At 65.7% G+C, this 56,908-nt stretch carries 49 protein-coding genes and 2 tRNA genes (1 of these 51 running past the window's edge); 22 read left to right on the forward strand and 29 right to left on the reverse strand.

Annotated elements, in window-relative coordinates:
* Positions 1–57 precede the first annotated feature (57 nt).
* Positions 58–1,428 (forward strand): hypothetical protein, encoded by a 1,371-nt coding sequence (locus tag AC6RV7_RS06220; RefSeq protein ID WP_500093050.1) that lies wholly within the window; start codon positions 58–60, stop codon positions 1,426–1,428.
* 30 nt (positions 1,429–1,458) lie between these two features.
* On the opposite strand, the gene AC6RV7_RS06225 is transcribed toward AC6RV7_RS06220, so the two are convergent.
* The 4 genes from AC6RV7_RS06225 to AC6RV7_RS06240 all read right to left on the reverse strand — a co-directional run bounded on the left by AC6RV7_RS06225 (position 1,459) and on the right by AC6RV7_RS06240 (position 4,226).
* On the reverse strand, positions 1,459–1,686 hold the full coding sequence (locus AC6RV7_RS06225; protein ID WP_500093051.1) for a VF530 family protein: 228 nt from the start codon (positions 1,684–1,686) through the stop codon (positions 1,459–1,461).
* Between the two features lie 294 nt (positions 1,687–1,980).
* Positions 1,981–2,544 carry a hypothetical protein gene (locus tag AC6RV7_RS06230; protein WP_500093052.1) on the reverse strand — a complete coding sequence of 188 codons (564 nt, stop codon included), beginning with the start codon at positions 2,542–2,544 and terminating at the stop codon, positions 1,981–1,983.
* A 152-nt stretch (positions 2,545–2,696) separates the two neighbouring features.
* Positions 2,697–3,689 (reverse strand): aldo/keto reductase, encoded by a 993-nt coding sequence (locus AC6RV7_RS06235; RefSeq protein ID WP_500094187.1) that lies wholly within the window; start codon positions 3,687–3,689, stop codon positions 2,697–2,699.
* Between the two features lie 72 nt (positions 3,690–3,761).
* Positions 3,762–4,226, reverse strand: a complete 465-nt coding sequence (locus tag AC6RV7_RS06240; RefSeq protein ID WP_500093053.1) for a SixA phosphatase family protein — start codon at positions 4,224–4,226, stop codon at positions 3,762–3,764.
* A gap of 116 nt (positions 4,227–4,342) precedes the next feature.
* Here AC6RV7_RS06240 and AC6RV7_RS06245 point away from each other — a divergent pair, with 116 nt between their 5' ends.
* Positions 4,343–5,170, forward strand: a complete 828-nt coding sequence (locus AC6RV7_RS06245; protein ID WP_500093054.1) for a 7-cyano-7-deazaguanine synthase — start codon at positions 4,343–4,345, stop codon at positions 5,168–5,170.
* A 149-nt stretch (positions 5,171–5,319) separates the two neighbouring features.
* Positions 5,320–5,817 carry a methylglyoxal synthase gene (locus tag AC6RV7_RS06250; RefSeq protein ID WP_500094188.1) on the forward strand — a complete coding sequence of 166 codons (498 nt, stop codon included), beginning with the start codon at positions 5,320–5,322 and terminating at the stop codon, positions 5,815–5,817.
* Positions 5,818–6,241: 424 nt separating this feature from the next.
* Here AC6RV7_RS06250 and AC6RV7_RS06255 read toward each other — a convergent pair whose 3' ends face one another.
* The 5 genes from AC6RV7_RS06255 to AC6RV7_RS06275 all read right to left on the reverse strand — a co-directional run bounded on the left by AC6RV7_RS06255 (position 6,242) and on the right by AC6RV7_RS06275 (position 11,390).
* A complete protein-coding gene (locus AC6RV7_RS06255; protein WP_500093055.1) occupies positions 6,242–7,540 on the reverse strand; it encodes an O-acetylhomoserine aminocarboxypropyltransferase/cysteine synthase family protein in 1,299 nt (432 codons plus the stop codon).
* A gap of 95 nt (positions 7,541–7,635) precedes the next feature.
* The gene (locus AC6RV7_RS06260) at positions 7,636–8,976 is read right to left on the reverse strand and encodes an esterase/lipase family protein (RefSeq protein WP_500093056.1); all 1,341 of its coding nucleotides are present in this window, start codon (positions 8,974–8,976) and stop codon (positions 7,636–7,638) included.
* 139 nt (positions 8,977–9,115) lie between these two features.
* On the reverse strand, positions 9,116–10,093 hold the full coding sequence (locus AC6RV7_RS06265) for an NAD(P)H-quinone oxidoreductase (protein WP_500093057.1): 978 nt from the start codon (positions 10,091–10,093) through the stop codon (positions 9,116–9,118).
* A 109-nt stretch (positions 10,094–10,202) separates the two neighbouring features.
* Positions 10,203–10,997: a response regulator gene (locus AC6RV7_RS06270; RefSeq protein WP_500093058.1), complete on the reverse strand. Its 795-nt coding sequence runs from the start codon at positions 10,995–10,997 to the stop codon at positions 10,203–10,205.
* Between the two features lie 84 nt (positions 10,998–11,081).
* Positions 11,082–11,390 carry a hypothetical protein gene (locus tag AC6RV7_RS06275; protein ID WP_500093059.1) on the reverse strand — a complete coding sequence of 103 codons (309 nt, stop codon included), beginning with the start codon at positions 11,388–11,390 and terminating at the stop codon, positions 11,082–11,084.
* 258 nt (positions 11,391–11,648) lie between these two features.
* Here AC6RV7_RS06275 and AC6RV7_RS06280 point away from each other — a divergent pair, with 258 nt between their 5' ends.
* The gene (locus AC6RV7_RS06280) at positions 11,649–13,622 is read left to right on the forward strand and encodes a glycoside hydrolase family 97 protein (protein ID WP_500093060.1); all 1,974 of its coding nucleotides are present in this window, start codon (positions 11,649–11,651) and stop codon (positions 13,620–13,622) included.
* A 25-nt stretch (positions 13,623–13,647) separates the two neighbouring features.
* Here the strand turns inward: AC6RV7_RS06280 and AC6RV7_RS06285 are convergent, their stop codons facing one another.
* Positions 13,648–14,151 carry a DUF4112 domain-containing protein gene (locus AC6RV7_RS06285; protein ID WP_500093061.1) on the reverse strand — a complete coding sequence of 168 codons (504 nt, stop codon included), beginning with the start codon at positions 14,149–14,151 and terminating at the stop codon, positions 13,648–13,650.
* 124 nt (positions 14,152–14,275) lie between these two features.
* Between AC6RV7_RS06285 and AC6RV7_RS06290 the strand changes: the two genes are divergently transcribed.
* Entirely contained in the window at positions 14,276–15,751 is a 1,476-nt protein-coding gene (locus AC6RV7_RS06290; protein ID WP_500093062.1) for a sodium:solute symporter family transporter, read from the forward strand.
* 253 nt (positions 15,752–16,004) lie between these two features.
* Here AC6RV7_RS06290 and AC6RV7_RS06295 read toward each other — a convergent pair whose 3' ends face one another.
* Together AC6RV7_RS06295 and AC6RV7_RS06300 are read right to left on the reverse strand one after the other, a co-directional pair.
* Complete coding sequence (locus tag AC6RV7_RS06295) at positions 16,005–16,538, reverse strand: pyridoxamine 5'-phosphate oxidase family protein (RefSeq protein WP_500093063.1); 534 nt, start codon at positions 16,536–16,538, stop codon at positions 16,005–16,007.
* A 100-nt stretch (positions 16,539–16,638) separates the two neighbouring features.
* The gene (locus tag AC6RV7_RS06300; protein ID WP_500093064.1) at positions 16,639–17,394 is read right to left on the reverse strand and encodes a PEP-CTERM sorting domain-containing protein; all 756 of its coding nucleotides are present in this window, start codon (positions 17,392–17,394) and stop codon (positions 16,639–16,641) included.
* Positions 17,395–17,603: 209 nt separating this feature from the next.
* Between AC6RV7_RS06300 and AC6RV7_RS06305 the strand changes: the two genes are divergently transcribed.
* The 6 genes from AC6RV7_RS06305 to AC6RV7_RS06330 all read left to right on the forward strand — a co-directional run bounded on the left by AC6RV7_RS06305 (position 17,604) and on the right by AC6RV7_RS06330 (position 23,973).
* Entirely contained in the window at positions 17,604–17,825 is a 222-nt protein-coding gene (locus AC6RV7_RS06305; protein WP_500093065.1) for a hypothetical protein, read from the forward strand.
* Positions 17,826–17,838: 13 nt separating this feature from the next.
* Entirely contained in the window at positions 17,839–19,119 is a 1,281-nt protein-coding gene (locus tag AC6RV7_RS06310; RefSeq protein WP_500093066.1) for an amidohydrolase, read from the forward strand.
* Between the two features lie 44 nt (positions 19,120–19,163).
* Positions 19,164–19,787, forward strand: coding sequence for a trimeric intracellular cation channel family protein (locus AC6RV7_RS06315; RefSeq protein ID WP_500094189.1), 624 nt, complete (start codon positions 19,164–19,166; stop codon positions 19,785–19,787).
* Between the two features lie 73 nt (positions 19,788–19,860).
* Positions 19,861–21,333, forward strand: coding sequence for an MFS transporter (locus AC6RV7_RS06320; protein WP_500093067.1), 1,473 nt, complete (start codon positions 19,861–19,863; stop codon positions 21,331–21,333).
* Positions 21,334–21,415: 82 nt separating this feature from the next.
* Complete coding sequence (locus tag AC6RV7_RS06325; RefSeq protein ID WP_500093068.1) at positions 21,416–22,405, forward strand: LLM class flavin-dependent oxidoreductase; 990 nt, start codon at positions 21,416–21,418, stop codon at positions 22,403–22,405.
* A 68-nt stretch (positions 22,406–22,473) separates the two neighbouring features.
* Positions 22,474–23,973 carry a DUF1080 domain-containing protein gene (locus AC6RV7_RS06330; RefSeq protein ID WP_500093069.1) on the forward strand — a complete coding sequence of 500 codons (1,500 nt, stop codon included), beginning with the start codon at positions 22,474–22,476 and terminating at the stop codon, positions 23,971–23,973.
* 293 nt (positions 23,974–24,266) lie between these two features.
* Here AC6RV7_RS06330 and AC6RV7_RS06335 read toward each other — a convergent pair whose 3' ends face one another.
* Entirely contained in the window at positions 24,267–25,133 is an 867-nt protein-coding gene (locus AC6RV7_RS06335; protein ID WP_500093070.1) for an NAD-dependent epimerase/dehydratase family protein, read from the reverse strand.
* Positions 25,134–25,253: 120 nt separating this feature from the next.
* On the opposite strand from AC6RV7_RS06335, the gene AC6RV7_RS06340 reads away from it, so the two are divergent.
* Together AC6RV7_RS06340 and AC6RV7_RS06345 are read left to right on the forward strand one after the other, a co-directional pair.
* On the forward strand, positions 25,254–27,497 hold the full coding sequence (locus tag AC6RV7_RS06340) for a thioredoxin domain-containing protein (RefSeq protein WP_500093071.1): 2,244 nt from the start codon (positions 25,254–25,256) through the stop codon (positions 27,495–27,497).
* Between the two features lie 94 nt (positions 27,498–27,591).
* On the forward strand, positions 27,592–32,748 hold the full coding sequence (locus AC6RV7_RS06345) for a PAS domain S-box protein (protein ID WP_500093072.1): 5,157 nt from the start codon (positions 27,592–27,594) through the stop codon (positions 32,746–32,748).
* Positions 32,749–32,769: 21 nt separating this feature from the next.
* Here AC6RV7_RS06345 and AC6RV7_RS06350 read toward each other — a convergent pair whose 3' ends face one another.
* Positions 32,770–33,267, reverse strand: coding sequence for a helix-turn-helix domain-containing protein (locus AC6RV7_RS06350; RefSeq protein WP_500093073.1), 498 nt, complete (start codon positions 33,265–33,267; stop codon positions 32,770–32,772).
* Between the two features lie 316 nt (positions 33,268–33,583).
* Here AC6RV7_RS06350 and AC6RV7_RS06355 point away from each other — a divergent pair, with 316 nt between their 5' ends.
* From AC6RV7_RS06355 to AC6RV7_RS06365, 3 genes are all read left to right on the forward strand, one after another.
* Positions 33,584–33,979 carry a response regulator gene (locus AC6RV7_RS06355; protein ID WP_500093074.1) on the forward strand — a complete coding sequence of 132 codons (396 nt, stop codon included), beginning with the start codon at positions 33,584–33,586 and terminating at the stop codon, positions 33,977–33,979.
* A gap of 77 nt (positions 33,980–34,056) precedes the next feature.
* On the forward strand, positions 34,057–34,656 hold the full coding sequence (locus AC6RV7_RS06360; RefSeq protein ID WP_500093075.1) for a response regulator: 600 nt from the start codon (positions 34,057–34,059) through the stop codon (positions 34,654–34,656).
* Positions 34,653–34,853, forward strand: a complete 201-nt coding sequence (locus tag AC6RV7_RS06365) for a SlyX family protein (RefSeq protein WP_500093076.1) — start codon at positions 34,653–34,655, stop codon at positions 34,851–34,853. The genes AC6RV7_RS06360 and AC6RV7_RS06365 overlap by 4 nt, the downstream gene beginning before the upstream one ends.
* 65 nt (positions 34,854–34,918) lie before the next feature.
* Here the strand turns inward: AC6RV7_RS06365 and AC6RV7_RS06370 are convergent, their stop codons facing one another.
* The 6 genes from AC6RV7_RS06370 to AC6RV7_RS06395 all read right to left on the reverse strand — a co-directional run bounded on the left by AC6RV7_RS06370 (position 34,919) and on the right by AC6RV7_RS06395 (position 41,817).
* Complete coding sequence (locus AC6RV7_RS06370) at positions 34,919–35,356, reverse strand: hypothetical protein (protein WP_500093077.1); 438 nt, start codon at positions 35,354–35,356, stop codon at positions 34,919–34,921.
* A gap of 95 nt (positions 35,357–35,451) precedes the next feature.
* Positions 35,452–35,628 (reverse strand): DUF1328 domain-containing protein, encoded by a 177-nt coding sequence (locus AC6RV7_RS06375; protein WP_500093078.1) that lies wholly within the window; start codon positions 35,626–35,628, stop codon positions 35,452–35,454.
* A 221-nt stretch (positions 35,629–35,849) separates the two neighbouring features.
* Positions 35,850–37,919: an ATP-binding response regulator gene (locus tag AC6RV7_RS06380; protein WP_500093079.1), complete on the reverse strand. Its 2,070-nt coding sequence runs from the start codon at positions 37,917–37,919 to the stop codon at positions 35,850–35,852.
* Complete coding sequence (locus AC6RV7_RS06385; protein WP_500093080.1) at positions 37,916–38,299, reverse strand: response regulator; 384 nt, start codon at positions 38,297–38,299, stop codon at positions 37,916–37,918. Before AC6RV7_RS06385 ends, AC6RV7_RS06380 begins: the two co-directional genes overlap by 4 nt.
* Positions 38,300–38,304: 5 nt before the next feature.
* Complete coding sequence (locus tag AC6RV7_RS06390; protein WP_500093081.1) at positions 38,305–41,409, reverse strand: PAS domain S-box protein; 3,105 nt, start codon at positions 41,407–41,409, stop codon at positions 38,305–38,307.
* 323 nt (positions 41,410–41,732) lie between these two features.
* A tRNA-Leu gene (locus AC6RV7_RS06395) sits at positions 41,733–41,817 on the reverse strand.
* 131 nt (positions 41,818–41,948) lie between these two features.
* On the opposite strand from AC6RV7_RS06395, the gene AC6RV7_RS06400 reads away from it, so the two are divergent.
* A complete protein-coding gene (locus tag AC6RV7_RS06400) occupies positions 41,949–42,341 on the forward strand; it encodes a DUF488 domain-containing protein (protein WP_500093082.1) in 393 nt (130 codons plus the stop codon).
* Positions 42,342–42,505: 164 nt separating this feature from the next.
* Here AC6RV7_RS06400 and recQ read toward each other — a convergent pair whose 3' ends face one another.
* The 3 genes from recQ to AC6RV7_RS06415 form a co-directional block, all read right to left on the reverse strand.
* Positions 42,506–44,344 (reverse strand): DNA helicase RecQ, encoded by a 1,839-nt coding sequence (gene recQ / locus AC6RV7_RS06405; protein WP_500093083.1) that lies wholly within the window; start codon positions 44,342–44,344, stop codon positions 42,506–42,508.
* Between the two features lie 114 nt (positions 44,345–44,458).
* On the reverse strand, positions 44,459–45,601 hold the full coding sequence (locus tag AC6RV7_RS06410) for a DNA glycosylase AlkZ-like family protein (RefSeq protein WP_500093084.1): 1,143 nt from the start codon (positions 45,599–45,601) through the stop codon (positions 44,459–44,461).
* A gap of 98 nt (positions 45,602–45,699) precedes the next feature.
* Complete coding sequence (locus AC6RV7_RS06415; RefSeq protein ID WP_500093085.1) at positions 45,700–46,440, reverse strand: RNA polymerase sigma factor; 741 nt, start codon at positions 46,438–46,440, stop codon at positions 45,700–45,702.
* 523 nt (positions 46,441–46,963) lie between these two features.
* Between AC6RV7_RS06415 and AC6RV7_RS06420 the strand changes: the two genes are divergently transcribed.
* Both AC6RV7_RS06420 and AC6RV7_RS06425 read left to right on the forward strand, forming a co-directional pair.
* Positions 46,964–47,051: transfer RNA gene (locus AC6RV7_RS06420), tRNA-Ser, on the forward strand.
* Positions 47,052–47,116: 65 nt separating this feature from the next.
* Positions 47,117–47,836: a Crp/Fnr family transcriptional regulator gene (locus AC6RV7_RS06425; protein ID WP_500093086.1), complete on the forward strand. Its 720-nt coding sequence runs from the start codon at positions 47,117–47,119 to the stop codon at positions 47,834–47,836.
* A gap of 51 nt (positions 47,837–47,887) precedes the next feature.
* Here the strand turns inward: AC6RV7_RS06425 and AC6RV7_RS06430 are convergent, their stop codons facing one another.
* Positions 47,888–48,754 carry an FTR1 family iron permease gene (locus AC6RV7_RS06430; RefSeq protein WP_500093087.1) on the reverse strand — a complete coding sequence of 289 codons (867 nt, stop codon included), beginning with the start codon at positions 48,752–48,754 and terminating at the stop codon, positions 47,888–47,890.
* Positions 48,755–48,812: 58 nt separating this feature from the next.
* A complete protein-coding gene (locus AC6RV7_RS06435; RefSeq protein ID WP_500093089.1) occupies positions 48,813–49,061 on the reverse strand; it encodes a ferredoxin in 249 nt (82 codons plus the stop codon).
* Between the two features lie 142 nt (positions 49,062–49,203).
* Between AC6RV7_RS06435 and AC6RV7_RS06440 the strand changes: the two genes are divergently transcribed.
* From AC6RV7_RS06440 to AC6RV7_RS06450, 3 genes are all read left to right on the forward strand, one after another.
* Positions 49,204–50,121, forward strand: a complete 918-nt coding sequence (locus AC6RV7_RS06440; protein WP_500093090.1) for a LysR family transcriptional regulator — start codon at positions 49,204–49,206, stop codon at positions 50,119–50,121.
* Between the two features lie 132 nt (positions 50,122–50,253).
* Positions 50,254–50,976 carry an iron-sulfur cluster repair di-iron protein gene (gene ric, locus AC6RV7_RS06445; RefSeq protein WP_500093091.1) on the forward strand — a complete coding sequence of 241 codons (723 nt, stop codon included), beginning with the start codon at positions 50,254–50,256 and terminating at the stop codon, positions 50,974–50,976.
* Between the two features lie 64 nt (positions 50,977–51,040).
* Complete coding sequence (locus tag AC6RV7_RS06450) at positions 51,041–51,634, forward strand: DUF6448 family protein (protein ID WP_500093092.1); 594 nt, start codon at positions 51,041–51,043, stop codon at positions 51,632–51,634.
* 86 nt (positions 51,635–51,720) lie between these two features.
* On the opposite strand, the gene AC6RV7_RS06455 is transcribed toward AC6RV7_RS06450, so the two are convergent.
* The 4 genes from AC6RV7_RS06455 to AC6RV7_RS06470 all read right to left on the reverse strand — a co-directional run.
* Entirely contained in the window at positions 51,721–53,994 is a 2,274-nt protein-coding gene (locus AC6RV7_RS06455) for a right-handed parallel beta-helix repeat-containing protein (RefSeq protein WP_500093093.1), read from the reverse strand.
* Positions 53,991–55,196: an MFS transporter gene (locus AC6RV7_RS06460; protein ID WP_500093094.1), complete on the reverse strand. Its 1,206-nt coding sequence runs from the start codon at positions 55,194–55,196 to the stop codon at positions 53,991–53,993. The genes AC6RV7_RS06455 and AC6RV7_RS06460 overlap by 4 nt, the downstream gene beginning before the upstream one ends.
* A gap of 136 nt (positions 55,197–55,332) precedes the next feature.
* Positions 55,333–56,367, reverse strand: a complete 1,035-nt coding sequence (locus tag AC6RV7_RS06465) for a LacI family DNA-binding transcriptional regulator (protein WP_500093095.1) — start codon at positions 56,365–56,367, stop codon at positions 55,333–55,335.
* Positions 56,368–56,429: 62 nt separating this feature from the next.
* Positions 56,430–56,908, reverse strand: the 3' end of a protein-coding gene (locus AC6RV7_RS06470) for an SGNH/GDSL hydrolase family protein (RefSeq protein WP_500093096.1). 775 nt of this gene lie beyond the right edge of the window; the window shows 479 of its 1,254 coding nt (coding positions 776–1,254); its start codon lies off the right edge, out of view; the stop codon is at positions 56,430–56,432.

The following is a 56,908-nucleotide window of genomic DNA, read 5'->3' on the forward strand; positions in this document are numbered from 1 at the left end:
TCTTTAGCATGAGCGCCCGGGTTCGCGGTGCATAGCGCCCGCGGACCCGCCGCTTCCATGATCACTCCGATTCATTCCCCGGCCGCTGGCCGCGCTTTCATTTCGGGCCTCGTCTTTCTGCTCGCACTGGCCGCTGGAAATATCGCTTTGGCGCAAACCAACGTTAAGTCCGGTTTCGGCACCGTCGTGCTGGAAAACCAAAACCATCCCAACGGCAACGTCTACGATCAGGTGTTGATGACGGGCCCCACGGTGACGATTGCCGCCGATCCGGGACAGGTGGTGCGGGTGTCGTTTCTCGACGAAAACGAGGACATCGTGCAGGTGGAGTTTGCCGGCGCGGGGTCGGTGACGGTGGAGCTGGATCCGGACACGTATCGCGGCGCCGCGCTCCCGGCCAGATACAACCAGAACGTGCGTTACGTGCAGGGGCGTCCGACGATTCGCGTGCAGAATGCCACCGCCGACAGTTTTCTCACGGTTTTCTCCGTGGGCCGGGCCAATGCGGTCAATCCGACACTCTTCCCCGCCGGCATGACCTACGATGCGATGGCGGACGTCCGGCTGATCGAAGTCCATGGCGCCGAGATGGGCGCAATCCTGACAGGCAATGTGCGCTACGGTGCTCCCGACGGCGCCACCGGCATCCAAGCTCCGGATACGGCGGTGCGGCATCGCGTGGTGGTAGGCGAGCTGACGGCCGGCAACCTCGCCGTTCCGCTGCTTCGCCTCGGCAGCGGGTCGCCGCTGCAGTGGGACGGCGGTGCCGTGCTCGTGGCGGGCGGGCGTTTGCTCCAGGGCAACCGCACCCCGATCGATGTCGGCTCCGGCGCCGGCACGCCGCTGACGGCGATTCGCAGCGTAGCGGGGCGGAAATCGAACGACGAGATGCTGCCGGCGGCGGCCCTGCAGGCACAGTTTGCCAGCCGCAACGCCGGCGGCGTGCTGGTCAACGGCATCGCGCAGCCGACGCGCGGCTACGTGCCGGAGTCGTTCGACGAACTTTTGGCGGAGGCGGGCTTTGAAGCGTTCGATTTCGGGGCGGGCACCTCCACCCGATTTTCCGGCGGCAACAACGGCACCTATACGGTGACGGGCGACACCTGGGTCGAAGGCGACGCGGTGCACTTCGTCGTGTCCGGCAGCTACAGCTACAGTGCCGGCGGCGCCAATCGAAATGTCATGACGTTCAGCGTGACGTTCGACCGGGTCTACCTGCGATCCGGGGGCGTGGTCTTCGACGACACGGTGCAGCACATGGCTGAACTCGTTGAGGAGGTGCTGCCGGCGCGCATCACGGCCGTGGCGGATTTCGCCTCCGCGGTCAGCGGGACCGCCACGATGACGGTGCGCTACACGGACGGCAGCCAGGACGTCGCAGGCGGAGTTTTCGACCTCGATCGCGAACTCGATTTCCAATTCCTCTAGATCCGCTTCACGCGCGGCGCCGAGGTCCGCTCACGTGCCGGTTAGTTTCCAGCGAACGTAGATGTCTTCTACTTTCGCGCGGGCCCACGGTGTTTTGCGGAGAAATTTCAAACTCGAGCTGACGCTGGGCTCGAAGAGAAAACAGCGGATCGGCACCCGCCGGCCGAGTTCCTCCCAACCGAACTGCGCGGCCAGTTCGGTCACCAGACGCTCGAGCGTGACACCATGGAGAGGATCTTGGGAAGGCGCCGGGCACACGGCGCCACGGTGGGGTGGCGGACGCGCAAATTCAAGCGGCAGTGTCGGGCGGGCTCACCAGACCCTGCCGTGCGCACCGCGCGAGGGCGCGTGGGGCGGAGCCGGAAGATCCCTCCTTACGACGCCCGAAGCCGGCGAAGGATCTCGGGATGCGTCGATGGCATGGAAGGAAGCGGCGGTTTTGATCACGCACCCCACCGCATTGAGTCGCGCGTGCCGTTTCCGTGCAGGCCGTGATCCCATTCGCCGGGTCTTCGCTTCGCGCCACCAGGAGCAGCGCTCCCGGCTGCGCCGCTATTTTTTTGGAGCCGCCTTCGGCGGTGCTTTCTCAAGCGCCTTCAGCCGTTCCGCCAGAGCGGCGATCTCCGTGAGTTCGCCCATCCGGGTGTTTCGTTGTTTTTGTTTCTCGTCTTCGTAGAGGGCCATCGCCTCCGGCGCATTGGGCGCCCAGCCGCCGAGCGGGTTGTTGATTAGGGTCGCGATCGCCGCGAGCGGTCCGAGCGTTTTCTGATAGATCGGCGCGAGGTAGCGCTTTTTCGCGTATTCAAGTTTTCCCTTCGGCGTGAGCATTTCGTCATCCGTCAGCGGCACGCCTTTCTCCGTGACCTGATAGCGCGGCAGCCGCACCACGCCCGGCGGAGCGTCGCCAAACAAGTCGGCGCGTCGTTTTTCCTCCGCGGCGACGGCCGCGTCGTGCGCTTGTTGATCGAATTTGAAACCGAGCCGGGCGATCGACGGGCTCTGTTCTTCGTCTGCGGCGCGAACCGGAAGGCCCAGCGTCGCGCCAATCAGGGTGAGCCGCACGGCACCGGCGAACATCACGACGTGCGCAGACGGGAGGGCGGCAGGATCACGCATGGGCGGGAGCGGCGACGAGCGATTCTCGTGCGACCGCACCCCACGGGCAAGGATCCGGTGAAAGACCGGATCGCTCCCTTCCGATTGTGATCAACTCGCCCGGCCAATCCAGAGTGTCATATAATGTATGACACTACCAATGCCCTGGGCGCCTAGAGATTGACCGCGGTCATCGATTGCGCGGGATAGCGTTCACCGGCCGTCGCTCCGAAGGGCAGGACGGCATCGATCTCGCGCAGGTCGTCGGCGCTCAAGCTCACGTCCCGCGCCCCGAGGTTCTCGTCGAGATACTTGATCCGCTTCGTGCCGGGAATCGGCACGATGTCGTCGCCGCGAGCCAGCACCCAGGCGAGGGCCAGCTGGCTGGGCGAGCAGCGCTTGCGGCGCGCGAGGTCTTCGATCTTGCGCACGAGATCGAGGTTCTTCTGAAAATTCTCGCCCTGAAACCGCGGCGAATTCCGGCGATAGTCGTCCGCCGGCAGGTCTTCCAGACGCTTGAATTGACCGGTCAGGAAACCGCGGCCGAGCGGACTGTAGGCGACGAAGCCAATTCCCAGTTCTCGCACGGTGGGAAGCACCTCTGCCTCGGGATCGCGGCTCCACAAGGAGTATTCCGTTTGGAGGGCTGCGATCGGATGCACCTTCGCGGCGCGGCGGATCGTGGCCGGCGCGGCTTCGGACAGGCCCAGGTGGCGGACCTTTCCCGCGCGCACGAGCTCGGCCATCGCGCCGACCGTGTCCTCGATCGGAACCTTTGGATCGACGCGATGCTGGTAATAAAGATCGATCGTATCCATTTTCAGGCGACGCAAGCTGGCTTCGCAGCAGGCGCGCACGTAGTCGGGATCGCCGCGCACGCCGAGAAACTCGCCCTGAGGGCCGCGGACGTTGCCGAATTTGGTGGCGAGCACCACGTGGTCGCGCCGGCCGGCGATCGCGCGACCGACGAGCTCTTCGTTGCGGCCGACGCCATACATGTCGGCGGTGTCGAGGAAGTTTCCACCGGCGTCGAGGTAGTGGTGGATGACGCGGATCGACTCCGCTTCGTTCATCTGACCGGGAGCGTAGAACTCGCTCATGCCCATGCAGCCGAGACCGATTGCGGCGACTTCCGGCCCGTTTGCGCCGAGGCGGCGGCGTTTGATCGAGGAGTGCGTTGCCATGACGGAAAAGAGAGGGGGCTCTGTCGGGGGTTCAAGCGGTCGGCCGCGATTTGTTCACGGCAGGATCTCGGGCGAAACTTGCCACCGCACGGCCCAGGCGCCGTCGGTTTTCTCGAGCGCGAGCACCGCGGCTTTCTTTAAAATAAAACGCGCCGGCTCCGTCTCGCCGGCGACGAGCAGCGACGCGAGCGCGCTCAGGTGCGGCTCGTGGCCGATCACGGCGAGCGGTCGCGTGCGGTTGCGCAATTGTTCCGCGACGATGGCGGGGTCGTCGTCGCCCTCGAGTCCTGCGACCTCGAGTTGCCTGGCGTCGAGTTCGAGCGCCGCGACCAGGAGCTGGGCCGTCTCCACCGAGCGGGCCAGTGGACTGTGCCAGACCTCGGCCGTTTGGAATGCCTCCGTGCCGCGCAGAAATGCCGCGAGCGCGGCGACCTGTTTGCGACCTCGCCGGCTCAGCGGACGGGCGGGATCCTCCTCGGCGCTGAGCGCGTGCGCATGGCGAACGAGATAAAGGGACATGGCGCAGTCTAGGCGCGCGGGCGCCTTCGGCAAATCGGCCCCCGGGGCGGACACCGGGGCCCGAATCAGGGTCTCCCGGTTTTGCCATCGACGGAAGACGTTGATTAGACGGAGGCATGAAGTTCGCCGCCGTCTCTCCGCCCGATGCGGTGTCGGCGCCGGAAACCGTTCAGCTGCTGTGGACCGCCGGGTGGGATTCGACTTACCGGCTGCTCGACCTGGTCGTGAGGCAGCAGCGGTCGGTGCAGCCGCATTATCTCGTGGATCCCGAGCGTGCCGGCGCGTTGTCCGAGTTACGGGCGATGCGGCTGATCCGCCGACAGGTGGCGGAAGATTATCCGGGGAGCGACGAATTGATCTTGCCCACGCGTTTGACGCTCTTGGACGCACTTGCGCCCGACCGGCACGTCACCGATTCCCTCGCGCGACTGAGGATCCGCGGCCACCTCGGGTTGCAATACGACGGGCTGGCGCGCTACCGGCGTCAGTTTGCGGTGCGCGGACTCGAGTTGTGCATTCATGCGGACGATCGCGCGGAAGCGTTTGTTCGCTCCGAGATCGAGCAGGTGTTCACGCCGGATGGAAGCGGCTACTGGCGGGTGCCGGCGGACGCGAGCGATACGGATCTGGGCCTCTTTGCCGGGTTTCGTTTTCCGCTGCTCGACCTCACGAAAACCGAGATGCGGCGTCGTGCGCGTGCCGCCGGCTTCGAGCGAATCATGAATCTGACCTGGTTCTGCCACACCCCGCGCCGCGGGCAGCCTTGTGGGACCTGCAATCCCTGCCGCTACGCGATCGCCGAGGGGATGGCGGACCGGCTGCCCGTGCGCGCGCTGCTGCGGCACCGAGTATATCCGGCCTTGCGCATGGTGCGTCGCGCGTGGGCGCCCGGCCGCCGCTTGGCGGTGAACCTTGCCCGCCGGTGGCTGACAATCTGTCGATGAGTGCCGCCAAACGCGAGCGCGCGTTGCGGACGGCTGCGACGGCGCCGAAAGCCGAAAACGGTCGTGTCTTTGTCCTGCAACGTCGTTTGGATCGCGAGGTGACTCCAACTTCCGCTGCGAATCCGGCCACGGCCTACAAGAAGATCCCGATGGGATTGAACAAGAAGATCGCGCTCGTCGCGCACGACAACATGAAGCGCGACCTTGTCGAGTGGGCGAAGTTCAACCGCGATTTGCTCGCGCATCACAAAGTCTACGCGACCGGCACGACGGGCGCGCTGCTCGAACGCGAGCTCGGCTTTCCGATCATCAAGCTGCAGAGCGGCCCGCTCGGCGGCGACCAGCAGATCGGGGCGAAGATCGTCGAGGGCGAGATCGATTTCCTGATCTTCTTCTGGGATCCGCTCGAGCAGCAGCCGCACGATCCGGATGTGAAAGCGCTCCTGCGCATGGCAGTGGTGTGGAACATCCCCACGGCGTGCGACCGCGCGACGGCGGATTTCGTGATTTCGTCGCCGCTGATGGACAAGGAATACGACCGGCTGATTCCGGACTACGACGTCTATCGCAAACGGAAAGTCCCCGGCGTGGAAACGCCCCCGCTCCCCATCGCCGGTTTGACCGGCACGCGGAAAACGCCGGCTTAACCTTCGCACCGCGGCGAAGAGACCGCGACTACGGTTACAGCCTTCGCCGCCGAAACAGACCCTATGGGAGTGTCATATAATGTATGACACCTTCCCCGTGGTAACCCATCTCTGCGGCAGGCGATTTTCGCACCCAACGAAAATCCGGCCGGCAGGTGCCAGGTGGTTTATCCTGGTGCTTCCAACTGCCCTTGATCGTGGCGCGCCGGGAAAAGTGTCATACATTATATGACACTCTGGATTGGAGGTCGGGGAGGGAGCTCGCGCGTTGAAATGGGGGGTGGGGAGCGCGAAGCGGGGCGAGGAAAGGCGGAGAAGGCGAGGGGCTGGAGGAACGCGGGTGCAAAAAAAGACGCGGCGCGCTGGGCGCCGCGTCGTGGGAACTTGGTTACGCGGAGACGGGCCGCGGCAGGTCTTCGCTCGGTCAGGCTTTCGCGAGCGCCTGCTCGAGATCGGCCTGGAGGTCGGCGAAATCCTCGATGCCGACGGAGAGGCGGACGTAGTCGGCCGACACGCCGGCGGCCTTGTGTTCCTCGGCCGTGAGCTGGCTGTGCGTCGTGCTCGCCGGATGAATCGCGAGCGACTTCGCGTCGCCGATATTCGCGAGATGCGAGAACAGCTTGAGCGACTCGATCAGCTTGCGCCCGGCGTCGTAGCCGCCCTTGAGACCGAAACCGAGCAGGCCGCCGAAGCCGCCGCTCAAATACTTCTTCGCCGCCGCGTGGTTGGGGCTGTTCTTGAGGCCGGGGTAGTTGACCCACGCCACCTTCGAATGCGACTCGAGGTATTCGGCGACCTTGAGCGTGTTGGCGCAGATGCGGTCCATGCGCAGGTGCAGCGTTTCGATGCCTTGCAGGCCGGTCCACGCGTTGAACGGCGAGATGCACGCGCCGATGTCGCGGAGGAGTTGCAGGCGCATCTTGAGAATGTAGGCGACGTTCGCTCCGCCGGCGGGCGGGAAGCTCTTGAACGCGTCCCAGTGCACCAGGCCGTGATAGCTGGCGTCGGGCTGCGTGAAGCCGGGGAACTTGCCGTTGCCCCAGTCGAAATTGCCGCCGTCGACGACCACGCCGCCGATCGAGGTGCCGTGACCGCCGATGTATTTCGTGGTCGAATGCACGACGATATTCGCGCCCCATTCGAACGGCCGGTTGAGGTAGGGCGTGAGGCAGGTGTTGTCGATGATGAGCGGGACGCCGGCTTCGCGCGCGATCTTCGCGACTTCCTCAAACGGGAAAATGTTAAGCGCGGGATTGCCGAGACCTTCGCCGTAGAACGCCTTAGTGTTCGGCTTCAACGCGCGCTTGAAGGCGTCGGGATCCTGGGCGTCGACGAACGAAACCTCGATGCCGAGCTTCGGCAGGGTGTGGTGAAACAGGTTGTAGGTGCCGCCGTAGAGTTGCGCGACGGATACGAGGTGATCGCCCGCGCCGGCGAGGTTGAGGATGGCGTCGGTGATCGCGGCCTGGCCGGACGCGTGCGCCAGTGCGCCGCTGCCGCCCTCGAGCGCGGCGAGGCGCTGTTCGAAGACGTCGGTCGTCGGATTCATGATCCGCGTGTAGATGTTGCCGAGCTCCTTCAGCGCGAAAAGGTTCGCGGCGTGCTCGGTATCGCGGAAAACGTAACTGGTCGTCTGATACAGCGGAACGGCGCGCGAGCCGGTGGTGGGATCCGGCTGCTGGCCGGCGTGGAGGGCTTTGGTTCCGAAACCTTGCTTGTTCATGGGAAGGGTCTTTCGAGTTTCGCGGGTGAACGTTCAGGCAAGACGCCAGGCGCGGCGCGTCAAGCCCGGTGACCGCGGAGGAAACTACGCGCCGCTTACTTGCGGGGCGGTACGTCAAGAAGGCCGAACAGCTTCTCCGCCTGCTGGCGACGGATCACGATGTCGGCGAGCAGGGTTTCGTTGGCGCGCCAGAACGACGCGCCCTTGCCGGAGACCGCGAGCTCGCTGACGTCGTTGACGTCCTTGCCGCTGCGATAAGAGACCAGCTCGCTCACGGGCGCGGCGGAGAGAGAGAACATCAGCTTCTTGCGCGTGCCGAGCGCGTCGGCGAGATCGGTGAGATCGAAGAGCAGCGAGCGGTAGCTCGGGTCGGGCTTGTAGTTGTGCACCGATTCGAGGACCTCGGTGTGGATCTGGACCATGAGATCGTCGACCTTGGTCTCGTCCGCGGGACTCTTGGCCTTCTCGTAAAACTCCAGGAAGTAGTCGCGCACGGGGTGGCCGAGGTCGTCGGTGACGCGCGCGGCGAGATTCTGGTAGGTGTGATATTTCTCGTCCTTCGGATTCGGTGGCAGCGTCGCGGCGGTGAGCGCGTCGCATTCGGCGGAGAACGCCGCATAGTCGTCGGGGGTCTGCAGCTGGAGAAAGCGCGCGATGGTGCGGCCGAGCGGCTTGGTGCCAGTCTCCGGATTCTTGATACTGGTGTGGTCGCGATCGGGAAATACGCCGAAGGCGATGGGCTGCGCGGTGCGCGGCCAGGGTTGCACCACGGTGGTGTCGTCGCGTCCGCCGAAGAGCGCGGTGAGGCCGGTGGCATTGAGGTTGGCGGTGCACACGTAGACGGTGCCGTCGCCGCCGTTCTCGTCGGAAAGCTTGCGCAGGCCGGTGCCGTAGGGTTTCGAGCCCACGAGGACGGCGGCCATGCAGATCGTGGGATCGTAGAACGAGCGGGGCCCGAAGAGGTCGCGGCGCGCGAGCTGCCACGTGTAGGAAGAACCCATCTCGAGTGCGTCGAGGACGGCGCGGCCGGATTCGAAGCCGCTCTTCCAGCCCTTGACGATGCGGCCGACCATCGTCTTGCCCATGGCGGCGAGGGGGGAGCCGAAGTTGGCCGGGGCGAGCATCAGGTAGCGGCGGACCGGACACGGACGGTTCTGCTCGAGATAAAAACGCGTGAGCCATTCGCGGGCGACGAGGCTGCCGGTCGAGTGGACGACGAGGTTGAGATCGCCGGGGCCGTGCGGGATTTTCCGCGCGTCGAGCACCGTTTCGAACGCGGCGGCGAGGTCCTCGATGGTGACGCTGTCCTCGAGCGTGAGGTAGTTGCCGAGGCGGATCGAGATGACGTCCATGCCCTGGTCCTCGAGGAACCGGGCGAGGTTGACGAAGTTGCTGCCCTCGTCGCTGTAGCCGTGGAGGATGATCGTCGTGGCCATGCGCGCCGAGCGTAGCAGGATCTCCGATGCCCGCCATCAGGTGGCGGCCTGACGCTGTGCGCTGGTGGCGATCGGGACGATCGCCGCTACCTCGAGAGCGGTGGCAGGCTCTCGCCCGCCAACGCTCAACCCGCAATCCTCAACCCTCCTCCGGCACGAGCACGAGTTTGCCGATGTGCTGGCTGCTTTCCATCAGGCGATGAGCGTCGGCGGCGTCACGGAACGAAAACACGCGGTGAACATTCGCGCGCACGCGGCCGGATTCGAGCAACGGCCACACCTCGCGTTCGAGCTCGGCGGCGAGCGCGGCTTTGAACGCCGTCTCGCGGCTGCGGAGCGTGCTGCCGGTGATGGTGAGTCGCTGCGCCATCACCTGCATGAGATTCACTTCCACTTTCGCGCCTTTCGCGGTGTTGATGAACACGAGCCGGCCCTCGGGGCGGAGCAGCTTGAGATTTTTCGCGACGTAGTCGCCGCCGATCATGTCGAGAATCACATCGATGCCGACGCCCTTGAGCGCGGTTTCGAAATCCTCGGTCTTGTAATTGATGCCGCGTTCCGCGCCGGCGGCTTCGCACGCGCGACATTTTTCGTCGCTGCCGGCGGTGGCGAAGACGCGCGCTCCGAACGCGCTCGCGAGCTGGATCGCGGCCATGCCGATGCCGCTGGTGCCCCCGTGCACGAGGAAGGTTTCGCCGCGCTGGAGTCGTCCGCGCTGAAACACGTTGGACCAGACGGTGAACAACGCTTCCGGCAGCGCGCCGGCATCGGTGAACGAAAATCCTTTCGGCACGGGCAGGCAGTGGGACGCGTTCACCGCGACGAGTTCGGCGTAGCCGCCGCCGGCGAGAAGCGCGCACACGGCATCGCCGACGCGCCAGCGGGTGACCGCGGCACCGCAGGCTTGGACGATGCCGGCGACCTCGAGCCCGGGGATGTCGGCGGGCACGCCCGGAGGCGCGGGATAGTGGCCTTTGCGCTGGATCACATCGGCACGGTTGACGCCGGCGGCCTTCACGCGGATCAGCACGTCGTCGACGCCGAACGCGGGCTCGGGGCGTTCCGCGAGTGTGAGCGCCTCGGCGGGACCGGGTTGGGCAATCGTCACAGCTTTCATGCCGGCCAAGGAACCCGCGGTGGCGGTTGGGCGCAACAGGCTTTCGGCGCGGCGCGTGCGGTGAGAAGCGAGACGCGCCGGGCACAGCAGCGAACCAAATAGCGTTCGCTTACGAAGAATCGGTCGCGGTCGAGGGCTCCTGCGAGCGGATGAAGACCAGCAGGAGCCGGCGATTGTAGATCGGCACCGTCGAGGCGTGAATCGTCACGGGCGAGCGCCGGCCGGAAGGCAGTTCGACTTCGGCGCTCAGCCGGATCGGCGTCTCGTGATGACTCTGGGTGCCGCCGAGCAAGGTGCGAAACACAGCCGCGGGCAAAAACTGGCTCAGCCGCAGGCCGAGCACGCCGGCGCGATCGAGATTCAGGAGCTGTTCGCCGCGCCGGTTGACATCGATGATGCGACCGTTGGCGTCGGCCAGATAGGCGGCGTCGGGCAGATGTTCGAACAGGCAGCGGTATTTGTATTCGGACTGCCGCAGGTCCTCCTCTGCGCGGTGGGCGGCAGCGCGTAGTTTCTTTTCTTCGACAGCCTGGATGACGGCGGGCCCCAGACGGCCGAGCCGGTCTTTCAACAGGTAGTCGTCGGCGCCACTCTTGACGGCTTCGACGGCGATCTCCTCGCCGATGGAGCCGGAGACGATGATGAACGGAATGTCGAGGTTGCGCTGCTGGAGCAGGCGCAGCGCCTCCGGGGCGCTGAAGGCCGGCAGCGCGTAATCGCACAGGATGACGTCGGGTGCGGTGGCGAGCTCGCGCATGAAGTCCGGCGCGGTTTCGACCCGCGTGACGGAGACGAGCATCAGGCCGGCGTGCTCGAGTTCGGAAATCATCAGCTCGGCATCGAGCGCTTGATCTTCGACGAGGAGGACGCGCAACGGCGCGGCGACGGCGGAGGAAGGTGCCATAAATCGATCGGGCCTTGCAGACACGATCTTCGTTGGGCGGAGCCACGATCCAAGTCGTGGATACACCGGGAATTTTACCCAATCCTATTTCAGGCCGAACGAATCGTTCGTGATGAAGAACACGTCGTCCGGGTTCACACTGTATTTTGACCCGTTCTTTACCGTGATCTCCAGGATTCCCCCGGCGGAGCGGAGGTCCGTGACACCATAGATGACAAATTGTTTTTCTCCTTTCTGAAGCACGACCGCGGTGCGGTCGCTCGCGAGTTTTTTGAAAACTTGCTCGTGGCCGCGCGCGAGTTCGACCAGCGCCGCGGAATCGGCGGCGGCGGCCGACGCCGGTGCGGCGGAGGTAAACAAAAGAAGCAGGCAGAGGCAGAGGGAGGTTTTCATCGGTAGCAGCGAGGTTCTGATCTTGGACCCCGCGGGGATCGCAAGGAATCGGGGAACGGGGCGCGTCGGCGCCTGCGGGTTTTGCCGATGCATGCGGAGAAAATGCGGATCGCGCGGCGTTCCGGCGCGACGCATGTGCGCGTGCTGCGAAAAGATGTCGGAAAGGCTTGAGGGCAATGACGACGATTTTTGATGCTTCCGCGCGCGCCGTGCGAAGCTGATGCTAAAGATATGTAACGGCGTGCAGCCCCATTCCCCATGACGATTACATCCCTGTTTTCCGCCCGCGCGGCCGGCGTGCTCGGCGGGTTTCTGATCCTTGCCTCCCTAGCCGGGGCCGCGGTCGCGGTGCCGTCACTGCAATCTCCGAATGGCAACATCGTCGTCGCGGTCCGCGTCGACGATCACCTCAGCTACGACCTCGACGTGGAGGAGAAGCCGATTCTGCGCGAGGCGCGACTCAGTCTGCGACTGGAGGGGCGCGAATTGGGGCGGAATCCGAAGCTGACGCGAACGGCCACGCGGGTGCATGACGAAACGCTGCGACCGGTCGTGCGTCAGAAAGCGGCGACGCTGCGCGATCGCTACAACGAACTGCGGCTCGAATTCGAGGGTGGCTACGCGGTGGTGTTTCGCGCCTACGACGAAGGCGTCGCGTATCGCTGGGAGACGTCGTGGTCGCAGGCGGAGGTGAAGGTGATCGGCGAGGAGGCGGCGTTCAATTTCACCGGCGATCATTTTGTCTACTATCCCGAGGAGCAGAGCTTTTACTCGCACAACGAGCGGCTTTTCCAGCCGCGGGCGCTCGGCGATCTGTCGGCCGGCAACCTCGCGAGTATTCCGGCGGTCGTCGATGCAGGTGGCGTCAAGATCGCGATCGCCGACGCGGCGGTGGAGGACTATCCCGGACTGTGGTTGCGCGGCACGTCGGGCAATGGCCTGGCGGCGGCGTTTCCGCCGTATCCACTCAAGGAGGACCAGAAGAGCGATCGCGACGTGGTGGTGACGCAGGCGGCGGATTACATTGCGGTGACGAAAGGCACGCGCGCGTATCCCTGGCGTGTGCTTGGCGTGGCGACGAAGGACGCCGATCTGATCACGAATTCGCTCGTTTACCTGCTCGCGGAACCCTCGCGCATCGCCGATCCCTCGTGGATCAAACCCGGCAAAGTCGCGTGGGACTGGTGGAACGCGAACAACCTGTTCGGCGTGGATTTCAAGACCGGGGTGAACAACGCGACGTATCGCGCCTACATCGATTTCGCGTCGGCGCACGGGCTCGACTACATCATTCTGGACGAAGGCTGGTATAAGCTGGGCAACGTGCTCGACGTCGTGCCGGAGATCGATGTGCCGGCGCTCGTGGCCTACGGCAGGGAAAAGAACGTGGGCGTCATTCTCTGGGTGGTGTGGAAGACGCTCGACGACCGGCTCGAGGCGGCGCTCGACCAGTTTCAGCAGTGGGGCGTGCGCGGCATCAAGGTCGATTTCATGCAGCGCGACGACCAGAAGATGATGGCGTATTATCACCGCGTGAGCGCGGAGGCGGCGAAGCGGCATCTCCTCGTCGATTTTCACGGCGCGATCCGGCCGGCGCAGCTCACGCGCACGTGGCCGAATCTGATCACGGCGGAGGGCGTGCGCGGCCTCGAGTGGAACAAGTGGAGCAGCCACATCACGCCGGAGCACGACGCCACGCTGCCGTTTACGCGCATGTTTGTCGGCCCGCTGGATTACACGCCGGGCGCGACGAGGAATGCGAATCGCGTCGGCTTCGCGTCGAACTTCGCGCGGCCGTCGAGCCAGGGGACGCGTTGCCACCAGCTGGGGCTGTATGTGGTATTCGAAAGTCCGCTACAGATGCTCGCGGACTCGCCGTCGCATTACCAGCGGCAGGCGGACATGATGGATTTCCTCGGAGCGGTGCCGTCGGTGTGGGACGAGACGAAGGTGCTCGCTGCGCGGATCGCGGATTACGCGCTCGTCGCGCGGCGCAGCGGCGAGGAATGGTTTGTCGGCGCGATCACCGATTGGGAGGCGCGCGAGCTGGAGCTCGATCTGTCGTTCCTGCCCGCGGGCAAGTTCGTGCTCGACGAATACCGCGACGGCGTGAATGCGGATCGATATGCGGAGGATTACGTGCGCGAGCAGCGCAGCGTCACGAATGCGACCAAGCTCAAGCTGAAGCTCGCGGAAGGCGGCGGCTGGGCGGCGCGGATTCGTCGCGAATAGGCGGTGCGGGAACGTGGCGGTGGGGTCAGGCCGCGCCGGCCAGCCATCGCCACACTTCGGTGAAAACCCAGGCGGTGAGCGCCGCGGCGGCGACGAGCAACGCGAGCAGGAATAGGCCGAACACCGCGAGCAGCACCACGATCCCGCGGGTGGAGCGCGGCGGCGCGCCGGGCCGGTAGTGGCGTTCGACGAGCTGGAGGTTGCGGACGTTGGCCTGCCAGAAAAAATCGAAGAGATCGCCGGCGACCGGGATCGTGCCGACGAGTGCTTCGAAACCGATGTTGGCCAGCATGCGCGCGAGCACCGGCCAGGAAAGGCCGAGCTGCATCGCCTCGTGGACGATATAAAGCGAAAGGCCGGCGCCGGCCCAATCGCCCAGCCCCGGGATCAGTCCCAGGAGCGGATCGAGGCCGAAGCGGCCCTTGTTTCCGACCGGAATGGAGCGGTCGAGCAGCCAGGCGAGCTTGCGCAAGCGGTTCAGCCGCCGGGCGGGATCGAGGGGAACGGAGGAAGCGGCGGCGCGCGGCATGCGGCGTTCACGACCGCCGGATACGTCGCGGGTTCGCCGGCGTGCGGACCGTCCGTTTGGCGACCGTCTCGACGGACTGCGGGCACGGCTGCTCCCTGTGGACCGCCCCGGCCCCTTTTTTTTCGTGAGCACCGACAACGTCATCCAGCTTTCCGTTTTCTTTGGCCTCAACGCCGCGATCGCGTTGATCACGTGGCTGCATTGCCGCAAGGCGAAGCGCTCCACCGATTCGGCGCGTGAGTATTTCCTCGCGAACGGCGGGCTCAACTGGGTGTTCATCGCGGGATCGATCACGCTGACGAACATCAACACCGACACGCTGCTCGGGATGAACGGCGCGCAGATGCTGCTCATCTCGCTGTGGGAGCTGTCGGGCGTCGCGGGCCTGCTGCTGCTCGCGAAGGTGTTCGTGCCGCTCTACTACAAATATAACTGCACGACCGTGACCGAGCTGCTCGAGCGGCGTTACAACGATCCTTACATCCGCGCGACGGTGGCGGTGATTTTCCTGGCCGGTTCGGTCTTCGTGTTCCTGCCCGTGATGCTTTACACGAGCTCGCTGGTGATGAAGACGATGTTCGGATTGCAGACGCCGATCATCGTGCTGTCGGCGGGCATCGCGGCGGTGGGCGCGGCGTATGCGATCTTCGGCGGACTGCGCGCGGTGGCGATTTCCGACACTTATGCCGGCGTGATCGTGCTCGGGATGGCGTTGCTTGTGACGGTGCTGTCGCTCAACGCGATCGATTGGGACTTTTCGGGCATTCCCGCGGAGCGGCTGACGCTGATCGGCGACAGCGCGTCGCCGATTCCGTGGACGACGCTGCTCACGGGCATGATTTTGACGCAGCTGTATTACTGGAGCACGAACCAGACGATCACGCAGCGGGCACTGGCGGCTCCGTCGATGCGCGAGGCGCAGCGCGGGGTCTTCGGAGCGCTCGCGATCCGGCTGTTGCTCATTCCGCCGATCGTGGCGATTCCCGGCGTCTGCGCCTACAAGCTCTACGGCAAACTCGGCGACGCCACTTATGGGACCCTGGTCGCGAACCTGCTGCCGCACTGGCTGCAAGGCGCGTTTGCGGCGGCGATGTTTGGCGCGGTGATGACCAGCTACAACTCGACGCTGAACTCGGCGGCGGCGCTCTATGTGTGCGACTTGCACCAGAAATTCGTGAACCGCGACGCCTCGATTCAGCGGTTGAGCGTGTGGCTGCAGGTAGGATTCGCGCTGCTGTCGATCGCGCTGGTGCCGCTCTACACCGGCGCGGATAGCATCATTCAGCTGATCCAGCAGGTGATGGGACTCTTCTCGATGCCGATTCTGTCGGCGTTCATCATCGGCCTGCTGTTCCGCAACATCGATGCGCGCGCGGTGATCGCGACGATCGTGTTCGGTGCGGGTTTTTACGCGCTCTTCGCCTTTGCGTGGCCGGCGCTGCACGCGAGCAATCCGTCATTTCCAGCGCCGTGGCACTTTCTGCATGCGATGGCGCTGACGGTCGCCGCGTGCATCGGCTTTGCGCTGGCGCTCAACCGGGTCGCATTCGGACGGCGCGCGAGTTTCGAGCCGGCGACGTTGGTCGCGGGCCGACTGTAACGATCAACGTGGCGCGAAGGCGTCCGTCGGCGGAGAGGAACCACGAAAGACACGAAACGCACGAAAACCGACGAAGCAGGCCCACGGAACACACAGAACACACGGAAATAATCCAGGCCGGATAGCTCCTGGAAATGGCAGCTTTCCGGCGCCGTTTTCCTTCCGTGTTTTCAGCGTGTTCCGTGGGCTTATCCGGATCGATTCAGTTTTCGTGGGTTTCGTGTCTTTCGTGGTTCCTGCTCAGAATTCCGATTTACGGGCGGGACAACGGACGATCGACTTTGGCGTGCTCGCCGAGATTGGAGGGGGGCTTGCCGGTGAGCGCGAGTTTCGCGAGGCCGTAAAGTTCGACCATCATGCCGGACGGCGAGTCCCAATATTCCGCGGCGTCGATCTCGACGCAGAGCAGTGCGAGGCGCGGATCGTCGGGGCCTGCCGGAAACCAGATCTTCGCCATCGGCGACCACAGCTCCGCGATTTTGGCGCGGTCATGAACCAGACGCGCGCGGCCGGAAATGGAAACGTAGTCCTGACGGCCGGTCGAGGCGTAGGAAAGGCCGACGCGTTGGTCGCCGGCGATCTCGTCGGTTTTCGGCGAGTCGTCGGCGGTGAAGAACCACAACTCGCCGGCGGTATAGTCGAACTGCAGGGTCGCCATCGGGCGGCTCCGCAAGGAACCGTCCGCCGCGGCGGTGGTGAACATCGCGATATTGATCGCGCCGATGAGTTCACGGAGTTTGTTCACCGTTTCGGCGCGGGCTTGTTGGGTCGGGGCGGGAGAGTTCATGAGCGAAGGAGTTCGCTCGCAAAGACCGCCGCGCGCGCGAACGGATCGCCGGGCGGGCGGTAGTTGGGGCGATCTCCGGTGGAAGACTGAGGACGGTCGGCTACGGGCGGGCGCGCCGGAGCCGGCGACGACGGAGGACGATGGCGGGGACCAGCAAAGCGACGCCGAAGAGCGCGTAGGTCGAGGGCTCCGGAACCGGCACGAACCCCACGAGATCCTGGACGGGCGTCGACCCGTAGCGACCGTCGATGAGAAAACGAAGGCCCTGGACGTTGCCGCGATCCTTGACGCCGGGCGTGTCGAGGCTGGCGAGAATCGATTCGGCGAGGTTCACGATGGAATTGGCTGCGGCATTGGCGCCGCCGGAAACGGTGAACTTCCCGGAAAACAGGCTGTAGCCGTTGCCGTCGAACTCGTTCGTGATCTCCGGAACGACCAGTTGCAGGGCCGCGACGAGCGAGAGATTCGAAGGGTTGAGCGGCACGGCGGTGAAAAGATCGGCGAGATCCTGCAGCCGTGCGGCACTGAGGCCGGGCGCGGACGCGGTCCACTTGTCGTAAAACGTCGGTTGATCGCTATCGTAAAGCAGGGACGAGCCGGGCGGTTGGCCGCTGCCGTCGAAGAAGATCGTCTGCAGCGGATCCATGCAGAACCACAGCGCGCTGCCGGCATAGGCGCCGTCGATGACGAACGGTGTCGGCAGGATCGCGCGGCTGGTTGCGCCCAGCTTGACGGTGAGGGCGGGCGCGGACGGGTAGGCGAGGCTGATATCGGAGAGCGGGACGCTGAGCTGGGCGGGGGCCGTGGCGGCCAGGAGCAACGCTGCTCCGCAAGCGAGGAAGACGGATGTTTTCATAAGCAGGACGGGTGGAGGCACCGGGAACTTCCGGTGTCCGAATGGACGGCCTTCGACCCACGGATGCGCCCGGAGTTTGATATTAGAATGCAATCAGGTTTTTCACTATAGCCTGGCCATGGGAACCGCGCTTCCGATAGAACGGAGCCGTCGGTTGAAAAAAGGTTTGCTGCGGCTACGGTGCCGGGCGGTGCCGAAAGGGAATCCTTATGCTGTGCCCCACTTGTGCGGATAATCTCGATCCCCTGCTCGCGCGTCGCGCGCGTGTCGTTCAGTTGCTGGCGCTCGTGGAACACCCGGAGGCGCTGGAAACCGGCGACCGGTTGCGCATCGCTCAGGAAATATTGGCGTGGCTGGAGCAGGGTGAAACCGGCCTTCGCTGCAGCCGTCCCCAGACGGCTGGAATCCGCAGAGCCGCTCCGGCGGCGTGAAAGGAGACATATCGTGAACGCTGTTTTATCGGGCCACCGCCTTCCTGGCCCATCCGACGAACTGCTCGCGGAACTGGAGGGTATATATAAAGATATACATGCCAACCCGGAGCTCTCGATGCAGGAGCGCCGGACCTCGGGCATCGCGGCGGCGTGGTTGCGTCAGCAACACTATGAGGTGACCGAAGGTGTCGGCGGAACGGGCGTGGTTGGCATCCTTCGCAACGGCGAAGGGCCGACGGTGCTGTTGCGCGCGGACATGGATGCGCTGCCGATCAAGGAGAGCACCGGCTTGCCCTATTCGAGCGACAAGACCGGCGTCGATCGTTTCGGACAGGCAACGTCCATCGCTCATTCCTGCGGTCATGATATCCATGTCGCGTGGCTAATGGGGGCCACGCGCATCCTGGCCGAAAACCGCGACGGATGGCATGGCACGATCCTGGCCGTATTTCAGCCGGGCGAGGAAACGGCCCAGGGCGCGCGGGCGATGATCGAGGATGGAATGGTGAAGCGCTTTCCCCGGCCCGAGGTGGCGCTGGCGCAACACGTGATGCCGCTCAGGGCGGGGCAGATCGGCTGGCGGGTCGGCACGATCCTGTCGGCGGGCAACAGTTACGAAGTCACGCTGTTCGGACGCGGCGCGCATGGATCGATGCCGCAGAAAAGCATCGACCCGGTGGTGATGGCCGCGTCGGCGGTGATGCGCTTGCAGACGGTGGTCTCGCGCGAGGTGGCGATGACCGACTCCGCCGTGGTCACGGTCGGCACGCTGCTCGCGGGGCTGAGCGAGAACGTGATTCCAGATCACGCGGTCCTGCGGCTGAACGTCCGCACTTTCAAGGAGGAGGTGCGCGCTCGCGTGCTCGGGGCGGTGAAGCGGATTCTGGAAGCGGAGGCCGCCGCTTCCGGGGCACCGAAGCCGCCGGAATTTTCGCTGCTGAGCGAGTATCCGCTCACCCGGAACGACGAGGCCGCCACGCGCCGAGTGGTGGCGGCATTGGAAGATCGGTTCGGTAAGGAACGGGTGACCGAAATCGTGCCGGCGACCGCGAGTGAGGATTTCGGATTGTTTGGCGCGGCTTGGAATGTGCCGAGCGTGTTCTGGGTGATCGGTGGCATCGATCCGGCGCTTTACGACCAAGCGAAAAAGAGCGGCCGGCTCGATGAAATTCCTGCGAATCACGCGCCCAATTTCGCGCCGGTGGTAGATCCGACGCTGCGGACCGGCGTGGAGGCGATGCTGTCGGCGGCCGCGGCCTGGATTTCTCCTGCGGCGGGGCAGCCACGTTGATCCTGAGCGTGTCTTCGATCACGACGATGCATCAAACGCTCCTCATGGGCATGGTCGAAGTGCTCGACGGGATCGGGACCTTCGTCTTCGCCGTGAGCGGCGGCCTCGTCGGGGTGAGAAAGCAGTTCGATTTGTTTGGCGTGTTGTTCCTCTCGTTCGTGGTCGCCGTCACCGGAGGCATGATCCGGGACGTGCTGATTGGCGCGGTGCCTCCGGCGGCGGTCACGGAAATACACTATTTCTTTATAGCGATGGCGGGTGGGCTGATCACCTTTTATTGGTATCCGCGCGTGTCGTCCCGGCAGCGGCCGATGTTGCTGTTGGATGCGATCGGTCTTGCGCTGTTCGCGGTGATCGGCACGGGAAAGGCCATCGCTTATGGGATCAATCCGATGATGGCGGCGAACCTGGGCATGCTGAGCGGCATTGGCGGTGGCATGATGCGCGATGTGCTCGCCGGGGACGTGCCCTTCGTGCTGCGCAGCGATCTTTATGCGGTGGCGGCGCTCGCGGCCGGCATGACGGTGGCACTCGGGCATGTGCTGGGCGTGCCGCAATTATATCCGATGCTGCTGGGTGCCGCGCTCTGTCTCCTGTTGCGGATCATGGCGATCTACTTCGGGTGGCGCGCTCCGCTGCCGGCCACGACGAGTTCGGGCAAGTCGTAAGCGACATCGAAAATGATATAGCGGCGGCTCTGCCAATGTATACGACGCGTCCGCCGGCGCGCGTATCGTCACGATGAACAAGACCTCCGAATACACGGAATCGGCGAGGCCGACGTTTCACGGCAACGACAAGGTGCTGTGGGGAATCATTCTGGGCGTGGTCACTTTCTGGCTGTTTGCCCAGACGACATTGAATATTGCGCCCGATATGGGCCGGGACCTCGGTCTCGACGCGAGCACGATGAACAGTGCGGTGGCGGTGACCGCGCTGTTTTCCGGAATCTTCATCGTGGTCATGGGCGGCCTCGCCGATCGGGTGGGCCGCGTGCGAATCCTGAAGATCGGCTTTTATCTCAGCATTGCCGGTTCGCTGCTGGTCGCCGTTGCTCCCGTCGGCGGTGCGGCGGCGGCCTTCCTGTTGTGCGGCCGGACGCTGCAGGGGCTGTCGGGCGCGTGTATCATGCCGGCGAGCCTGGCCCTCGTGAAAACCTACTGGATGGGTGCCGAGCGCCAGCGCGCGGTCAGCCTGTGGTCCATTGGCTCGTGGGGCGGCTCGGGCCTTTGCGCGCTTTTCGGCGGCCTGGTCACGCAGAACTTCGGCTGGCGCTATATCTTTTGGGTTTCGATTCTGGTGGCGGTGGCTGGCGTCGCGTTGATCCGCGAGATGCCGGAGAGCAGGGCCGAGGGTGCGGCAGGTAAATTCGACTTCGCGGGGGTGGTGACGTTCATGATCGCGATGGTCGCGTTGCAGATTCTGGTGACGCAGGGGGACAAACTCGGCTGGTCCAGCCCTTATTCCCTCGGGCTGATCGCGCTCACCGCGATCTTCGGGTTCCTGTTTTTCCGGATCGAGGAGCGGGCGCCGGCGGCCTTCGTCGATTTCGCGCTGTTCAAGAATTCGATTTTTACCGGCGCGACCGCGTCGAACTTCCTCCTGAATGCCGTCGCGGGCACCCAGCTGGTCTCTTTGCAGCTGGTGCAGCTCGGCGGTCAACTCACCGCGCAGCAGTCTGGCCTGCTCACTCTGGGTTACGCGGTGGCGATCATCGGATTCATCCGTGTGGGCGAAAAATTGCTACAACGGCATGGCGCGCGCAAACCGATGATCTGGGGCTGTCTCATCACGGGATTGTCCATTCTTTTGCTCATGCCCACCAACCTTATGTTGGGAAACTATAAAGTTCTCGCCGTCGTGGCCTATACACTTTTTGGCGTCGGGCTGGCCTTTTACGCGACGCCATCGACGGATGCGGCGCTGTCCAGTCTGCCGGCCGCGCAGGCCGGCGCCGGATCGGGGATCTACAAGATGGCGTCTTCGCTCGGAGCGGCGTTCGGCGTGGCGATTTCGGCGGCGGTCTTCACTGCCTTCAGCGCCAACTCGGAGAGCATCCGCTGGCTGGAGGGCGTCATTACGTTCCAGGGGCGGCAGGATAACCTCGGCCTGCGGGAAGCGGCGTCCCTCGCGCTCGCGTTGAATGTGCTCATGGCCGTCGGAGCGGTCGTGGTGATCATGTTTACCGTGCCCAAGGCCAGGGAGCAACGTTGACCGCGAGCCGCGCGGTCGCGGGAGCCGCCGCCGCGGTGCATCATCGCGCTGGCAAATTCGGCGGAGCTGCGCTTCGTGCGGCATGGTTCCCATTTCGGTGCTCGATCTTTCGCCGATCGTTGAGGGCGGCACAGTCGCGGAGGCGCTGCACCGCTCCCGCGATCTCGCGCAACACGCGGAGCGGCTCGGATATCGCCGCTACTGGCTCGCGGAACATCACAACATGCCCGGCATCGCGAGTGCGGCGACGGCGGTGGTGATTGGACACGTGGCGGCGGGCACCTCGACGATCCGGGTGGGCTCGGGCGGCGTGATGCTGCCGAATCATGCGCCGCTCGTGGTGGCGGAGCAGTTCGGCACGCTGGAGGCGCTGTTTCCGGGCCGGATCGATCTCGGACTCGGTCGCGCGCCGGGCACGGACCCGGCGACGGCGCAGGCGCTGCGTCGCGGGCGGACTCAATCCGCCGACACCTTTCCCGAGGACGTTGTGGAGTTGCAGGCGTATTTCCGGCCGGCGGAGCCGGATCAGACGGTGCAGGCCGTGCCGGGCGCGGGGCTCGCCGTGCCGATCTGGCTGCTCGGGTCGAGTTTGTTCAGCGCGCAGGTGGCGGCGGCGCTGGGTTTGCCGTTCGCGTTTGCGTCGCACTTCGCGCCGGACCTGCTGATGGAGGCGCTCGCGGTGTATCGGCGGGATTTCAAACCGTCGGCCGAGTGGCCGCGGCCGCACGCGATGGCGTGCGTCGGCGTGTTCGCGGCAGAGACGGATGCGGAGGCGACGCGGTTGTTCACGTCACTGCAACAGAGCTTTGTTTATTTGCGCCGCGGCCGGCCGCGGCCGCTGCCGCCGCCGGTCGACGACATTCACCGGGTGGCAACGCGGATCGAACTCGCGGGTGTGAATCACGCGTTTCGCGAAGCGGTGGTCGGTTCGCCGGAAACGGTGCGGGGCGGGCTGGAGACCTTTTTGGAGCGAACGAAAGTCGACGAATTGATGATCACGGCGGCGATTTACGATCACGCGCCGCGCGTGCGCTCGCTGGAAATCGTGGCGGATGTGGCACGAGATCTCTGACGCGGAGGCGAGGAACTTTCCGCCGGAAGTCTCGTCAGGCGGCGGCGTTGCCCTCAACCTGCCCCGACATGAACCCCGCTGCTTTCCGGTTTTCGCGCGCGCTGAAAGGCGCGCTTGGCTGTCTCGCGCTGCTCGTCGTCGCGTCCGGTGCGCGGTCGGCGGAGGGCGAGTGGGTCTCGCTCTTTGACGGGCGCTCGCTGGCGGGATGGAAAGCGGCGGAGAGTCCGGCGTCGTTCAGTGTAAAGGACGGCGCGATCGCGTGCGACGGGCCGCGCGGGCATTTGTTTTTCGTCGGCGACGGCGGCGCGGCGGCGGAGTTCGAGAACTTCGAGTTTTCGGCGGAGGTGCTGACGAAGCGCGGCGCGAACTCGGGAATCTTTTTTCACACGGCGTGGCAGGATTCGGGCTGGCCGACGCAGGGCTTCGAAATCCAGGTGAACAACTCGCAGCCGCAGCAAGGCGATTACCTGGAGTTGAAGAAGACCGGGAGCCTTTACGGCATCGTGAACGTTTACCGCGCGCCGGTGGCGGACGACGTGTGGTTCAAGGTGGAGATCGTCGTGCGCAAACCGCGCGTGCAGGTCCGCGTGAACGGCGTGCTGCTGGTCGACTATATCGAGCCCGTGCGACCGCTGCCGGAAGGCGCGCCGGAACTGGAGCCGCTCGCGCGCGGGACGTTTGCGTTGCAGGCGCACGATCCGGAGAGTCGCACGTTTTATCGCAATCTACGCGTGCGACGTTTGCCGGGCGGCGAGGACGCGACGGTCGCGCGGCCGCAGTGGGGCGAAGAAGCCGTGCACCGGCTCGCGCTGGCCAACGACAATTTTCCGATGGTCGACCTGCACACGCATCTGAAAGGCGACCTCACGCTGGATCGGGCGCTGGCGATCGCGCGGGGAAAAGGCGTGACGCTCGGCATCGCGACGAACGGCGGCCAAGGTTTCCCGATCCAGACGGACGCGGCGGCGTTGGCGTTTATCGAAACGATGAAGGAGCGGCCGGTGTTTCTGGCGCTGCAGGCGGAGGGCCGCGAGTGGATGAAGATGTTCTCCAAGGAAGCGCGGGCGAGGTTCGACTACATCTTCACGGACTCGATGACGTGGACGAACAAGGCGGGGAAGCGGCTCCGGTTGTGGATTCCGGAAGAAGCGGACATCGGGCCCGACGTGCAGGGCTTCATGGACGAGCTCGTGGAGACGACCGTGCGCATCATCGAGACGGAGCCGATCGACATTTATGTGAACCCGACCTTTCTGCCGGACGCGATCGCGTCGCGCGCGAAGGAATTGTGGACGGATGCGCGGATGAAAAAGATCATCGCCGCGGCAGTGAAGCACGGTGTGGCGATCGAGATCAACGCGCGCTACCGGCTGCCGTCGGAGCGCTTCGTGCGGCTGGCGAAAGCGGCGGGCGCGAAGTTCACGTGGGGCACGAACAACACCACGGCGGCGGATTTCGGGGACTGGTCGTATCCGTTGGAGATGCAGCGCCGCGCGGGACTCACGTGGAAAAACATGTGGGTGCCCGGCTACGGCCCGAGCCGCGCGCAACGCGAGCTCGCGCAGTAAGGCACGCCAGACGGTCGGCAGGAGGGCGACCGATTTGCGAAAAACGCGATGCGCTGTTTGGCAGGTGGCTCCCGGCGTCCCTGCCGCGCTGTTCGCAGCGACATTCGCGGGTGGTGCTCACCGGTGTGAAGCGCGAGTCGAACTCAGGACGCGTGGGACACGCGCCCTTACCTTGAAATGGCGATCGGGACGATCGCCGCTACCGGATGCCCCCGGGATTAACCACAGAATGCACAGAATGCACAGAATGCACGGAGTGACGGCGGCGGGCGCCAGCGTGCCGTGAGCAGAAATCAAACTTCGAGCACGTGCTGTGGCGTCCAGCCGAGGAGGGCCTTCGCGCGGTCGTTGGCGATCAGCGATTGGCGGCCTGAGATCGGACGCTTGAACTGCGTCACGCCGGGCAGGAAACGCCGGATCAATTCCTGCGACGTCAAATTCGACGACGTGTCGTCGGCGGCGAGGATGACCGGCTCGCAGCCGAGTCCGTCCTTTTCGATCGCGAGCCGGCAGGCGATCGCGACGTCGCGGGCGTCGATGTAGGACCAGAGGATGCGGAGCCGATCTTCCGGATGCGCGAAACGCGCGCGCACCATCGCGTGATCCTCCGGCGAGAGGATGTTGCCCAACCGAAGCGAGACGATCTGCATGCCGGTGCGGCGATGGAAGGCGGCGGCGGTGACTTCGTTGACGACCTTGCTCAAACCATAGGTGTCCTCCGGCAACTGCGGGTGCGCCTCGTCGACGGGGAGATATTGGGGCGCGAAAAATTCGGACGCGAAACAGATTCCGTAGGAGGATTCGCTCGAGGCGACGACGGCTTTCTTGATGCCGAGCAGCGCGCAGGCTTCGAGGACGTTGTAGGTGCTCAGCGCGTTGACGCGGAAAATCTCGTCGTTGGGCGATTCGTGGGCGCGCGGGATCGCGGCCATGTGGACGACGCCGGCGTAGGGCGTGCGATCGCCGGTGCCGAACGGCGAGAAGGCCGTGACGACCTGGCCGAGCTGCGTGAGGTCGGCGACGATCGTGCGGCATTGCGCGACGTCGGGCCGGCGGGCGTCGACGTTGACGACGTCATAGCCCTGTTCGACGAAATGGCGGACGATCCACTGGCCGGCCTTGCCGCTGCCGCCGGTGACGAGAATGCGTTTCGTAGGCATGGCGCCACGGTGCGCCGGATGCGACGCGACGTCGAGGGTGGCTGCGTTGGAACTTTAGAGATCGCGACGACCGCGGGCTTTGTCTTTCACGCGGTTTGTGCATTGGGTGTCGGCTGCACCATGCCCAACGCCCTCGCTCACGAAAAATCTCCTTATCTGCTGCAGCATGCCGACAATCCGGTCGACTGGTTGCCATGGGGCGAGGCGGCGTTTGCGAAGGCGCGCGCGGAGCAGAAACCGATTTTCCTGAGCATCGGCTACGCGACCTGCCACTGGTGTCATGTTATGGCGCACGAGTCGTTCGAAAACGCGGACGTTGCCGCGCTGCTCAACGCGTCCTTCGTGCCCGTCAAAGTCGATCGCGAGGAGCGGCCGGATGTGGACAAGCTCTACATGACGTATGTGCAGGCGATGACGGGGCACGGCGGCTGGCCGTTGAGCGCGTGGCTGACGCCGGAGTTGAAACCGTTTTTTGGCGGGACGTATTTTCCGCCGGAGGATCGGCACGGGCGCGCGGGGTTTTCGTCGATCCTACGGGCGATCGCAAAAGGCTGGGCCGAGGAGCGCGAGAAACTGGTCGCGGAAGGCGAGCGGGTGATCGGGACGCTGCGGGACTATTTGGAATCGAAAGCTCAGAGCCCAGAGCCGAGCGCCCAGAGCGCGGCGGCCGGATCCAGCTCTGGAGGCTCGACTCCTGCCTTCGGGCTCGTGGAAAACGGCGCGGCCGCGTTCGAGAAGTGCTTCCAGTATTTTTTCGAGGCGTTCGATCCGAACCACGGCGGGTTCGGCAGCGCGCCGAAATTTCCGCGTGCGAGCAATTTGAATTTCCTGCTGCGTGCGGCGGCGCTGCAGGGGCTCGACAGCGAGGCGGGCCAGGAAGCGGTGAAGCTCGCCGGCGCGACGCTCCAGGCGATGGCGCGCGGCGGGATTCACGATCACGTGGGCGGCGGGTTTCACCGCTACTCCGTCGACGAGAGCTGGTTTGTGCCGCACTTCGAGAAGATGCTCTACGATCAGGCGCAGATCGCCATCAACGCGCTCGAAGCGAAACAGGCGACGGGCGACGAACGCTATGCCTGGCTGGCGCGCGATATTCTGGACTACGTGGCGCGGGATCTGAGCCATGCGGACGGCGGTTTTTACTCGGCGGAGGACGCCGACAGCCCGGATCCGACCGCGGGCGGCAAGTCGCGCGAAGGCGCGTTCTATGTCTGGACGCAGGCCGAGATCACGCAGGCGCTGGGCGCCGACGCAGCGCTGTTTTCGGCCCATTTCGGCGTGAGCGAAAACGGCAACGTATCGGAGCAATTCGATCCGCACGGCGACCTGCGCGGCCGGAACATCCTGAGGCAGCGGCAGTCGCTCGCGGCAACGGCGCAGGCGTATCAGCTTTCCTTGGACGAAGCCAGCGGGCGCATCCTGGGCTGCCTGGAAACGCTGCGGCGCGTGCGGGCCGGGCGGCCGCGTCCGCTCCGCGACGACAAGATCATCACCGCGTGGAACGGCCTGATGATCTCGGCGCTGGCGAAGGCGCATCAGATCCTGGAGCCGGAGCCGTCCGGCGACGGCGGCCCGGCGGCGGAGTATCTGGCGTCGGCGACGCGGGCTGCGGAGTTCATCGAGCGCGAACTTTACGACCGCGAGGCGAACGTGCTCTTCCGCACGTGGCGGCACGGACGCGGCGCGACGCACGGGTTTGCCGAGGATTATGCTGCGTTGATCCAGGGATTGCTGGACCTCTACGAGGCCGGTTTCGAGATCCGCTGGCTCCAATGGGCGGAGCGGCTGCAGGAAGCGATGGACCGGCGTTTTTGGGACGAGGAACGCGGCGGCTACTTCAATTCGGAGGCCGGCGATGCGTCGATCGTGTTGCGATTGAAGGAGGATTACGATGGGGCGGAGCCGGCGGCCAGTTCGATCGCGGCGTCGAACCTGTTCCGGCTCGCGACGATGCTGGGTGAAGAGGAAAGCCGGCCGGCGGACGGAGTGGGTTTCGCCGAGCGTGGTCGGCGCTGCCTGGAGGCCTTTCGGGCGCAGTGGACTCAGACGCCGCAGGCGCTGCCGCAGATGTTGTGTGCGCTGGAGCTGGCGCTGGATTCCACGCGGCACGTGGTGCTCGCGGGCGATCCGCGATCGGCCGGCTTTCGGCGGCTGGCGGCGGTGCTGCACGAGAAACTGGGCCCGAAACGCGCGTTGCTGGCGGCCGACGGCGGCGAGGGGCAGGCGTGGCTGGCGCGACGGGCACCGTGGCTGGCGGCGATGGCGCCGCGGGACGGCGAGGCGACGGCGTTCGTGTGCGAAGACTTCACCTGTCGCGAACCGGCGACGTCGCCGGACGAATTGCGCCAAGCGCTGACTGGCTGAGCAGCGACCGCTTGCTTTCCGCTGGGGAAGACGCCACCAAGTCAGCCGATCTGGTCGGGCGTTTGCATCTGGCCGGGGTTTCCACCGCTGATCAATGAGTTCAACGACACCCGGCTGGCGAGACCTGACGCGACTTCCCGTGGCGGTGAGGATCCTCGCGGCGGCGATCATCTATTTTTCGGCGGCGCGATTGAGCATGCGGCTCACGACGCTGCACGAGTCGTTGTCGACGGTGTGGCCGGTGAGCGGATTGGGCGTGGCGCTGCTCGTCCTGGGCGGGCGGCGGGCGTGGTTGAGCGTGCTGTTGGGCGCCTTGACGGCGAACCTGGTGGCGCATCTGCCCTGGTATCCGATTCAAACCACGCTGCGATGGTGGGCCGGGGTGGCGTTCGGTTTGGGCGCGACGGCGGAGGCGATTCTCGGCGCGTGGGTCTTCGAGCGCTGCCGGGCGACGAAGTGGCAACTGTTTCCGCTCGGGGATGCGGTGGCGTGCCTGATGACGGCGGCGATCGCGCCGCTGGCGAGCGCGATCTTCGGCGTGACGGCGCTGGCGATCCTGCGGGAGAGCGTGCAGGAGAATTTCTTAACGACGTTCGTCTCCTGGTGGGCCTGCAATGCGCTCGGGCTGCTGATGTTTCTGCCGCTGTTTGTGCGGCAGCCGAATTTCCTGCTGCAACTCCACGCCGCGCGCATCTGGGAAACCCTGCGCTTCGTGCTGTTGACCGGCGGGATCGCGATTCTGTGCTGGATGGGGTTCTTCGTGCCCGGCGGAGCGTGGTTTCTGGCCGGCGTGCTGCCGATGATGCTGTTGGTGGTGGCGTGGTGCGGGCCGTGGGCGATCGAACTCGCGGCGCTCGTGATCGCCGGTTTCGCGATCACGGCGGGGGCACTCGGGCAGGGGCCGTTCGGTTTCGAGGCGGGCAAGGCCGACCTGATCTGGCTCCAGCTGCTGCTCGCGATGGTGGCGCTGACGGCGCTGTTGCTGCCGGCCTTCAAGGCGGCGGGGAATCTGCTCTGGCCGGGATTGGTGCTCGTGGTCGGCTGGACGTTGAGCGGCTGGATTTTTCTCGGCTTGAACGAACAGCGGGCGGCCAACGATCGCGTGGCGTTTGCCCAGTTGACCGCGGCGGCGGAGCTGCGGATGCGCGAACGGATGCAGGGGTATATCGAGGCCCTGGATGCCGGCGTCGGCTTCGTGGCGGCGCGACCGGACGTGAGCGGCCGCGAGTGGCGGGAGTTTGCGCAGCGGCTCGACATCGCGCGGCGCTGTCCGGGGTTGCGCGGCATCGGGCTGGTTTTCCCGGTGAAGGCGGCGGAGGAGGAATCCTTTCTCCAGCGGGTGCGCGCGGACGGGGCGCCGGGTTTCGCGATCAAGCCATGGGGAAAAACGCCGCCCGATCCGACGCGCGAGCGGCTGGTGCTGGCGCAGATCGAGCCCGAGGCGCTCAACCGGCTCGCGCTGGGCCTTGACGTGTCGACCGAGCCGGCGCGGGCGCGGGCGGCCGAAGAATCGCGGGCGCACGGCGAGCCGCGGATGACCACCCGGGTGGCGTTGATCCCGGACGGGCCGACGCGCCCCGGTTTCGTGGTGCTCTCACCCGTCTATCGCGGGATCACCGGAACCGACGAACCGGCGGCGCGACGCGATGCGCTCGTGGCGTGGATTTACGCGCCCTTCGCGCTGGACGATTTCATGGCGGGGGCGATCACCGGGTTGGAACGCACCGCGCGGCTTTTCGTGTTTCCTGAAGGGCCGATCACGGCGGACCGGGTGATTTATGCGTCGCAGGGGCCGAACGCTGCCCTGCCGATCTGGAACAAATTCGACGGGCTCAGCCGGCTCGAATTGCTGGGCCAATCCTTCATTCTCGGGTGGTCGCGCGGACCCGCATTTGCCCCCACGAGTCATTCGCCGATGGTCTGGGCCGCGGGGGCGTTTGCCTTGGCGAGCTTTCTGTTGTCCGCGCTGGTGCTGAGCGCGTTGACGACGAGCGACCGCGCCCAATCGATCGCGGCGGATCGCACGGCGGAATTGCGGATCGCCCAGCGCAAACTCGAAGAAACCAACCGGCTGCATCGCGCCGTGATCGACGGCACGATCTACAGCTTCATCAGCACCGACCGGCTTGGCATGGTCGTCACCTTCAACGCCGGCGCGGAGCACATGCTCGGCTATGCCAGCGCCGAACTGGTGGGCAAGACGTCGCCGGATCTTCTGCACGCCCGTTCGGAACTCGAAAGCCGGGCGGAGGAGCTGACGGCCAAATTCGGGCGGCCGGTTGCCGCCGGCTGGGAGGCCCTGGTTGCGCCGGTCCGTCAGGGCGGCGCCGACGAGCGCGAGTGGACGTATGTCTGCAAGGACGGCCGGCGCCTCCCGGTCCTCCTGACCACGACCGCGTTGCGCGATCGCGCGGGGGAAGTCACGGGTTTCCTTTTCATCGCGCAGGATCTCACGGAGCGGAAAAAGACGGAAGCGGCGCTGCAGGCGAGCGAGGAGCGGTTGAGCCGCGTGCTGGCCCATGCCGACTGCCTGGTCTGGGAGGCGGGCGTGCGGCTGCGGGGCGCGGAGTCGACCTGGCGCTACACGGTGTATCCATCCGGCTTATATCGCCGGCTGTTCGGCGAGCGGGGACCGGACGAAAACACCGTCTTGTGGGACCGGTTCGACATTCCCGAACGCGACGAGATCCGCCGCCGCGCGCACGAGGCGATCGTCGGACGATCCTCGGGTTATGTGCAGGAATTTCGCGTCGCAGGACCGGACGGCCGGATCTGGATCCGCGAGTCGGTCGCGATCCGGCCGGCCGAGGGCGATTTCTACTGGCTGGTCGGCGTGGCGATCGACGTGACGAAGCAGAAGGACACCGAGGCGGTGCTGCAGCAGAGCGAGGAGCGGTTCCGCAGCGCCTTCGATTCGGCCGGCATCGGCATGGCGCTCGTCGGGATCGACGGTCGCTGGTTGCGCGTCAACCGGACGCTCTGCGACATCGTCGGCTATTCGAAGCAGGAGCTGCTGCAGCAACGCACCGAGCAGATCACGCATCCGGAGGACCTCGAGCTCGACCTCGTCCACACCCGGCGGCTGCTCGAGGGCGAGCTGCGTTATTCGCAGTTGGAAAAACGTTTCGTGCATCGCGACGGCCACACCGTGTGGATCCGGCTGACGTCGTCACTGGTGCGCGACCCGGCGGGCGCGCCGGTGCATTTCATCGCGCAGATCGAGGATGTGACCGCGCGGAAACAGCTGGAGGACAGCCTGGCGCAGGCGCGCGACGCGGCGCTCGCGGCGTCGCGGTTGAAATCGGAGTTTCTCGCGACAATGAGTCACGAGATCCGCACGCCGATGAACGGCATCATCGGCATGGCATCGCTGCTGATCGATACGCCGCTGTCGGCGCAGCAGCAGCACATGAGCGGCGTGATTTTGCGCAGCGCGGAAAGCCTGCTGAAGATCATCAACGACATCCTCGACTTCTCGAAGATCGAAGCGGGCAAGCTGCGGCTCGAGCCGGCGGAATTCGACCTGCGGCAGGTGGTCGAGGAGACGCTCACGCTGCTCGCACCGCGGGCGGACGAGAAGCGTCTCGAGCTGGCCTGCGATTTCGACGCGCAGATCTCGTATCCGCTGGTCGGAGACGCCGGCCGCATCAGCCAGGTGCTTACGAACCTGGTGGGCAACGCGATCAAGTTCACCGATCGCGGCGAGGTGGTGGTGCGCGTCGAGCAGATGCACCACACCGCGGAGCGCGCGTGTTTCCGCGTGAAGGTGAGCGACACCGGCGTGGGCATCCCGGAGCAGACGCAGGCGGAGCTGTTCCAGCCGTTTACGCAGGCGGACGGCACGAGCACGCGGCGTTTCGGCGGCACGGGACTCGGCCTCGCGATTTCGCGCCAGCTGGTGGAACTGATGGGCGGCGACATCGGTTTCGAAAGCGAGGTGGGGCAGGGGTCGATGTTCTGGTTCGAACTCGACCTCCCGCGGCGGCCGAATCGCGTGGCGGGCTTCGAGAAACTGCCGCCGAACCTGCGCGTGCTGGCGGTGGACGACAATGCCGTGAACCGTCAGATCCTGCTCTCGCAACTGGCGCGCTTCGGCCTGCGGGCCGAGGCGGCCGAGGATGGCCGGGAGGCGCTCGCGCTGTTGCGGGCGGGCGCGCGGCTCGGCTCGGCCTACCAGCTGGCGCTGCTCGACTGGCACATGCCGGAGATGGACGGGCTGGCGCTCGCCGGCGCGATTCGCGCCGATCCGTTGCTGAAGAAAACACCGCTGGTGATGCTGTCGTCGGCCGAGCCGATCGGCGACGAGGCGGCGTTGCAGGAGGCGAATTTTGCGGCGCTGCTGGCGAAGCCGGTGCGCGAGGCGCAGCTGCACCGCTGCCTGTTGCGGGTGTTCGACCTCTACGTGGCGCCCCGACCGGTCTCGGTGGAGAAAGTCTCTCCCGGCCGGCCGCTCAAGCTCTTGCTGGCGGAGGACAATCCCACCAACCAGCAGGTGATCGAAATGCTCGCCGCCCAGATGGGCCACACGGTCGAGTGTGCCGCCAACGGCCGCATCGCCCTGGAAAAGCTGGCGCAGACCGATTACGACGCCGTGTTGATGGACTGCCAGATGCCGGAGCTCGACGGTTACGAGACCACGCGTCGCATCCGCTCAGGCGCGGCTGCCGTCCTCAATCCACGGATACCGATCATCGCGCTGACCGCGTATGCGATGGCGGGCGATCGCGCGAAGTGCCTCGCGGCGGGGATGGACGATTACCTGACGAAGCCGGTGCGGGCCGACGAACTGCGCGAGGCGTTGCGGCGAAACGGCATGCGCCCGGGTGGCGGCGGGCGTCCGGACGGAGTGGCGGCGGAGGACGTCGCGGCCCCGGCCCCGATGCCGGAAGTCGACCCCCGGGTGCTCGACGTGGAGGTGTTGCAGAACCTGCGGGCGTTGCCCGGGCGGAGCGGCGGGCGGCTGCTGCCGGAACTGGTCAAAAACTTCTTCGTCGAGGAACCGCAACGACGCGCCGAACTCGAGCGGCTGGCGTCGGATCGGGACGCCACGGCGCTGGCACAGGCGGCCCATGCCTTCGCCGGCAGCTCGGCAGTGATCGGCGCGCGGGAGTCGCGGCACGTGCTGCTGGCGCTGGAAAAGGCGGCGCTGGCGCAAGACTGGGCGGAAGTCGGAAATTGCCTGCGCGACGTGCGCTCCAGCGGCGAGCGACTGCGGGCGGCTTTCGCCGAGCTCGAGGCGAGCCTTGTTTGACGGCCGCGGCGCGGCCGGTCGTCAGGGCGTGTCGTAGGGGGCCGCGGCTTCGGCCGCGCGCGGGAGCGGTTCCTTCGAGCTGTCGTTGCTTTTCGCCAGGTCGCGGATGCTGGCAACGATCTCGATGATCTCGGGGTTGCGGACGGCAAACCCGAGCAACTCGATTTGCTGCGGCGACAGGTTGGAGGCGGCGATCTGCTGTTCGAGCTGCCGGAGCGCCTCGTGATGCGCTTGACGGTGTTGTTCGACGGTGCTGCGCGCGGCGGCTTCGGCGTCGTCGCGCGAAAGCGGCAGCCCACTCACTGCTTCGAGCCAGAGCAGCGCGATGCCCCTCATCTCCGGCGACCGATCGGCGTAGCCCATTTTCCGCATCAGCGCGGCGATCGTCTTGAACTTCACCGGCCGGCCCGATTCGACATTGACGACGGTGTTGCGATGCACGCGGGCCAGGCGGGCAAGTTGTTCCAGCGTCAGGCGCTTCGCCTCGCGGAGACTGCGGAACAACTGCGGGTAATCCATTTGCAGGGAGTAGCCATTCCGCGAGCGGGCTGTCAACGGGCGCGGCGACCCCGGAGCCGCAGTTGACAAAAAATTGTAAACTACAAAATCTGTGCAGGTGGCCACTCCGTCCGCTTCAAAATCGCTCGATGCGGGGAGCCGGCTGCGCCGACGCTGGCGCCGTCAATTGGTGGCCACGCTGATCGGAATTTGCGACTGTCTCGAGCGGTTGCAGCCGGCGCCGGAAGCCAGGGAAGCCTGCGAGGAGGTGCGCGCGCGGTTGCGTGAGATGCTGGGCGAGGAGCGCAGGCGGGCAGGGCGTCGGCGGACGTGACGAATGGCGACGTTGCTGGTCATCGATGCCAACGCGGGCTTTCGCGAAGCGCTCGCCTATTGCTTGCCGAGTTTCGGCCACTGCGTCGTGGCGGTGGAGGATGTGGAGTCGGCGCGGCGCGCCGAGGCCGGCGACAAGGTGGACCTCGTTCTCATCGATGCGGGGCTCGGCACCGGCCAGGGGCTCGCCAGCTGTGTCGCATTGCGACGCGATCCGAAATTGGGGCGGCTGCCGATCCTGTTGCTCGCGTGGGAGGTGACGCCGACGTTGCGCGAACAGGCGCGTCTGGTGGGCGCCAATGGGATTGCGCCCAAGCTTTTCGAATGGCCCGATCTGCTTGGAGTGATCGATCGACTACTTGGCGGCCCGCCGCGTCCCGGTTTACAGACGGGATCGTGAAAAGGGTGGATGTCGCGGGGAATTGACGCGTTTCCCCATTGCCTGCGGTGGCGATGGCCCCAAGCCTCGCACTGACTGTGAAAATCCTGGCTGTCGAAGACGATCTCGTTTCCCGCGCCATCCTACGCAAGGCGCTGCACCGCCTCGGACACGACGTCGTGGAGGCCGGGGATGGCGAAGCGGCGTGGAACCTGTTGGAACGCGAGCCGGTGCGGGTCGTGGTAAGCGACTGGATGATGCCGCGGCTGGATGGACTGGGACTTTGCCGACGCATCCGCGGCCAGATCGGCGGCGAGTATGTTTATTTCATCCTGCTGACCGGGAACGATGCGACGGACGACAACCAGCGCACGGCGGCGGACGCGGGCGTCGACGACTTTCTCACGAAGCCCCTGGTGTTGACGGAACTGTGGACGCGGTTGCGCGTCGCGGAGCGGATCCTGCGCTACACGACGCAAGTCCGGCAGCTCGAGGAGATGATGCCGATCTGCACGTATTGTAAAAAGATTCGCGACGACCAGAATTACTGGCAGCAGATCGAGGGCTATATCAACGAGCGGACCGGCAGCGAATTCAGCCATTCGATTTGCCCGGATTGCTACACGCGGGTGGTGATCCCCGAACTCGAAAAACTCCGGCAGCAGATGCCGCCGGCACCAGGCCAGCGGAACGGATGAGCAGCGACGACGTGCGCCGGCTCGAGGAGAAGATCGCGTTTCTCGAGCATCATCTCACCCAGCAGGACAAGGTGATCCTGGAACTGGGCGACGATGTGGCGCGGTTGAAGCGGGAGTTGCGGCGGCTGATGGACCGCGTCGGCGGCGCGCAGGAAAATGCGCCTCTGCCCGAAGACGAGCGTCCACCGCACTACTGAGCATCGCCCAACAAAAAAGACGCCGTGGTGGGCGGCGTCTTGAGCGAATTGGAGAAGAGCTTCGGTTACTCGGCAGCCTGAAACGCCGACTCGGCGCGTTGCCAGGCGCGTCCCACGCGCTCTTTCGTAGCGTCCCAGGTTTCCGCGGTGGCGTTGCTCACTTCACTAGCTGCGCTGCGGAGATCGTCGCGCGCTTCGGCGAGCCGGTCGCGAGCTTCGCCCGACACGCTTTGGATGCGGGTGTCGATCCGGGCAGCGTAGTCGTTGGCCTGCTGCGCGACTTCGGTGCGGCGCTCATACGAATAGTTCTTAAGGTCTTCCCACTTGTCCTGCATCGCCGCCGAGGCATTCGTGGCCATCGTTTCGGCGCTGGTCGTCGCGGACGTGGTCGCGTCGGTGGCCGCCGTGGTGCGGGCGTCGTGGTTGCGGGAGCAAGCGGAGAGGGAGAACGCCAGGCCGAGCGTGGCGAGAGCAGCGGCGGGGAGGAGGGCGGATTTTTTCATATTCATTTTGGTTTTGGGTTTCAGGGGGAAAACAGGACGGTGGATGACCGCGGCGATCCGCGGTCGTCCGGGTGACAGAGCAAACGCCGCGGCATTTACGGCGACGGAGGCGAACCGCGGAAAAGACCTGCGACGATCGCGATCAGCAGCAGCACCAGGAAGACGTAGAACAGGATGCGCGCGATGTCGGTCGCCGCACCGGCGACGCCGGTGAAGCCAAAAAGGCCTGCGATCAAGGCGATGACGAGGAACGTGATGATCCAGCGAAGCATGAGACGTGAGGTTGAGGTTGTGCGAAGCCTCGACAGCTGGAACGCCGCGGCACTTGCGCCATGGTTGCTTCGCGAATGCCAGAGTTCCGCCGATTCGCCTCAACCGCGCGACGGCCAGCAGGTTAAAATTTCAGCGCGCTCGAGCCATGGCGCGGCCGGAGCGGGCGCTCATGCGTTTTGCGGTCCGGAGAACCCGCGCAACGTGCGGGTTGCAAAGGTAATTAGCGCACGGTCGCGCCGTCCGAGTGGAGCACGTGTCGGAGCAGACTCGCGAGCATGTCGGCGGAGTAGGGTTTGGGCAGCAGATGGCGGATTCCGCACCCTGCGGCGCGGGCGGCATCGCCATCTCCGTGGAGACCGCTGGACGCGATGATGGGGAGGGTGGCATCGATGCGCCACAGCGCCGCGACCAGGGCCGGACCGTCCATGACAGGCATCATCATGTCCGTGATCACGACCCGCACCTGCTCGCGGTTCAAAGCGAACAAACCGATCGCATGCGAGCCATCCTCCGCGGGGAGCGCGCCGTAGCCGAGGCTCTTCAGCGTTTGCACGAGGATTTCGCGAGTGGGGGTGTCGTCGTCGACCACGAGCACGAGTTCGCCGTTGCCACGCGGGAGCTCCTGGGTGCCGGGACGCGCGGCGGGCGGTGGTTCGAGCTCGGGCGGAACCGGCAGATACACGGTGAACGTGCTGCCCTGTCCCGGCTCGCTGCGCACATCCACGAAGCCGCCATGGCCGCGCGTGATGCCGAGCACGGTGGAGAGTCCCAGCCCGGTGCCCTTGCCGACGTCCTTGGTCGTGAAGAACGGTTCGAAGATGCGGTCGAGGATGTCCGCGGGAATGCCGCAGCCCGAATCCGTGATTTCCAACGAAACATAACGCCCGGACCGTGCGGCCCGGTGCATCGTCGCGAAGGCGGCGTCGATTTCGAGATTGCGTCCAACGACGCCGATCCGGCCTCCGTCCGGCATGGCGTCGCGGGCGTTCACACACAGGTTGAGCACGATCTGGGTCAGCTGCGTCGGATCGCCGGAAACGAGCCAGAGGTCCCGCGGCATCGACGTCGTGAGGACGATGTTCTTGGGAAACGTGGTCGCAGCGATCGACTCCACTTCGCGGACGATGTGATGCAGGTGCACCGCCACCCGGGCGCCTTCCACGCCGCGCGCGAACGACAGCACCTGTTTCACGAGGTCGCGGCCGCGCGTGGCGCTGCGCGCGATGGTGTCGACCACGCGCTTCAACTCCGGATCCGCCGTCGTCGGCGCCAGCAGCTCCACGCCAATCAGGATCGGCGCGAGGATGTTGTTCAGATCGTGGGCGATGCCACCGGCCAGCGTGCCGATGCTCTCCATCCGCTGCGTGCGAAAAACCTGTTCCTCGAGCGTCTTGCGCTCGGTGATGTCGACGATGACGGCGATGAAATACTTGGGCGCGCCGCGTTCGTCGCGCAGCAGTTTGGTGACGAGGCTCGCCCAGAACGGCTCGCCATTTTCGCGCCGGCAGCGGCGTTCGGACGTGTGCGCCGACTCTCCGCCCTCCAGGAGCGTCCGCAGCACGCGCGCGTGGTCGGCGCTTTCCTCCGGCGCGAGCAGGTGCGTGAATTCGCCCTGCAGGAGCGCTTCGCGCGGGCGACCGCACATCTCGCAAAGCTTGTCGTTGACCCGGAGAAAACGGCCCCGCGCATCGACGTGGGCGATGCCGACGGCGGCCTGCTCGAAGGTCGCGCGAAAACGCTCCTCGCTCTCGCGCAACGTCTCTTCGAAACGCGCGCGCTCGGCGATGTCGCGCTGCAGCACGCGATTCGCCTCTTCGAGCTGCAGCGTCTTTTCCTCCAGTTTTCGGATCAGCGTCTCGCTGTAGACCTTCAGCAACTCGCTTTCGGCGCCGGGCGGCGGCGGCATCGGTTCCGGGGGCGACGCCGGCGCTTCGAGCGCGCGCAACCGGCTGAGGAAATCCTCCGGCTCCGCGGGCTTCAGGATGAAGGCGTTGGCGCCGAGACTGAGCGCGAGACGCTCGTCCTCCGCTTCGGTGTAAGTCGCGGTGTAGACGACGAACGGGATCTTGCGCAGCCGCGGATCGGCCCGCCAGTGCCGCAGCAGCGTGTAGCCGTCCATCACCGGCATCAACAAATCGGATACAACCAGATCCGGCGGACGCTGCCGGGCCTTGACCAGCGCTTCCGCGCCGTGGCGCGCCGTTTCCACGTCGTAGCCGTGGCCGCGCAGCAGGGCTTGGAGATAATAGAGGTTCTCCTCCTTGTCGTCGACGACGAGCGAGCGTTTCATGGCGGGGAGGGGAGGAAGCGGGAGACTTCGGCGACGAAGGTCTCGGGGTTGATAGGTTTCTCGATGTAGCCGTTGCAGCCGGCGGCGAGGGATTTCTCGCGGTCTCCCACCATGGCGTAGGAGGTCACGGCGACGATCGGTGTGCGGGCGAGCGCCGCGATCGAGCGCAGGGCGCGAGCGACCGCGTAGCCGTCCATGCCGGGGAGCTGGATGTCGAGGAGGATGAGATCGGGGTGCTCCGCCTGGGCGCGGGCGATGCCGCCGGGCCCGTCGCATTCGGTGGTCACGCGGTAGCCGTGTTTCTCGAGCAGGAACGTCGCCAGGTAGCGGTTCTGCTCGTTGTCTTCGATGATGAGAATGTTGAAGCGCGGGGGCGGCATGAAATTTACAGAGGAAGGGTGACGGTGAAGACGCTGCCTTTGCCCCATTCGCTTTGCGCGGCGATGGTGCCGTCGAGGAGCGTCGCGAGCCGGCGACAGATGGCCAATCCGAGTCCCGTGCCTTCGTGCAGGCGGGCGAGGCCGGTGTCGACTTGCCGGAACGGTTGGAAAAGCGTGCCGAGGTCCTCGGCCTTGATCCCGATACCGGTATCCAGGACGGAGATCTCGGCCGCGGGGCGCGGCGGTGTGGAGGGATCGAGACGAAAATCCGGCCGCAGCCGCGCTTCGACGCGCACCTCGCCGGTGTCGGTGAACTTCACCGCGTTGTTGATGAGGTTGAGGAGAATCTGCTCGAAACGGCGCCGGTCGCTTTCCATGGCACCCAACTCCGGGGCGATGGCGGTGACGAGCTTCAGGCCTTTCCGGTCGGCGAGCGGCCGCACCGTGGCGACGACGTGTTCGAGTATCGCGGGCAGCAGGAATTTTTCCCGTCTGACCTCGAGCTGGCCGGCCTCGATCTTCGAGATGTCGAGCACGTCGTTGATCAACTCGAGCAGGTGACGCGCGCTGCCGCGAACCATGCCCAGCTGCTTCGCCTGCTCTTCGTTCAAGGGACCGGCGAGGCCCTGCAGGACGATGCCGGTGAAGCCGATGATCGAGTTGAGCGGCGTGCGCAGCTCGTGCGACATGGTGGCGAGAAACGCGGACTTGATCCGATCCGCCGCCTCGGCGCGCATCAGGGCCGACTTCAATTCGTCGGTTCGCTCGGCGACGCGGAGCTCCAGTTGCTCGTTGGCCTCGCGGAGCAGGGCTTCGGCCCGTTTCCGCTCCGAGATGTCCTGGAACACGATCGAGAGGCCGGACGCCGCCGGATAAATGCGGTATTCGAACCAGGCGTCGTGCCGCGGCTGATACTGCTCGAATTGCACCTGCGCCAGTTCGCGGGCCGCGCGTTCGCATGCGGGACGGAGGGTGGCGCCGAGATCTTCCGCGAACTCGCTCCAGAAATGCCGCCCGAGCAGATCCGCCGGCCGGCGCTGGAGGATGCGCGCGGCGCGATCGTTGACGAAGACGAAGCGGCCGTCGCAATCCAGCGCGACGAATGCGTCAGTGACGCTCTCGAGAATGTGATCCACCTGCCGCCGGGCGTTTTCGGCCTCCAGCCGGGCGGATTTTTCGGTCTCGTAAAGCCAGGCGCGTTCGGATTCCGCGGCGACCTGGTCGGTGATGTCGCGCACCGTCACGAACGCCAGCGCCTGCGTGCCATCCGCCGACGCGGTGGCCAGGCCGCTGTAGGCGAGGACGCGTTCCCACGGCCGGTCGCGACGTCGCACCCGCAGCACCAGGCGTTGGAATTTCTCGCCGCGTTGCGCGCGGGCCAGCGGCCAGCGGTCATGAGGCAGCGGCGTGCCGTCGGGCAGTGCGAGATCGAAGAGGCGGTGAAATTCGCGCTGGAGGCGGCGGCCTTCCACGGTGGTTTCGAAACCGAGCAGCCGCAGCGCCGCGGGATTCCAATACAGCAGGTCGCCGTCGCGCGCGGCGATCACGAGGCCCTCCTGCAGGTTTTCGACCACCGTTTGGAGCCGGCCCTGGACTTCGCGCAACGCGCTCTCGGCCTGGCGGCGCTCGGTGAGGTCGATCGACAAAACGAAGATGCCCTCGGGCACCGGTTGCACGCGCACATCGAACCAGCCGCGACTGCCGTCGCGGAAAGTGAACTCCGTTTCCTCGTGCGCCGGCTCGCGCTGTTCCATCGAGCGTCGAAGCAGCTGGAATACGGCGCTCGACTCGATGCCCGGCCACGCGGCGAGCATGGTGTGGCCGAGCAGGTCTTCGGCCGGTCGGCGGCTGTGCCGCATGGCGGCGGCGTTGACGTAAAGGTAGGTCCAGTCGAAGCCGATCAGCTGACAGCCCTCGAGGATGTTGTCCAAGGTGGTGCGATACCGGCGTTCGGATTTTTCCAACGCCTCCTCCGCCTGACGCCGTGCGCTGATGTCGATGCCCACGCCGACGAGACAATAGCGTCCCTCGAACTCGACGCGCCGGCCTGTGAAGAGATGCGGCACCGTCGTGCCGTCGCGACGACGGAGTGGCGCCTCGACCCAGGCCTCGCCGCGCGTGAAAACCTCGGCGATCCTTGTTTCGACACTCGCCTGATCCTCGAGCGGAAAAAAATCCCGCGGGTGCATCCGCCCCACCTCTTCGGCAGAATAGCCGGAAACTTCTTCGAAATTGCGATTCCAGCGCAGGAAACGTCCGGACGAGTCGTAGAAATAAAGGATGCCCGGCAGGCTATCGAGCATCGTGCTGGAAAACGCCTGTTCGCGCCGCGCGACCGCCTCGGCGCGGGACCGCGCCTCCGCGAGCGTGAGGTTCTCGAGTCCGAACGAAATATCCGCCGCCGCCTCGGTCAGCAGCGCGAGCTCGGCCTCGCGGAAAAAGCCCGCGGTGTCGGCGTGGACGTTGAGGACGCCGGTCGCCGTGCCTTGCAGCCGAATCGGAAAGAAGGCCGAGGCGCGGATTCCAGATTGGAGCGCGGTCCGGCGCCAGGGCTCGTCGCTGCCCCCGAGGCCGAGATCGTTGAACAGAAGTGGCTGTCCGTCGCGGAGCACGGTTTCGGTGGGAGCGTTTTCGGCCGTCGGCGGCCGGCGCTCGATCGTCACTGCGCGAAAACCGCCGTGCTCGCGCAAAGCGTCGCAGGTTTTCCGGCAGAGCTCGTCCGGAGTTTTCGACCAAACGATCGCCTGGTTGACCTGGCTCAGGGCGGCGTAGAGCCGGCTGATCCGCTCCAGTTCCAGTTCGTGGGCGGCGCGTCCCCGTTCCTTGTCGGCGAGCGCCTGATGGGCGCGCTCGATGCGCCGAAAGGTTCGCGCGAGCACCACAAACAGGACGGCGGTTGTCACCCCCACGAATCCGATGCCCTTGTAAACGCTCCACCGCAGCAGGGCGTCGGCATCCGGTGCGAGCCAGACGAGGACGCGATCGGAAAAATAGATCCAGCTGGCGGCGGCCGCCGCATACAGCGCAGCGATGGCCAGGGCTCGAGGCCGGCCGGGAGGGGGTAAGGTGAGCGGATCGACGATATGGGCGGGGGTGGCGCCGGGGTGCATGCGGTCAGAAGTAGACGTGTGTGTCCGCCGGGAGATGCGCCCGATGACGGGCGTGCAATCGGCGCAGCGCCGCTGACATTTGGGGGCTGGCACTTCCAGCTCCCGGATCCGCGACTTTCCGGCGGCTCACGACGACAACGTGAACGCGGCGGCGCAGACCGTCCTGGACAACGGCTGGACCTGTCATGGCAACCATCGTTGCGATGCGACAGCGGATGGCGACACCTTTCCGAAGGCGGAACCTTACGCGAGGAGCTGCCGCTGGTGGTCCGTCGACGAAAACGAAAAAAGCGTTCCGCCGCACGGGCGTGAACGCTGCGAAATGGTGCCCAAGGGGGGACTCGAACCCCCATGCGGTTAAGCACAGGCTTCTGAGACCTGCGTGTCTACCAATTCCACCACCTGGGCAAACGGGAAGGGGCAAGAGAATGCGCGGCCCCGAACGGGGCAAGAAAATAGATTCGTCGGCGCAAAACTCGCGGCGCGCCCCGGCCGCCGCCGTGCTTGCCGCGACGGCAGTCTTGATCAAGCCTCAGCGCATGGCAGTGCGCATTGTTCGACTCGGCACGCCGCGAGCTCCGGAAGAGGGCACGCGCATCGGCACCGTCCGCCGTCCGCCGCGGGGCGTGCCCAAGGAAAAATTCGCCTCCGACGACTGGTATGACGTCTGGTTTCCGAATCTCGCCCCGAGTTTGGAAACCATGAAGATCGCCCTTCAGGCCGAAACGCCGGCGGAGTGGGCGCGCTTCGCGAAGAAATACCGCGCCGAAATGGCGACGCCCGCCGCGCGGCACGATCTGCAACTGCTCGCGACCTTGTCGCATTCGACCCACTTTTCCGTGGGCTGCTACTGCGAGCGCGAGGATCGATGCCATCGCTCCATCCTGCGCGAACTGCTCGCCGCCGAAGGCGCGACGATCGCGTCGGCGTAAATCGGCCGTCGCTGCGAGCTGTGCCTCCGACCTGAATCGCCCGGATTCCCCTGGCGCGGAATCCGGCCCTTCCGTGCCGTCCGTGGGTTCGATGGGCTCTGTCTGCTCTTTTCGTGTATTTCGTGTCTTTCGTGGTTTCTCTTGCTTGAGTCGGGGGCGCCGGCTCAGGCAAACGACTGCCGCGAGTTCGTCTCGAGAAAGGACGCGATTTCCTCCGCGAAAATCTCGCCGAATTCCGCGCGTTTCTTTTCGCCCATCCCCGGAATCGTTTCCATCGCGTCGAGCGAGGTCGGGTAGTGGCGCGCCATCGCGCGGAGCGTCGTATCGCCAAACACGATATACGCCGGCACGCGGCGCTCGTCGGCGAGTTTCTTGCGCAGCGCGCGCAGCCGCTCGAACAGAATCTCGTCGCACGCGACCTCGCCTTCGCGGCGCACCACGCGCTTCGCCTTCGGCAGGTCCATCGGCTTTGTCAGCGTGATGGGCGTGCGTTTCACGAGCGCCGTCAGGCCCTCGCGCGTGAGCTCGAGCGTGGCGAATTCGCCTTCGGCGACAGCCACGTAGCCGAGGCGCGTGAGCTCGCGGCCGACGGCGGCCCACTGTGGCCGCGAGAGCTCGCCGCCGATGCCGTAGGTCGTGAGCCGGTCGTGACCCCAGCGGCGGATTTTTTCGGTGTCGGCGCCGGTGAGCACTTCGATGATGTGATTCAGGCCGACGCTGAACTGGCTGTTCTGCGCGATGCGGTAAATGCAGGAGAGAAACTTCTGCGCGACGAGCGTGCCGTCGTAGGTTTCGCGCGGTTCGACGCAGTTGTCGCACGCGGCACAGTTATCGATCGGAAACGTCTCGCCGAAATATTCCAGCAGCTCGCTGCGGCGGCAGCCGGAGCTCTCGGCATAATGGACGATCTGGCGGAGTTGGTTGCGCGCGACCTGCTGCTCGCGCTCGTTCGTCATCTCGTCGATGAAGTGGATCTGTTTCGCGATGTCCCCGGCGCTGAACAACAGCAGGCAGTCGCCCGGCAGGCCGTCGCGTCCGGCGCGTCCCGTTTCCTGGTAATAACCTTCGATGTTCTTCGGCAGGTCGTGATGGATCACCCAGCGGACGTTGGGTTTGTTGATGCCCATGCCGAAGGCGATCGTCGCGCAAATGATGCGGGTGTCGTCGCGGAGAAACTGCTCCTGATTCGTCGCGCGTTCCTCGGCGGTGAGGCCGGCGTGATACGGGCGCGCGGAGAAGCCGCGGCCGGCGAGCGACTCGGCCACGCGCTCGGTGGCGGCGCGGCTCGCGCAGTAGATGATGCCGCTCTCGTGTTCGCGTTTGCGCACGAACTCGATGATCTGCTTCAGCGGCTGGTCCTTCGGCACGACGCGATACGTGAGATTCGGCCGATTGAAACTCGCGACGAAGATCTCCGGTTCGCGGAGTTTCAGGTGCGCCACGATGTCGGCGCGCACGCGTTCGGTTGCCGTGGCGGTGAGCGCCATCGCGGGCACGTCGGGCAGCGCCGCGCGGAGCTTCGCGAGCTGGCGGTATTCCGGACGGAAATCGTGGCCCCACTCGGAGATGCAGTGCGCCTCGTCGATCGCGAGGCAGGTGACGTTCCAGCTCTTCAGATTCTCCTGCCAGCCGTCGAGCATCAGCCGTTCGGGCGCGACGTAGAGGAGCTTGAATTCGCCGCGGTGCAGCCCGCGCAGGCGGGCGCGGGCTTCCTCGGCGCCGAGCGAGGAATTGAGAAACGTCGCCGCCACGCCGCTTGCCTGCAGCTGGTCGACCTGATCCTTCATCAACGCGATCAATGGCGAAACGACCACCGTGAGTCCGGGCCGCGCGAGCGCGGGGAGCTGGAAACACAACGACTTGCCGCCGCCGGTCGGCAGAAGCGCGAAGACATCGCGGCCGGCGAGCGTGGACGCGATGATCTCGCGCTGCAGCGGACGAAACGTGCTGTAACCGAAGGTGCGCTTCAGGAGCTGGGCGAGATCGACGTGATCCACGGACATGAGCGCGTCATCTAGAAACGCGATGCGGGCGAACACACGGAAAAACGCTGCGCTGGCGCCGTCCGTAGGCGGAATTTTTTTTCGCGACGCGAAAAGCGTGCCCGGTTGCGCGGCCTACGCCTTCAATCCCAAAAACGCCGCGAGTTCGGCGACCGCTGGCGCAGCGCGATGCCCGCGTCGCACGGAACGTGACACGATCCGCAAACGGCCCGTTTCGCGCTCGGCTTTCGGATCGACATGACCGACGAGTTCGCCGCCGGCCAACACCGGCAACGCATAGTAGCCGCGCACCCGTTTACCGGGCGGCGTGTAAACCTCCCACGTGTAATCGAACTCCCACAACGCCTGCGTGAGCCGCCGGTCGTAAATCAAGGGATCGAGCGGCGCGATCAGCCGCGGCGTTGCCGGATCGTTCGGTGGCGATGTCCCCGGATCAGTCGAGCCACTCACGGTTTCGAGCAGCGGCAGGTCTTCGCGGAGACAATGCAGGAGCGGACAGCCTTCGACCTGCACCGGCTGGGCGGCGTCGCCGAGGGCGCGAACTTCCTCTCGTTTGAGAATCGCCAGTCGCCGCTGGCGAAGTTTCAGGTGTGCGAGCCAGCGCGTCGTGTCGTCGGCGGGCGGGACAGGCGCGGCGAGCGTATCCGCAGGCAGGATGCGTTCCGGGAGATCGTAAATGCGGCGCTGGCCCACGCGGTGGCTGATGAGCACGCGCCCGTGGAAGAACAGTTTCTGCAGCGTGGTTTTCGCCAAAGTGGCCGCGCCCCAGACGCGACGGGCGCGACCGGAATCCGCGAAATCCTCCGACGACAGCGGTCCGCGCGCCGCAATTTCGGCGAGGATGCGCTCCGCGAGCGTGCGCTCGCGCGGCGTGAGCCGGCCGGACCACGCGCCTGTCGTGCGCGAACGCCGGTGCATGGCCGCGAGGAAATGCGGCCAGGCGTCGAGCGGGAAGGCGGCGAGGATGTTGGTGTCGGGCAGATGATGCTCGAAGGCGCGACGCGCTTCCGCGGTCGGACGCGTTTCCTCGCCGTGCAGGTGTGCCATCAGACCGCCCTCGCGATAGTCGCGCACGCGGTTGCGGAGGATGAGATCGTGCATCCGGCCGCAGACGTTGATCGGATCGATCTGGATGTAGCCGTGGTGCTGCAGAGCGGCGCCGACGTCGGGCGCGGGCGTTTCGAGCAGCAGGGCCCGGAGCATGAACCGGCGGGCGGCAGGGCGGGAGAGCGGAATCGGGGACGACGAGGAAGTCACGCGAACGGCAGCCGACGCTGCCGCGGAGCCGGCAAAAAACAAGGCCGCGCAGCCTTTCGGCGGCGCGGCCCGGTGTGGGAGCTTACGATAAAGAGGGCTCAGGCGCAGGCGATCGTCGGACGACCGTAGCTGACGCGCGACGGCAGGAACCATTCGCCGGGCGCGGCGCCGGGCGCGAATTCCGGGCAGGCCTCGGCGAGAAGCGTGCGGAGGTTTTCGCGGGCGCGGGCGATGCGGCTCTTTACGGTGCCGACGTTGATGCCGAGCGTCGCAGCGATTTCCTCGTAGGAACGGTTGAGGACGTTGCGCAGCGTGAGGATCTCGCGATGGCGGGAGTCGAGTTTCTCCATGCAATGATCGACGAGCGTCGAGAACTCGCCCGCGGCGGTTTCCTGCGCCGGGTCCTGCACGACGTCGGCGACGAGGTCGGCGAACGTCGCCGCGCTATCCTCGCTCAACGCGCAATCGAGCGACAGGGAATCCTGCCGGCGGCGACGGAAAAAATACCAGTAACGGTTGCGCGCGAGGTTGACGGCGATGCGGTAAAGCCAGGTGGCAAGGGAGGAGTCGCCGCGGAAGTTCGCGAGTCCGCGATGAGCGCGGATGAACGTGTCCTGCGTGATTTCCTCGGCGTCCGCGTGGTTGCGGAGAAGACCCAGGGTGACGGTGAAGATCTTGCCGCGATAGCGTTCCATGATTTCGACGAACGCCGATTCATCGCCTTGGGCGAAACGGCGGACGAGTTCGTCATCGATGGCAGCGTCGGGAGTCGCGCGGCGAAGATTTTCCGTGTTGGCGGGCCGGGCACTCTTGGTGGAGGTGTGAACGTAGGCTGGCATAGAGAAGGTTGTGGTGAGGTTGAGCGCCCCTCCTATACCTCAGCGCGTGCCAGCGGGCTGGTGTCGTCGGCTAGATACTAATCATCAGTGACTTAAATTTTAAGCCATCAGTCTGTAACAGAGCCATCGGGCGTTTTGTCATGCAAAATGCCGAAGCCGCGAGGGTGATTCGCGCAAACCGCCTTGTGGCGGATCCCCGGACGCCGGACTCGGACGTAAACCGGAGCCGCCCCCGAGGGAAGCGGGACAAAATGGGGTGAAGCGGGGACGCAGAGAAAGACCCGCAAAATGCACATCGGTGCGCGGCCGCGGCGAGATTCCAGAGGGAAACGCGCGATTTTCGGCGGTGCGCTGGACCGTGCGGGGCTGGTCCAACGAACCCGGGTGGGGAACGCCGGCGTGGAGGGGGAGGCGAACCGCAGGCCGCGGTTTGAGAAAACTTTCTGCTTCCGTTTTGGGAGGCGAGGCCTACGGTTCCGCGTTCTGCCTGCCGCGGCCTCGTGCCGGGGGAGGCGACTGCGCCGGAGAGGTGGCAGAGTGGTCTATCGCACCGCACTCGAAATGCGGAGTGTCGAAAGGCACCGTGGGTTCGAATCCCACCCTCTCCGCCATTTCAGCCAGGATTTGGCTTTGGAGCATTGACCAGCACTCGGATAACGCGCACCTGCGGATCATCATGCCTTCGCTTCCAGACCCGCAGGACCATCGGCTGACGGCGCTGCGGACCTGCCTCCGGCAAAGCCGAATCTTTCGTGAGTTGTCGCCGGAGGATATCGCCGCCGTCGCGGAAGGATGCCAGCTGCGGAGCCTGCAAAAGGGCGAGACGCTGTTCCGCGAAGGCGAGCCGACGCAGGGATTCTTCATCATCCAGCTCGGGCAAATCGGCGTTTACTTCGTCACGCCGGAAGGCCGTGAGCAGATGTTCTCCGTGTTTCGCGCGCCGGAAAGTTTCGGCGAAGCGGCGCTCGTGTCGCTCGAAACCTATCCGGCCAATGCAGTCGCCCTCGACTATACCCGCGTGATCCTAGTGCGGAAGGCGCACTTCCGGGACCTCATCGCGCGCAAGCCGCAGCTCGCGCTGCAGATGCTGGCGTCGATGAGCCTGCACTTGAAGGAATTGCTGCGACTGCTGCAGAACTCGCGCGGCCGGCAGATCGAAGCCCGGCTGGCCGAGTGGTTGTTGCAACTGAGCCCGGCGGCGGCGGCCGGGTGTCCGACCGTGTTCGAACTCCCGGTGCCGAAAAAAGTGATCGCGGCGCAGCTCGGTGTGACCAGCGAGACGCTTTCCCGCACCTTCGCGCGGCTCCGCGACGAAAAGATCATCCGGGTCGTGCAGGCGAAGATCTTCGTCCTCGATCCCGCGCGGTTGCGCGACTACGCGAACGGCGCGGCGTGAATCGCACCGCGACGCGAAAACATGGGCTTCATCCCGCGACGCGTTTTACCGTCACGCTTGTTCTACGGCGCGTTGACCGATGGCTGCGGCGGGACGGCCGGTGGCGGGCGACGGTTTCGGGGCGCGGGCGCCGAACCGGAACAGCGTGACGGCGGTCGCGAGATAAACGACGTAGGCCAGCACCACCGTCAGCGAAGGCGTGCTCGTGTAGCCCAACAGGGTGCGCGCCACGGTGCCGGCGGCGGAGCGCTCGTCGAGCACGGCGCCTGAATTCCAGACCGGTTCGACGAGCGCGGGGATCCAGCCGGCTTCATTGAATTCGTGCACGCCTTTGCCCACCAAACCGGCGGCAAACAGGATCAGCAGCACGGTCGTAACCTGAAAAAAGCGCGCGAACGACAGCCGCGTGGTCGTGCTGAAAAGCAGCCAGGTCAGCAGGGCCGCGGCGGCGATGCCGCAGGCGGCGCCCGCGAGAGTCTGTTCTCCGTCGCCGCCGAAATCGGTGGCCGTCAGAAACAGCGCGAGCTCCGTTCCTTCACGCGCGACCGCCATGAAGGTCAGGGCAAACACGCCTCCTCCGCCCGGCAAGCGCGCCGCTCGCCGGACCTCGCCTTCGATGCGGTCCCGGATTCCGGCGCTTTGGCGCTTCATCCAGATCAGCATCCACGTCAGTAGGCCCGCCGCCAGAAACAGGGCCGATCCTTCCACCAGCGGCTCGGCCGCGCCCTGCAGCGTCCAACTCAGCGCGTGCAGCAGGAACGCGAGCGCGATGCTCACCGCGGCGGCGCTGCCGAGGCCGAGCCAGACGAAGCGGACGCACTCCTCGCGTCGCAGTTTTCTCAATACGCCCAGCACGAGGCCGATCACGAGCGAGGCCTCCAGCGATTCGCGCAACGACAGGACAAAACTCGGCAGCATGATTTTTCCTTGTGATGGTTAGGGACGCGAGGTGCCGCCCGGCGGGCGAGGAGGGAGATCAGGCCGCTCCCGGTTCGGGCGCATCGTTGCCGATCGCCTCGACGGGGCAGCCCTGCCGCGCTTCCTCCGCGAGCGCGATTTCTTCCGGAGTCTCCGGTTGTTTCTGGACAAAGGAGTAGCCGCCTTCGTCGTGCCGGCCGAAAATCGTCGGGGCCGTTTCGCGGCACAGATCGCAATCGATGCACGCGGAATCGACATACCACCGGCCGGGAACATTCTGGGAAAAACGGTCTGTAGGATTCGCCATGAGAATTTAGGTTGAGGCGTCCATCATAGCGCCCGCTGGCCGGTTCCGGAAATTCATAGGTCGTATCGATTGATGCGACGAATGCATGAGCGGATTGATCTGGATCAACCCGTGTCCGAGCGATCCGCGGCATGCTGGGGCCATGAATGAATTCCTGCCCACGGCGCCCTTCGACATCTACGAGCTGCACCTCTTCCACCTCGTGGCGCGGCACCGCAGTTTCACGAAGGCGGCGCAAATGGCGGGACTGACCCAGAGCGCCGTCACGCGGCAGGTGCAGGGGATGGAAGCAAGCCTGGGCGTGGAGCTGTTTCATCGCACGACCCGCACCGTCGATCTGACGGACGCCGGCCGAATGCTCGCCGAACAATCGGCGCGCCTCCTGGGCGACATCGACCGCACCTTGCGTTCGCTGCGGGAAGAGTTCGCCGGAGCGAACAAGGAGATCCGCGTCGGCGTGTCCCGCTCGGTCGGGCTCGCGTATCTGCCGGGTTTTTTTCACGCGAATCTCCGGCGGCTGGAGCGCGTGGCGTATCGGGTGTATTACAAGCCGAGCGCCGAGATCATGAGCGCGCTGGAGGCCAACGAACTCGACGTGGGCGTGCTTTGTCCGCCGCCGCGTCTGCCCCGGACCGTTCGCGTCACGCACCGTTTCACGGATACGTTTACGCTCATTGCGTCCGCCAGCGTCGTGCCGGAATTCGAGGCCGCTTTGCCGGAGCGCGCGGCGCGGCTGCGCTGGGCCGAGCGCCAGAACTGGCTGCTGCCCGACGAGCAGGCAAACACCGGACGCCGGCTGCGCAGCTGGATGATGCGTCAGGGCTGCCGCGCCGAGCCCGCGATGCTGCTCCCCAGCTTCGATCTCATCATCAACCTCGTGGCGCTGGGCATGGGCGTGGGCTTTGTGCCGACGCGTGCGCTCGCCCTTTATCGCGGCAAGCGCACCTTGCGACGATTGCCCTGGCCCGAGCGCTTCGTCCGCGAACTCGTGGTGCTCGTGCGAGAACACCGCCGGCTCGCTCCGCACGTCGAGCAGTTCGTCGCGAATGTGCTCTTTTGATTTCGAAACGGAATCCGCGGCGAAACCGCAAATCGCCTCGAGCCTTGATCCGGATCAACCCTGCATGCGGCGGTTTGGGTTAAGGTGGGCTTCGCCAGCGCGATTCGCGCGCGTTCGCCCCCCTTTCCCATCATGAACCAACCGATCACTACCGAAACCACCGTTGCCGAGATCGTGCGTGCCGTTCCCGGACGCTCGCGCCTCCTGGATCAGCTCGGCCTCGATTATTGCTGCGGCGGCAAGAAGTCTCTCGCCGATGCCTGCCGTCGCAAAGGCCTCGACGCCGCGACCGTCGTCGCGCTCCTGAATGCACTCGACGCCACGCCCACGGACCGCGACGGCGACGGCATCAACCCCGACAAGCTCACGCTTGCCGAGCTGTGCGACCACATCGAGCGCGTTCATCACGAGTATCTGCGCCAGGAGTTGCCCCGGCTCGATTTCATGACGCGCAAAGTGGCGGCAGTGCATGGCGAACATGAACCGCGGCTGCTCGAGATTCGCGACACGTTTGCGGACTTCGCGGTCGCGATGGCCTTGCACACCGAGGAGGAGGAGAAACTCGTGTTTCCTGCGATTCGTCGGCTCGGATCCGCCGCGGCGGTCAGCGACACGAGCGCCGCTCCCTTGAAAACGACGCTCGAGAAACTCGAGTCCGACCACGATCGCGCCGGATCCGCGCTGGAGCGGCTCCACGCGTTGACCGACAATTTCAGCCCGCCCGAATGGGCGTGTAACACGTTCCGCGCCCTTTACGACGGGCTGCGGGAACTCGACTGGGAAACGCACCAGCACGTGCACAAGGAAAACAACGTCCTGTTTCCCCGCGCGCTCGCCACCTGCGGCGCGATGTGAACGGCCGCTCAGCCGGCCGGGTCCGGCGTTGTCACGGGCCGACCCGCAACGAAAGGAAAACATCATGATAAAGATCGTTCGATATACGACCCTCGCCCTGGGTCTTGCATTTGTTCTGACGCCCGCCGCGTTGCGGGCGCATTGTGACACGCTTGAAGGACCGGTCGTCTCCGCCGCGAGAGACGCCTTGAAATCGCGTGATGTCACGCCGGTGTTGAAGTGGGTGCAGCCGGATGACGAAAACGCCATCCGCGATGCGTTCGCCCGCACCTTGGTGGTCCGCCCGCAGTCGCCCGCGGCGGCCGAACTCGCCGACACCTGGTTTTTCGAAACCTTGGTGAGAATCCACCGCGCCGGCGAGGGCGCTCCGTTCACCGGTCTCAAGTCGGAAGCGACCGCGGAACCGGGAATTGTCGCCGCCGACCACGCTCTCGTCTCCGGCAAGCTGGACGATGTGGCGGCCGACACGACGGCCCCGCTGCAGACCGCCCTCAAGACGAAGTTCGAACGGGTTCGCTCCTTGCAGGCGCACGCCGACCATAACGTCGCGGCGGGCCGGGAGTATGTCGCGGCCTACGTCGACTACGTTCATTTTGCGGAGCGCCTGGCCGCACTCGCGATCCCCAGCGCGGGTCATGGCGCCGAACACGCGCATTAGTCAGCAAACCAGGCTCTCGTGCTGACTCCGGGAGCCCGAAATTGATCGGCGATCCTGTTCGGTGAATGGGATCGCCGATCGCCGTTTCAGGGCCGCTCGCGCAAACGCCGATAGCTTAGCGCGTCGACGATCAACGGCTGCGCCGCGTTCTCCGCGTTGGGACGGATTTCGATCTTTGCGCCGGGTTGGAGCGTGAACTCGCCGAGGCTTGTCCAGCCAGACTCGCTCGCCGGATTGAGGGCGACCGTTGTCACGCGTCTGGCGTCGGCGATCGTGTAGCGCGCGGCGCAGGCGTCCTTCGTTCGCCAGACTTTCAGTTCGTAGCGCGCGCTGCGGGGGACAACCAAACTCCAGCGCGCCACAGCCGCGGCATCGACCGAACGTCGGCACAGCGCGCTGTAGCTTCCCGGAATCGCGGCGAACTCCCACGCGCCGCTCAGCAGCTGAACCTCGAGATCGTCGCTTCCGATCACCGTGTCGGAAGGAAATCCTGGAGTCAGGTTCGACGCATAAACCGGTTCCAATCCAGCTTGGGCGATGATCGCCTGCGCCGCTTCCGGCCAGGAGCCGTTTGCCGCCAGGTGAGGCGGTTCGACGACATTGTTCGTTCCGTCGTTGCGCCAGGCGAGGGTGTCGGCGTAGTTCGCGTCCACGCGGTTGTCGCGGATGTTGGGATTCCAGATAAACAGCCAGCGGATCGCGTCGCTCACGACGTTGTGGTGAATATGAAACCCTTCCGTGAACTGGTCCGGATACAGCGCGCCGCCGGCTTTGGTGTTCCGATCGGGCGTTCGCATGCCGTCGAGCACGTTGTGCGCGATTTCCGAATCCGGTTGCCGGTCAGTCGTGTAAATGCCGCCGCCGTCGTCGAGCCGGCGCATGTAGTTCGTGATGCGATTGTGCATGATGCGATTCGCGCGCGAATCCGGCGGGGCGGGCGGGTTGCCCCAGCCCCAGCCCTGGCTGATGCCGGTGTAGGGGATGGCAGTGATCTCGTTGTGCGCGATGAGCGAGCGGTCCGTGTAGTAGCCGAGAATCGCGACCGATCCGAAATACTCCGCGCCGATGTGGGCGATGAAGTTGTTCACGATCCGATTGCGCCGTGGAAATAGCCGCGGATCGTCGGGCCGCGCCGCGTCCTCGCCCAATTCGATGCCGCCGGCGGACAGATCCACGAAGACGTTTCCTTCGATCACATTGTCGTTGCCGCCGCCGGTGAACATCACGCCGGTGCCGCCGAGCCGGGCGAAACGGCAGCCACGCACCACGATCCGATCGGAGGTCGCCGCCTGAAACGCCGCCGGCACGCGATCCTTGCGCTGCTCGTGCCGGTACTGCGGATCGACCGCCTGCGCGGGCGCCGCGGGGACGAGCGAATTGGCCTGGACATCGACGAAGCCGAAGCGATTCGGCCGCGTCCAGCCGGTGTGCGTGAACGTGATTCCCTCGAAACGCAGGTGCTGCACGGGCGACTCCGGTCGGCCGGCGAGCACGATCAGGTTTTCCAGCTCGGGACGGACGATCTCCGCGGTCGCCGGATCTTCGCCCGGCCGCGGCCGGTAAAAAAGCGCGCCGGCCGCGCGATCGAGAAAGAACTCGCCGGGCGCATCCAGAAACTCGCGCGCGTTTTCGATCCAGTAGTGCCGTCCCCGATACACGCGGTCGCCCTGGGGCTGGTGGGTGACGGCGTCCCATTCCGGCTCCGCGATCGCCGCCCGCAGGTGGCCGGGTAGATCCGACTCGGCGAGGCGCGCCAGCCGCAGCCGCTTGTGCATCCACGCAATCAATACGGAAAACTCGATTTCGTCCGGCTGGACGCGCACTCCCGCGAGCAGCCCGGCCGGGATATCGAAGCCGTCCGCCGCCTTCTCCGTGTCCAGCTGCAGCATCGCGCCGGCGTTGGGCGTCCGCGCTCGCGTGGCGCGGTGCCCGTTTACCCACAGCTGGCGAAAATCGATCCCGCGGTCGACTGCCGCGCGATAGGCGCCGTCGGCTTCGCGCGTCCAGCCGGTCACCCGGCGTCCGCCGCTGAGCACCACGGTCGCGTTGGCGGCGGCGCGATAGACGACATCGAAGCCGCCTTTCCCCGAATCGGCGAATTCAAACCGCACCGGCTCGCCCAGCACATACGTGCCGTCATGCAACTCGACGACGAGGTCGCCGTGCAGTTCGTTGGTTTCGAGATGCGCCCGGACGGCGCGGCGCGCGCGATCGATCGTCGCGAACGGCGCGTCCGCCGAGCCGGGGTGCGCGTCGTCGCCGAGCGGCGGAGGCGCGACATGAAAGCGCGGCGGATTCGCCGCCGCCGCGGCGGACGCAAGCCCGAGCAAGAAGAGGAGGGAACGGAGAATGGGTTTCATCGAGAAACGAGCAGGGTGGAGCGCGCACGCCACAGCAGAAACGCGGCGAAGGGATGCAGGCAGGCGAGCGCGCTGAAAACCGAGATGTAGCCTGCATGTTCGATCAACGGTCCTGCGATGAGGTTCATCAACAAGCCGCCGCTCGCCCCCACGGCGCCAAGCAGGCCCGCGATCGTCGCGGCAGAGTGGCGCGGAAAGACGTCGGCTACGAGCAGCCCCTGGCCGAAGAACCAGATCTGGCACACGATCGCCACGAGCGAGATCAGCACCAGCGCCCAGGCGACGGACGGCGCAAAGGTCGTGAATGCGCCCACCGGCGCCACGAGCGCCGCCGCCGCGAACATAGTGACGCGCACGCGCACCGGCGCATGGCCGCGGGCCACGAAGAAATCCGTGGTCCTGCCGGTGGCCATCACCGCGGCGGACGCCACAAACGACGGGATCCAGCCGATCCAACCGAGTTGCGTGAGCGAGACGCCGAGGCGTTCCTGCAAGTAGCCGGGCAACCAGAACAAATGGAAATACCACACCGGATCGGTGAGCGCGCGCGCGGCGAGGAGCAGCCACACGCGCCGATCCGCGAGGATCGCGCGCAGTGGCGGCGGTGGTTCGGTCGATTCTTTCTCGGAGGCAGGCACGGGCGGATTGCGATCCGCGCTCCACCAGGCGACGGCGAGAAACAGTCCCGCGACGCCCGGGATGATGAAGGCGGCGTGCCAGCTATGCCAGCCGGTCAACACGGCGACCAACGGCGGTGCGAGAATCGCGCCGACCGTCGTGCACGGACTCAGCAAGCTCCACGCAAACGCACGCCGCTCGGGCGGGAACCACGTCATCATCACGCGTTGAATCGCCGGAAATGCGCCGGGCTCGGCCGCGCCGAGGAGCGCGCGAGCCGCGGCCATCTGGCCGAAATTCTGCGAGAGCCCCGAGAAGACGTTGGCCAGCGACCAGACTGCGGTGAACAGCGCGAGGCTGACGCGCGTGCCGAACCGGTCGACCAACCGCCCGCTGATCACGTAAAAGACGATGTAAGGCGCCATGAACGCACCCACCAGCCAGGAGTAGTGCGTGTCGGTGAGGGCGAAATCGACTTTGATCGTCGCCTTGAGGATCGAGAGTGTCTGGCGGTCGAGGTAATTGAGCAGCCCGATGCCAAACAGCAGCACGAGCAGCATCCAGCTGCGGCGGGGAAGAGTCATGGGAATCGAGGCGCTCGCGCGCGAAGAAGGGGTGGAAAAAGACGCAACACGGAAGAACAACGAAGACGAACGGCGCGGTTGCTGAAACCGTTCAGTGCGCGGGCCGATGCGCGCGACGGCGGTCCGGTCGCGGAGGCTACGTCACGGCCGCCGCGGCGTGTTCGTGCCAGTCGCCGCGGATCTGCACGTATTGCGGGTGGTCGGGACGACCGAGGGTCCGGCTTTGCTCGAGGCCGGTCACGAGGTCGACCGCCGCGCGCGCCGCCAGGTCGTAACGTTGCTGGATGCCGGGCAACGCGAGCGGATCGCCCGCCCGCCAGTTCGCGCACCAGACGCGGCCCTTCGCGTGCAACGCCTTGAGCTGGGGTCCGGCGAGTTCCGGCCACATTTCCCGGCGCAAAAGCAGAATGCCGTCCGGATCCTGCGATCGCAGCCAGGACGAAAACGGACGCGCGCCCCGCAGGTCGAGCGCGTAGATCAGGCTGCGCGCCTCTTCCTCCTCGGGATGATGGGTCATGAAGGCCGCCTTCACCGCGCTACCCGTGCGCTGGTTGATCTCCTCGGTCAACACGATCGCGGGCCGCCTGACGCCGACGGCGGTCATGCGCTGCAGGCATTCGCAGACGGCGTGATAATGATCGTGCGCCACCCGGTGCAGTTCGACAGGCCAGCGCGCATGGCCGAGCACGACGCAGGCGAAATTCTCCCAAGCCAGCGCATAGTCGGCCGCGACGCCCTCGATGCTCGGCGAAAAAATGACGCTTTGAATTCCGCGGGTGCGGAGGATTCCGCTCAGCCGTGCGCCGCTCAACTTGTCTTCATCGGGCCAGAATTCTTCGAGATGATAGCCGCGTAACTGCGCCCGCGCCGCGGCACCCTCGCGCACTTCCCTGAAAAAGTTGTCCGTGCGCGTCAGCGCGCGTTTGCCCTGCATCCAGACCAGCGCGATCCGTCCGGAGGAGTTCACCGCGCGTCCGCGACCGATGTGCGCCATGAGCGCCGAGATCTGCGGATCGGGCCGGTAACCGAGCTGCTCGCCGATGGCCTGAATGCGCCGGCAGGTTTCCGGTGGAATGCTCGGATGATTCCGCAACGCGTAGGATACGGTCGACACCGCCACGCCGGCCTTGGCGGCGATATCCTTGATGGTGCAGCGGCGGGGAGACGTCATCGACTGAACGAATTCAGTCGCCACTCGCGCGGGGCGCAACGGTGCAATCCGCCCGCGTCGTCTCACGGCTCCGCGCTTTCGACCAAAAGGACGCCGCTCAACGTCAACCGGTTCGCCGCGTAGCGATCCGGTTCCGCCAGCGTTTTGCCGGCCTTCGCCTTGATCGCGGCCTTGTCCACGGGTTCGGCGAGCAACTCGATGCGCGCACGATGCGGGCCGTCGGCCAAGGGCCGCGGATAAAACCACGGCCGCGGACGGCAGAACGACGGCGTCACATAATGATCGAAAAACGTGTCCGTCACCGGCTCTTCACCCTCGATCGTCACGCGGAATCGTCCGCTGTCCGGCGCCGCGATTCCGAGGAGGCCGAACGTCCGGCCGGAAAACTCCACCGTCAACGCCGCGCCGGCTTCCGCGGTCCGCCACGTCGGCGGCAGCAAGGCCTTCGTCGCACCGCGCAGATTCGGATCGTCCGGTGCGACGCGGGACCATTCACCTTCGCGGTCGAGGCTGCCGATCTCACGCAACGTCGCGTGACTCC

It is taken from the genome of Opitutus sp. sgz309028 (assembly GCF_059821195.1).

Coding starts and splice junctions, on each gene's coding strand:
- AC6RV7_RS06220 (WP_500093050.1), top strand. CDS start 58: ATGATCACTCCGATTCATTCCCCGGCCGCTGGCCGCGCTTTCATTTCG.
- AC6RV7_RS06230 (WP_500093052.1), bottom strand. CDS start 2,544: ATGCGTGATCCTGCCGCCCTCCCGTCTGCGCACGTCGTGATGTTCGCC.
- AC6RV7_RS06240 (WP_500093053.1), bottom strand. CDS start 4,226: ATGTCCCTTTATCTCGTTCGCCATGCGCACGCGCTCAGCGCCGAGGAG.
- AC6RV7_RS06245 (WP_500093054.1), top strand. CDS start 4,343: ATGAAGTTCGCCGCCGTCTCTCCGCCCGATGCGGTGTCGGCGCCGGAA.
- AC6RV7_RS06250 (WP_500094188.1), top strand. CDS start 5,320: ATGGGATTGAACAAGAAGATCGCGCTCGTCGCGCACGACAACATGAAG.
- AC6RV7_RS06255 (WP_500093055.1), bottom strand. CDS start 7,540: ATGAACAAGCAAGGTTTCGGAACCAAAGCCCTCCACGCCGGCCAGCAG.
- AC6RV7_RS06260 (WP_500093056.1), bottom strand. CDS start 8,976: ATGGCCACGACGATCATCCTCCACGGCTACAGCGACGAGGGCAGCAAC.
- AC6RV7_RS06265 (WP_500093057.1), bottom strand. CDS start 10,093: ATGAAAGCTGTGACGATTGCCCAACCCGGTCCCGCCGAGGCGCTCACA.
- AC6RV7_RS06270 (WP_500093058.1), bottom strand. CDS start 10,997: ATGGCACCTTCCTCCGCCGTCGCCGCGCCGTTGCGCGTCCTCCTCGTC.
- AC6RV7_RS06275 (WP_500093059.1), bottom strand. CDS start 11,390: ATGAAAACCTCCCTCTGCCTCTGCCTGCTTCTTTTGTTTACCTCCGCC.
- AC6RV7_RS06280 (WP_500093060.1), top strand. CDS start 11,649: ATGACGATTACATCCCTGTTTTCCGCCCGCGCGGCCGGCGTGCTCGGC.
- AC6RV7_RS06285 (WP_500093061.1), bottom strand. CDS start 14,151: ATGCCGCGCGCCGCCGCTTCCTCCGTTCCCCTCGATCCCGCCCGGCGG.
- AC6RV7_RS06295 (WP_500093063.1), bottom strand. CDS start 16,538: ATGAACTCTCCCGCCCCGACCCAACAAGCCCGCGCCGAAACGGTGAAC.
- AC6RV7_RS06300 (WP_500093064.1), bottom strand. CDS start 17,394: ATGAAAACATCCGTCTTCCTCGCTTGCGGAGCAGCGTTGCTCCTGGCC.
- AC6RV7_RS06305 (WP_500093065.1), top strand. CDS start 17,604: ATGCTGTGCCCCACTTGTGCGGATAATCTCGATCCCCTGCTCGCGCGT.
- AC6RV7_RS06315 (WP_500094189.1), top strand. CDS start 19,164: ATGGGCATGGTCGAAGTGCTCGACGGGATCGGGACCTTCGTCTTCGCC.
- AC6RV7_RS06320 (WP_500093067.1), top strand. CDS start 19,861: ATGAACAAGACCTCCGAATACACGGAATCGGCGAGGCCGACGTTTCAC.
- AC6RV7_RS06325 (WP_500093068.1), top strand. CDS start 21,416: ATGGTTCCCATTTCGGTGCTCGATCTTTCGCCGATCGTTGAGGGCGGC.
- AC6RV7_RS06330 (WP_500093069.1), top strand. CDS start 22,474: ATGAACCCCGCTGCTTTCCGGTTTTCGCGCGCGCTGAAAGGCGCGCTT.
- AC6RV7_RS06335 (WP_500093070.1), bottom strand. CDS start 25,133: ATGCCTACGAAACGCATTCTCGTCACCGGCGGCAGCGGCAAGGCCGGC.
- AC6RV7_RS06340 (WP_500093071.1), top strand. CDS start 25,254: ATGCCCAACGCCCTCGCTCACGAAAAATCTCCTTATCTGCTGCAGCAT.
- AC6RV7_RS06345 (WP_500093072.1), top strand. CDS start 27,592: ATGAGTTCAACGACACCCGGCTGGCGAGACCTGACGCGACTTCCCGTG.
- AC6RV7_RS06350 (WP_500093073.1), bottom strand. CDS start 33,267: ATGGATTACCCGCAGTTGTTCCGCAGTCTCCGCGAGGCGAAGCGCCTG.
- AC6RV7_RS06355 (WP_500093074.1), top strand. CDS start 33,584: ATGGCGACGTTGCTGGTCATCGATGCCAACGCGGGCTTTCGCGAAGCG.
- AC6RV7_RS06365 (WP_500093076.1), top strand. CDS start 34,653: ATGAGCAGCGACGACGTGCGCCGGCTCGAGGAGAAGATCGCGTTTCTC.
- AC6RV7_RS06370 (WP_500093077.1), bottom strand. CDS start 35,356: ATGAAAAAATCCGCCCTCCTCCCCGCCGCTGCTCTCGCCACGCTCGGC.
- AC6RV7_RS06375 (WP_500093078.1), bottom strand. CDS start 35,628: ATGCTTCGCTGGATCATCACGTTCCTCGTCATCGCCTTGATCGCAGGC.
- AC6RV7_RS06380 (WP_500093079.1), bottom strand. CDS start 37,919: ATGAAACGCTCGCTCGTCGTCGACGACAAGGAGGAGAACCTCTATTAT.
- AC6RV7_RS06385 (WP_500093080.1), bottom strand. CDS start 38,299: ATGCCGCCCCCGCGCTTCAACATTCTCATCATCGAAGACAACGAGCAG.
- AC6RV7_RS06390 (WP_500093081.1), bottom strand. CDS start 41,409: ATGCACCCCGGCGCCACCCCCGCCCATATCGTCGATCCGCTCACCTTA.
- AC6RV7_RS06400 (WP_500093082.1), top strand. CDS start 41,949: ATGGCAGTGCGCATTGTTCGACTCGGCACGCCGCGAGCTCCGGAAGAG.
- recQ (WP_500093083.1), bottom strand. CDS start 44,344: ATGTCCGTGGATCACGTCGATCTCGCCCAGCTCCTGAAGCGCACCTTC.
- AC6RV7_RS06415 (WP_500093085.1), bottom strand. CDS start 46,440: ATGCCAGCCTACGTTCACACCTCCACCAAGAGTGCCCGGCCCGCCAAC.
- AC6RV7_RS06425 (WP_500093086.1), top strand. CDS start 47,117: ATGCCTTCGCTTCCAGACCCGCAGGACCATCGGCTGACGGCGCTGCGG.
- AC6RV7_RS06430 (WP_500093087.1), bottom strand. CDS start 48,754: ATGCTGCCGAGTTTTGTCCTGTCGTTGCGCGAATCGCTGGAGGCCTCG.
- AC6RV7_RS06435 (WP_500093089.1), bottom strand. CDS start 49,061: ATGGCGAATCCTACAGACCGTTTTTCCCAGAATGTTCCCGGCCGGTGG.
- AC6RV7_RS06440 (WP_500093090.1), top strand. CDS start 49,204: ATGAATGAATTCCTGCCCACGGCGCCCTTCGACATCTACGAGCTGCAC.
- ric (WP_500093091.1), top strand. CDS start 50,254: ATGAACCAACCGATCACTACCGAAACCACCGTTGCCGAGATCGTGCGT.
- AC6RV7_RS06450 (WP_500093092.1), top strand. CDS start 51,041: ATGATAAAGATCGTTCGATATACGACCCTCGCCCTGGGTCTTGCATTT.
- AC6RV7_RS06455 (WP_500093093.1), bottom strand. CDS start 53,994: ATGAAACCCATTCTCCGTTCCCTCCTCTTCTTGCTCGGGCTTGCGTCC.
- AC6RV7_RS06460 (WP_500093094.1), bottom strand. CDS start 55,196: ATGACTCTTCCCCGCCGCAGCTGGATGCTGCTCGTGCTGCTGTTTGGC.
- AC6RV7_RS06465 (WP_500093095.1), bottom strand. CDS start 56,367: ATGACGTCTCCCCGCCGCTGCACCATCAAGGATATCGCCGCCAAGGCC.